General features: G+C 50.0%; 52 protein-coding genes and 1 riboswitch (2 of these 53 running past the window's edge). Of the genes, 42 read left to right on the plus strand and 10 right to left on the minus strand.

The annotated features are described in order from the left end of the window. The 23 genes from J2Z65_RS15155 to J2Z65_RS15265 all read left to right on the plus strand — a co-directional run. Positions 1-388: the 3' portion of an extracellular solute-binding protein gene (locus J2Z65_RS15155; RefSeq protein ID WP_167054799.1), read on the plus strand. Its footprint begins 1,196 nt before the window's first position; 388 of the gene's 1,584 nt are visible here — the last part of the coding sequence; its start codon lies off the left edge, out of view; its stop codon occupies positions 386-388. Between the two features lie 89 nt (positions 389-477). After that, entirely contained in the window at positions 478-1,518 is a 1,041-nt protein-coding gene (locus tag J2Z65_RS15160) for a response regulator transcription factor (protein WP_167054797.1), read from the plus strand. Further along, complete coding sequence (locus J2Z65_RS15165) at positions 1,515-3,362, plus strand: cache domain-containing sensor histidine kinase (protein ID WP_167054795.1); 1,848 nt, start codon at positions 1,515-1,517, stop codon at positions 3,360-3,362. Before J2Z65_RS15160 ends, J2Z65_RS15165 begins: the two co-directional genes overlap by 4 nt. 130 nt (positions 3,363-3,492) lie before the next feature. Further along, positions 3,493-4,260, plus strand: coding sequence for an SDR family NAD(P)-dependent oxidoreductase (locus J2Z65_RS15170; protein WP_167054793.1), 768 nt, complete (start codon positions 3,493-3,495; stop codon positions 4,258-4,260). Then, the gene (locus tag J2Z65_RS15175; protein WP_167054791.1) at positions 4,257-6,272 is read left to right on the plus strand and encodes a heparinase II/III domain-containing protein; all 2,016 of its coding nucleotides are present in this window, start codon (positions 4,257-4,259) and stop codon (positions 6,270-6,272) included. The genes J2Z65_RS15170 and J2Z65_RS15175 overlap by 4 nt, the downstream gene beginning before the upstream one ends. A 16-nt stretch (positions 6,273-6,288) precedes the next feature. Next, positions 6,289-8,592 carry a DUF4962 domain-containing protein gene (locus J2Z65_RS15180; RefSeq protein WP_193580825.1) on the plus strand — a complete coding sequence of 768 codons (2,304 nt, stop codon included), beginning with the start codon at positions 6,289-6,291 and terminating at the stop codon, positions 8,590-8,592. 622 nt (positions 8,593-9,214) lie between these two features. Next, a complete protein-coding gene (locus J2Z65_RS15185; protein WP_167054789.1) occupies positions 9,215-10,570 on the plus strand; it encodes an extracellular solute-binding protein in 1,356 nt (451 codons plus the stop codon). Between the two features lie 94 nt (positions 10,571-10,664). Continuing rightward, complete coding sequence (locus J2Z65_RS15190; protein WP_167054787.1) at positions 10,665-11,555, plus strand: ABC transporter permease subunit; 891 nt, start codon at positions 10,665-10,667, stop codon at positions 11,553-11,555. Between the two features lie 17 nt (positions 11,556-11,572). After that, positions 11,573-12,454, plus strand: coding sequence for a carbohydrate ABC transporter permease (locus J2Z65_RS15195; RefSeq protein WP_167054785.1), 882 nt, complete (start codon positions 11,573-11,575; stop codon positions 12,452-12,454). Between the two features lie 84 nt (positions 12,455-12,538). Then, complete coding sequence (locus J2Z65_RS15200; RefSeq protein ID WP_167054784.1) at positions 12,539-14,380, plus strand: histidine kinase; 1,842 nt, start codon at positions 12,539-12,541, stop codon at positions 14,378-14,380. Between the two features lie 4 nt (positions 14,381-14,384). Next, the gene (locus J2Z65_RS15205) at positions 14,385-15,560 is read left to right on the plus strand and encodes a response regulator (protein WP_167054783.1); all 1,176 of its coding nucleotides are present in this window, start codon (positions 14,385-14,387) and stop codon (positions 15,558-15,560) included. 180 nt (positions 15,561-15,740) lie between these two features. Beyond that, on the plus strand, positions 15,741-16,274 hold the full coding sequence (locus J2Z65_RS15210; protein WP_167054782.1) for a C40 family peptidase: 534 nt from the start codon (positions 15,741-15,743) through the stop codon (positions 16,272-16,274). 65 nt (positions 16,275-16,339) lie between these two features. Further along, positions 16,340-16,735: a pyrophosphohydrolase domain-containing protein gene (locus tag J2Z65_RS15215; protein ID WP_167054781.1), complete on the plus strand. Its 396-nt coding sequence runs from the start codon at positions 16,340-16,342 to the stop codon at positions 16,733-16,735. Between the two features lie 25 nt (positions 16,736-16,760). Then, positions 16,761-16,979 carry a helix-turn-helix domain-containing protein gene (locus J2Z65_RS15220; protein WP_167054779.1) on the plus strand — a complete coding sequence of 73 codons (219 nt, stop codon included), beginning with the start codon at positions 16,761-16,763 and terminating at the stop codon, positions 16,977-16,979. 170 nt (positions 16,980-17,149) lie between these two features. After that, positions 17,150-17,350 carry a cold-shock protein gene (locus tag J2Z65_RS15225; protein WP_145665196.1) on the plus strand — a complete coding sequence of 67 codons (201 nt, stop codon included), beginning with the start codon at positions 17,150-17,152 and terminating at the stop codon, positions 17,348-17,350. A gap of 1,237 nt (positions 17,351-18,587) precedes the next feature. Then, positions 18,588-19,553 carry a lysylphosphatidylglycerol synthase transmembrane domain-containing protein gene (locus tag J2Z65_RS15230; RefSeq protein ID WP_167054777.1) on the plus strand — a complete coding sequence of 322 codons (966 nt, stop codon included), beginning with the start codon at positions 18,588-18,590 and terminating at the stop codon, positions 19,551-19,553. Between the two features lies 1 nt (position 19,554). Beyond that, positions 19,555-21,015 (plus strand): alkaline phosphatase family protein, encoded by a 1,461-nt coding sequence (locus J2Z65_RS15235; protein WP_167054775.1) that lies wholly within the window; start codon positions 19,555-19,557, stop codon positions 21,013-21,015. Beyond that, complete coding sequence (locus J2Z65_RS15240; protein ID WP_167054773.1) at positions 21,008-21,757, plus strand: glycosyltransferase family 2 protein; 750 nt, start codon at positions 21,008-21,010, stop codon at positions 21,755-21,757. Before J2Z65_RS15235 ends, J2Z65_RS15240 begins: the two co-directional genes overlap by 8 nt. Then, positions 21,754-23,274, plus strand: coding sequence for a hypothetical protein (locus tag J2Z65_RS15245; RefSeq protein WP_167054771.1), 1,521 nt, complete (start codon positions 21,754-21,756; stop codon positions 23,272-23,274). Before J2Z65_RS15240 ends, J2Z65_RS15245 begins: the two co-directional genes overlap by 4 nt. A 126-nt stretch (positions 23,275-23,400) precedes the next feature. After that, positions 23,401-24,447 carry a hypothetical protein gene (locus tag J2Z65_RS15250; RefSeq protein WP_167054769.1) on the plus strand — a complete coding sequence of 349 codons (1,047 nt, stop codon included), beginning with the start codon at positions 23,401-23,403 and terminating at the stop codon, positions 24,445-24,447. 44 nt (positions 24,448-24,491) lie between these two features. Further along, positions 24,492-25,973: a copper amine oxidase N-terminal domain-containing protein gene (locus J2Z65_RS15255; protein ID WP_167054767.1), complete on the plus strand. Its 1,482-nt coding sequence runs from the start codon at positions 24,492-24,494 to the stop codon at positions 25,971-25,973. Between the two features lie 87 nt (positions 25,974-26,060). After that, positions 26,061-26,984 carry an FTR1 family iron permease gene (locus tag J2Z65_RS15260; protein ID WP_167054765.1) on the plus strand — a complete coding sequence of 308 codons (924 nt, stop codon included), beginning with the start codon at positions 26,061-26,063 and terminating at the stop codon, positions 26,982-26,984. Positions 26,985-27,032: 48 nt separating this feature from the next. Next, positions 27,033-27,803 carry a hypothetical protein gene (locus tag J2Z65_RS15265; protein WP_167054763.1) on the plus strand — a complete coding sequence of 257 codons (771 nt, stop codon included), beginning with the start codon at positions 27,033-27,035 and terminating at the stop codon, positions 27,801-27,803. 53 nt (positions 27,804-27,856) lie between these two features. Here the strand turns inward: J2Z65_RS15265 and J2Z65_RS15270 are convergent, their stop codons facing one another. Then, the gene (locus tag J2Z65_RS15270) at positions 27,857-28,969 is read right to left on the minus strand and encodes a YncE family protein (RefSeq protein ID WP_167054761.1); all 1,113 of its coding nucleotides are present in this window, start codon (positions 28,967-28,969) and stop codon (positions 27,857-27,859) included. Positions 28,970-29,147: 178 nt separating this feature from the next. On the opposite strand from J2Z65_RS15270, the gene J2Z65_RS15275 reads away from it, so the two are divergent. Further along, the gene (locus J2Z65_RS15275; protein WP_240159576.1) at positions 29,148-30,260 is read left to right on the plus strand and encodes an amidohydrolase family protein; all 1,113 of its coding nucleotides are present in this window, start codon (positions 29,148-29,150) and stop codon (positions 30,258-30,260) included. A gap of 103 nt (positions 30,261-30,363) precedes the next feature. On the opposite strand, the gene J2Z65_RS15280 is transcribed toward J2Z65_RS15275, so the two are convergent. Both J2Z65_RS15280 and J2Z65_RS15285 read right to left on the minus strand, forming a co-directional pair. Further along, on the minus strand, positions 30,364-31,704 hold the full coding sequence (locus J2Z65_RS15280; RefSeq protein WP_167054759.1) for a 5'-deoxyadenosine deaminase: 1,341 nt from the start codon (positions 31,702-31,704) through the stop codon (positions 30,364-30,366). A gap of 70 nt (positions 31,705-31,774) precedes the next feature. Next, positions 31,775-31,874, minus strand: a riboswitch (purine riboswitch). 93 nt (positions 31,875-31,967) lie between these two features. Then, positions 31,968-34,079: a multicopper oxidase family protein gene (locus J2Z65_RS15285; protein ID WP_240159575.1), complete on the minus strand. Its 2,112-nt coding sequence runs from the start codon at positions 34,077-34,079 to the stop codon at positions 31,968-31,970. A gap of 184 nt (positions 34,080-34,263) precedes the next feature. Here J2Z65_RS15285 and J2Z65_RS15290 point away from each other — a divergent pair, with 184 nt between their 5' ends. From J2Z65_RS15290 to J2Z65_RS15305, 4 genes are all read left to right on the plus strand, one after another. Then, positions 34,264-34,428 carry an HU family DNA-binding protein gene (locus J2Z65_RS15290; RefSeq protein WP_167054757.1) on the plus strand — a complete coding sequence of 55 codons (165 nt, stop codon included), beginning with the start codon at positions 34,264-34,266 and terminating at the stop codon, positions 34,426-34,428. 236 nt (positions 34,429-34,664) lie between these two features. Then, entirely contained in the window at positions 34,665-34,865 is a 201-nt protein-coding gene (locus J2Z65_RS15295; RefSeq protein ID WP_127453854.1) for a cold-shock protein, read from the plus strand. 95 nt (positions 34,866-34,960) lie between these two features. Further along, positions 34,961-35,188 carry a cold-shock protein gene (locus J2Z65_RS15300; RefSeq protein ID WP_145665171.1) on the plus strand — a complete coding sequence of 76 codons (228 nt, stop codon included), beginning with the start codon at positions 34,961-34,963 and terminating at the stop codon, positions 35,186-35,188. Between the two features lie 102 nt (positions 35,189-35,290). Further along, positions 35,291-36,709 carry a M23 family metallopeptidase gene (locus J2Z65_RS15305; protein WP_338111609.1) on the plus strand — a complete coding sequence of 473 codons (1,419 nt, stop codon included), beginning with the start codon at positions 35,291-35,293 and terminating at the stop codon, positions 36,707-36,709. A 57-nt stretch (positions 36,710-36,766) separates the two neighbouring features. Here the strand turns inward: J2Z65_RS15305 and J2Z65_RS15310 are convergent, their stop codons facing one another. Further along, positions 36,767-37,801 carry a potassium channel family protein gene (locus J2Z65_RS15310; protein WP_167054755.1) on the minus strand — a complete coding sequence of 345 codons (1,035 nt, stop codon included), beginning with the start codon at positions 37,799-37,801 and terminating at the stop codon, positions 36,767-36,769. Between the two features lie 85 nt (positions 37,802-37,886). On the opposite strand from J2Z65_RS15310, the gene J2Z65_RS15315 reads away from it, so the two are divergent. Together J2Z65_RS15315 and J2Z65_RS15320 are read left to right on the plus strand one after the other, a co-directional pair. Beyond that, positions 37,887-40,217, plus strand: a complete 2,331-nt coding sequence (locus J2Z65_RS15315) for an ATP-dependent DNA helicase (protein WP_167054753.1) — start codon at positions 37,887-37,889, stop codon at positions 40,215-40,217. Then, positions 40,184-40,690: a hypothetical protein gene (locus tag J2Z65_RS15320; RefSeq protein ID WP_167054751.1), complete on the plus strand. Its 507-nt coding sequence runs from the start codon at positions 40,184-40,186 to the stop codon at positions 40,688-40,690. Before J2Z65_RS15315 ends, J2Z65_RS15320 begins: the two co-directional genes overlap by 34 nt. Positions 40,691-40,785: 95 nt before the next feature. Here J2Z65_RS15320 and J2Z65_RS15325 read toward each other — a convergent pair whose 3' ends face one another. Together J2Z65_RS15325 and J2Z65_RS15330 are read right to left on the minus strand one after the other, a co-directional pair. Further along, entirely contained in the window at positions 40,786-41,178 is a 393-nt protein-coding gene (locus tag J2Z65_RS15325) for a VOC family protein (protein WP_209855888.1), read from the minus strand. Between the two features lie 82 nt (positions 41,179-41,260). Continuing rightward, the gene (locus J2Z65_RS15330; RefSeq protein ID WP_167054749.1) at positions 41,261-42,424 is read right to left on the minus strand and encodes an iron-containing alcohol dehydrogenase; all 1,164 of its coding nucleotides are present in this window, start codon (positions 42,422-42,424) and stop codon (positions 41,261-41,263) included. A gap of 275 nt (positions 42,425-42,699) precedes the next feature. Between J2Z65_RS15330 and J2Z65_RS15335 the strand changes: the two genes are divergently transcribed. The 4 genes from J2Z65_RS15335 (at position 42,700) to J2Z65_RS15350 (ending at position 46,982) form a co-directional block, all read left to right on the plus strand. After that, positions 42,700-43,095: a VOC family protein gene (locus J2Z65_RS15335; protein WP_167054747.1), complete on the plus strand. Its 396-nt coding sequence runs from the start codon at positions 42,700-42,702 to the stop codon at positions 43,093-43,095. Between the two features lie 29 nt (positions 43,096-43,124). Further along, the gene (locus J2Z65_RS15340) at positions 43,125-43,976 is read left to right on the plus strand and encodes a MerR family transcriptional regulator (protein ID WP_167054745.1); all 852 of its coding nucleotides are present in this window, start codon (positions 43,125-43,127) and stop codon (positions 43,974-43,976) included. Between the two features lie 68 nt (positions 43,977-44,044). Next, on the plus strand, positions 44,045-44,983 hold the full coding sequence (locus J2Z65_RS15345; RefSeq protein ID WP_167054733.1) for an NAD-dependent epimerase/dehydratase family protein: 939 nt from the start codon (positions 44,045-44,047) through the stop codon (positions 44,981-44,983). A 154-nt stretch (positions 44,984-45,137) separates the two neighbouring features. Beyond that, a complete protein-coding gene (locus J2Z65_RS15350; RefSeq protein ID WP_167054731.1) occupies positions 45,138-46,982 on the plus strand; it encodes an ABC transporter ATP-binding protein in 1,845 nt (614 codons plus the stop codon). 122 nt (positions 46,983-47,104) lie between these two features. Here J2Z65_RS15350 and J2Z65_RS15355 read toward each other — a convergent pair whose 3' ends face one another. Further along, entirely contained in the window at positions 47,105-47,710 is a 606-nt protein-coding gene (locus tag J2Z65_RS15355) for an FMN-binding negative transcriptional regulator (RefSeq protein WP_167054729.1), read from the minus strand. A gap of 204 nt (positions 47,711-47,914) precedes the next feature. Between J2Z65_RS15355 and J2Z65_RS15360 the strand changes: the two genes are divergently transcribed. The 4 genes from J2Z65_RS15360 (at position 47,915) to J2Z65_RS15375 (ending at position 51,961) form a co-directional block, all read left to right on the plus strand. Then, positions 47,915-48,895: a Gfo/Idh/MocA family protein gene (locus J2Z65_RS15360; protein WP_167055010.1), complete on the plus strand. Its 981-nt coding sequence runs from the start codon at positions 47,915-47,917 to the stop codon at positions 48,893-48,895. Positions 48,896-49,095: 200 nt separating this feature from the next. Continuing rightward, positions 49,096-50,145, plus strand: coding sequence for an ABC transporter substrate-binding protein (locus J2Z65_RS15365; protein ID WP_167054727.1), 1,050 nt, complete (start codon positions 49,096-49,098; stop codon positions 50,143-50,145). A 107-nt stretch (positions 50,146-50,252) separates the two neighbouring features. Beyond that, the gene (locus J2Z65_RS15370) at positions 50,253-51,167 is read left to right on the plus strand and encodes an ABC transporter permease (protein WP_167054725.1); all 915 of its coding nucleotides are present in this window, start codon (positions 50,253-50,255) and stop codon (positions 51,165-51,167) included. Beyond that, the gene (locus J2Z65_RS15375) at positions 51,167-51,961 is read left to right on the plus strand and encodes an ABC transporter ATP-binding protein (protein ID WP_167054723.1); all 795 of its coding nucleotides are present in this window, start codon (positions 51,167-51,169) and stop codon (positions 51,959-51,961) included. Before J2Z65_RS15370 ends, J2Z65_RS15375 begins: the two co-directional genes overlap by 1 nt. 523 nt (positions 51,962-52,484) lie before the next feature. Here J2Z65_RS15375 and J2Z65_RS15380 read toward each other — a convergent pair. Further along, the gene (locus J2Z65_RS15380) at positions 52,485-53,921 is read right to left on the minus strand and encodes a DHA2 family efflux MFS transporter permease subunit (protein WP_240159588.1); all 1,437 of its coding nucleotides are present in this window, start codon (positions 53,919-53,921) and stop codon (positions 52,485-52,487) included. Positions 53,922-54,077: 156 nt separating this feature from the next. On the opposite strand from J2Z65_RS15380, the gene J2Z65_RS15385 reads away from it, so the two are divergent. Beyond that, the gene (locus J2Z65_RS15385; RefSeq protein WP_167054721.1) at positions 54,078-54,617 is read left to right on the plus strand and encodes a PadR family transcriptional regulator; all 540 of its coding nucleotides are present in this window, start codon (positions 54,078-54,080) and stop codon (positions 54,615-54,617) included. Positions 54,618-54,718: 101 nt separating this feature from the next. After that, positions 54,719-55,360: a DUF2306 domain-containing protein gene (locus J2Z65_RS15390; RefSeq protein WP_167054719.1), complete on the plus strand. Its 642-nt coding sequence runs from the start codon at positions 54,719-54,721 to the stop codon at positions 55,358-55,360. 61 nt (positions 55,361-55,421) lie between these two features. On the opposite strand, the gene J2Z65_RS15395 is transcribed toward J2Z65_RS15390, so the two are convergent. Next, positions 55,422-55,946, minus strand: a complete 525-nt coding sequence (locus J2Z65_RS15395) for an AAA family ATPase (RefSeq protein WP_167054717.1) — start codon at positions 55,944-55,946, stop codon at positions 55,422-55,424. Positions 55,947-56,000: 54 nt separating this feature from the next. Next, positions 56,001-56,504, minus strand: coding sequence for a hypothetical protein (locus J2Z65_RS15400; RefSeq protein ID WP_167054715.1), 504 nt, complete (start codon positions 56,502-56,504; stop codon positions 56,001-56,003). A gap of 248 nt (positions 56,505-56,752) precedes the next feature. Here J2Z65_RS15400 and J2Z65_RS15405 point away from each other — a divergent pair, with 248 nt between their 5' ends. Together J2Z65_RS15405 and J2Z65_RS15410 are read left to right on the plus strand one after the other, a co-directional pair. Continuing rightward, the gene (locus J2Z65_RS15405; RefSeq protein ID WP_167054713.1) at positions 56,753-57,430 is read left to right on the plus strand and encodes a response regulator transcription factor; all 678 of its coding nucleotides are present in this window, start codon (positions 56,753-56,755) and stop codon (positions 57,428-57,430) included. Further along, positions 57,427-57,671: the start of a sensor histidine kinase gene (locus J2Z65_RS15410; protein WP_167054711.1), read on the plus strand. 844 nt of this gene lie beyond the right edge of the window; the window shows 245 of its 1,089 coding nt (coding positions 1-245); its start codon is at positions 57,427-57,429; its stop codon lies beyond the right edge, outside the window. The genes J2Z65_RS15405 and J2Z65_RS15410 overlap by 4 nt, the downstream gene beginning before the upstream one ends.

Consider the following 57,671-nt stretch of genomic DNA (forward strand, 5'->3'; position numbering starts at 1 on the left):
AGATGAGGAGCGTTACCGTCAATCCTTCTTGTGGTTAGTTCAAGATACAACTTATAATAAAGGCACACTTAGTATGACAGAAGACGGCAAGAAATTGATGAATGTGTACGACACAACATTGAAAAATGAAGGACGCGATGGCATTAACTTTGAGCCGCGTCTGGAATCCTTAATGAAAAACCCTGACATTTCACCGCTGTCCGATCAAGCACCTCCTGTTATTCTTTCACACATGGTTAAAATGGTGTACGGCAAAGAGCCGATCTCCGATTGGCCGAAAGTTCTGGAAGAGTGGAAATCCAAAGGCGGCAACGAAGTGATCAAGGAAGCTACAGAGAAATTCAATAGTAAAGATTCCGGTACGACTGTGTCGATGCCGCGTAAATAAGCTCAGAGATGAGCATGACCGACTCCTCACGAGCACACCCGCGCGTGGGGAGCGGGCATTTCAGAAGGGTAAGAAGGGAGCGTCGCCTCATGTACCGCATACTCATTGTCGATGACGAACCGATGATACGCAAAGGATTGCAAAAACTAGTCGAACAATCGGGGTTGCCGATCGAAAGCCTGAGAACGGCTGAGAATGGTGTTGTCGCGCTGCAGCGGATTCAAGAGGATCGGCCCGACTTCCTGTTTACCGATATCCGTATGCCCAAAATGGACGGCTTGGAGCTATGCGCCCGCGTTGCCGAATTGGATGCGGACATCCAAGTTGTCGTTATTTCCGGCTTTAGCGATTTTGAATATGCACAGAAGTGCGTTTCCTATGGTGTCAAAGAGTACTTACTGAAGCCGGTCAACATCAAAGGGTTTCAGAACGTGTTAGAGAAGCTGATCCGCACGAAGTCCAAAGTAAGCTCCGAGACGTTCGTTGCCGTAACGAAGCTGGAGCAGTGGGCAAGTCGCATGGAACATGCGGTTTGGATGCTGCAGCAGACGGAATTAGACAGCTTATTGGAAGAGGTTCATATTGAGCTCATAGATTATAAGCTGAAGCTGAACCGGCTTAACGATATTTTGCAGGAGATTCATACGCTGCTGCACCAACGTTTAAATGTGCGGGATGTTTACCTGATGCAGGGTGAGCTTGCCTTAACCGGCGCTGCCACGGAAGAGGAGGCATGGCTCCGCTTCAAGACAGCGGTGTATGGCCATTTGGATGAGCTGAAAAATAAGCGGAAAGGGAAGCTGAAAGACCCTGTGGAGGTAGCGAAGCAATATATTGAGACGCACCTTGCAGAGGAGGTTTCCTTAGAGGAAGTGGCTGAATTCATCGGACTCAACCCTTCGTATTTTAGCCAATTGTTTAAGCAAAATACGTCGGAGACGTTCGTGCAGTACCGCACGCGCAGACGCATGGAAAAGGCGAAGAAGCTGCTTGAGCAGCCGCAGTGGCGCATCACGGATATTTCCGGCGAAGTCGGTTACGCCGACCATCCGCATTTTACGAAAACGTTCAAGAAATATGAAGGCTGTCTTCCTTCGGAGTACCGTCAGCAGATGGGAATTCGTTCATGAGAGGCAAGACGCTGTCACGCCAAATTTTTTCCAACTTTCTGATCGTGATTGTACTCTCGTTAGTATCTGTCGGAGCTTTCTCTTATGTACAGTCTTCTAAGGCGCTGGATGGCCAGGTGAAGCAGTATATGGAGCAAATGATCGACAGTGCCAACTATCAGACGGATAGCTATTTGCAGGCGTATGAGCTCTTGAGTAATGCGTTTTCCTCCAATTCGGATGTGCGGGCGTTTATGGAGATCAAACCGGATGATTCGTACGAGTATTATGAATACAGCGAAAAAATCAAGGAATTTGCACGTATATCGGTGATTTCCGTTGTTACGTTATATAAACAATTGAACATGATTTATGCGGTCGGTCAGCATGGGCGATCAGTCATCTATGAGAATCAGAATTTGCTCAACTTCGATCCGGTGCTGGTGAAAGAAAAGTACGATTATTTGATAAAAATGACGCCGGCTGACGGCAAAATCGCTTTGTTGAATATGAGCATTCGCGAAGTCGATCAGGGCTCTGTCGTGACGATGGCACGCAAAGTAAGAGGGCCTTCTTACGGCGATGCGAATCGCGGGGTCGTCGCTATCGAGATCAAGCTGGATGAGCTGGCAAAGACGTGGGATCGAGTGAGTTTGGGGAAAAAAGGCTTCTTCTTCATTGTAGATGATGCCGGCAACTACATCTATCCTCGTTCCATGAGCGAGCGCAAGCCGCAGGATGAGTTGTCCTCGCACGTGCTGGCGAGCGGAAACCAGACATTCATCTACAAGTATAACGATGAGGAGCGCATGTTTGTATCGCGTAAATCCGGATACTCCGATTGGAATCTGGTTGCTTCTATGCCAGTTGACGAGCTGCGGCGTCCGGCCAATACGATTCGAACAACAACGATCAGCGTGGGTCTGATTACTCTGGTGATTGCGTTGTGGCTGGCTTCGCGTTTCGGGCGTTCGATTATTGCGCCGATCCGCTGGCTGAAAGACAGCATGAGGGAAACGGAAAAAGGAAACTGGCAGTACATCGACGAATCCGGCCGTACCGACGAAATAGGCGGGCTTATTCACAGCTATAACCTGATGGTGACGCGCCTCTCCGATATGATTGAGCGGGTCTACGAGGCGGAACTGGATCAGCAGAAGAACGCTTTAGAACTAGGGGAAACAAAGCTGGAGCGGCAGCGGGCCGAATACCAGTCACTGCAGCTGCAGATCAATCCCCACTTTCTATATAACACGCTGGAGACGATCAATTGCTATGCCATTGTGCAGGACTCCGCGGAAATTACCGAGATGGTAGAAGCGATGGCTTTCATGCTTCGTTACTCCGTTCAGACTAATTTAGAAGAAATTACAGTAGCCAATGAGCTGAACCATGTTCGTAACTATATGATTGTTTTGCAGCATCGAACAGGCAAAGAGTTTGAAATTGATGTGGCCATCCCGCCGAATTTACTGCTCGAGCAAATGGTGAGGTTGACACTGCAGCCGTTGATTGAAAATATTTTCCAGCATGCGTTTCCGGATGGCGTGGAACCGCATCATTTCATTCGTATAAATGCCAAGAAGGAAAATGGCTTATTCCAGGTGTTCGTAGAGGACAACGGCGTCGGCATCAAGCCGGAGCGGCTAGCCGAGCTGCGGAAGAAGCTGGAGGAGAACCGTTTGGCGGAGCCGGAAGAGAACGGTACGAAACAGCGTGGCGGCATTGGGCTCATGAACGTTCATCGGCGAATTCAGATGGTGTTCGGAGAGGCTTACGGGCTGTCTGTCGACAGCGAGTGGGGAAGCGGAACTTGCCTGACGATGACGATGCCGGAAAAGGCACGGCCGAAGATACGGGGTTGAGCGGGCGCTTTGAACCCGGAACCCCCGAAAATACGCTGAAATTGCAATGCCGGTGAGAATAGCAGACTCTAACGTCTCTTATTTTCCCGTCAACATATATCTTAAACACATACACATGGGAGGAATTCATATGAACATCGACTTAACGGGGAAAATTGCACTGGTAACAGGATCTAACGCGGGAATTGGACGCGCAATTGCACTGGCTTTGGCTAGCAATGGGGCGAAAGTTGGCGTGAACTGCCTGAACAACGTGGCACAAGGGCAAGAGGTTGTCGCAGCGATTCAAGCGGCAGGCGGCGAAGCCGTGCTGGTGCAAGCGGATGTGACTGATCTGGAGCAGATCGACAGACTCGTTAGTGAAGTGGAGCAGGCGCTGGGTGGCACGATTGATATTTTAGTCAACAATGCTGGCCATCTGGTACAACGCGTACCGAATTCCGAAATGTTTGAGGAAATGTACGACCGCATTATGAACGTTAATTTGAAAAGTACGGTATTTATGTGCAAAAGAGTGCTTGCCGGCATGAAAGCCAAAGGCTACGGCCGTATCGTCAACATGACATCCGTTGCTGCACACAATGGCGGCGGTCCAGGATCAAGCGTTTATGCAGCAAGTAAAGCAGCCGTGCTTACGTACTCCAAGGGCTTGGCGAAAGAAGTTGCGGCAAGCGGCATTACCGTGAATAACGTGTCCCCTGGCTTTATCGGCAACACGATGTTCCACGCGACGTTTACGACAGACGCAGCTCGAACAGCGACGATTAACGGGATTCCGCTTGGGCGTGAAGGAACTCCGGACGATGTTGCCGGCGCCGTGCTTTACCTTGCTTCCGATTTGTCTTCTTATGTAACGGGTGAAACGATTGAAATCAACGGCGGGATGATGATGCGATGAGTACCGCGCTGAGATCGGACCGTACAGCACGTATATTAAAAGAGGAGATCGACAGGCTGCAGCAAGCAGGCAGCCTGTTCATTCCTAAAGAACCTGGTGGTTGGTGGCACCAGTATGTTTGTCCACACCATCATACCGAACTGGTGTTCGATGACAAGCGAGTAGACGCCTCCGAGTTTGCGTGTCCGCACGGCTGCAGCATTGAAGGCGAAGCCTACCGCGGCGCTTGGCTCGTGTTTAAACATCAATCGCTGGCGCGCGTTGCGCTGCAGGCAGCGGCTGTCTATGCAGCGCTGGGCGAGGCTTCCTACGCGCAGCTTAGCAAAAGACTGCTCGTCGAATACGCCGAGCAGTTTCCGCTCTACCCCGTGCATCCGGAAGCGCAAAGCTGGATGCTGAAAGGGCGCGCTTTTCATCAAGCGCTCACGGAGGCGATCTGGTCCACAACCCTGATTCGCGCTTATCTATTATTGCGCGATAAAGGCGTTGTGTTCGAGGCGAAGGAGCAGGCGGCTATCGACGTCTTTTTGGGTTTGCTTGCCGGGAGTATGGAAGAATACCGGCACATTCTCATTCATGAGCGGAACAATGCGGAGAACAATTACACCGCTTGGCTAAACGCGTCATTGTCTTGCGTCTATGCCGCGCGCGGCGAGCAAACGGCGCTGGAAGCGCTGATTGAAGGCCAAGGCGGCTTCAAGCATCATCTCTCGATCGGCGTAAAAGCTGATCAGTTTGAATTTGAAGGAAGCACGTATTACCACGTATTCGTGCTTCGGGCGTACTTGATCTCTGCGGAGATGGCGCAGCGTTTCGGCATTGACCTCTACGCCGTCACAGGCGCAGACGGCCAATCCATGCGCGGCATGCTAGAGGCGCTCGCCGATTTGGCCGACGACCAGGGCGTGCTGCCCGCCTTGCATGACGGGCCGCTCGCGCGTGCTCCCTATGCCCGCGAGATCGCTGAAATCGCGGAGCAGGGGCTCGCGATCTACGGCATTGCCGGCCTCGCGCCAATACTGCGCGAAGCGTACCGGCAGCTGGGCGCTGCCGATGGCGAGCAGCTCGAGGCGCTGCTCTATGGCACTGATGACCGCACGCTGGTTTCAGGGGCGACGCGGGCGTCAAGGCTCTGGCCGGATGCCGGCTTCGTCATCGGCCGAGTGGCAGGGAACCCGCTGTCGTTCCTCGCCGATTTCGGCGAGCACGGTGGTTCCCACGGCCATTACGACAAGCTGCATCTGACTTTGATGCACCCTGCCCAGACCCTAACCCCCGATTTCGGGATGGTGCCTTACGGCTCGCCTATGCGGAAATCGTGGTTTGCCGAAACCGCCGGCCACAACACGGTGTCGCTGGACGGCTTCTCCCAAGCGCCTCACGAAGGGCGCTGCGTCCGCTATGAGGCGGCTAGTGACGGTAAGTCCGTCTATGCCTGGCTGCAAACGACGGGAGCCTACGAGGGCTGCACGATGAATCGTCATTTGCTGCTCACAGGCGAGTGGCTGCTGGATTGGTTTCAGGTTGAGCTGACCGGTGAAGAGACGCGAAGTATCGAGTGGTGGATGCATCCGGCCGCTCAACCTCAAACAGGAACGCTTGAAGAACGGGATGAGATCTACACACTTCGGATTCAAGAGAAGGATGTCTCCGCGATATCTGAGCAGAAGCTGCCAATTATCGGCGGGTTTACGGCGGATGCAGGACTGCTGCGATTGTCTTACCAGCTCGGGGCTGATGCCGAAGTGTTCCACACAGCGTTGGCAGAGTCGGGCGATGAGCTGCTGGCGGTACATACGCCAGGGGACTCTGTGGACCCGAGTCAAGCTCTTACGGCGATTCTGCATCGTCGCAACGGGCGCAGCGCTGATTTCATCCACGTGTACCGTGCAGGCAGCAGCGCCGAGATCACCCGCGTTTCCTCTCAGGAAATTGTGGTTCAGGTGCCGGGCCAACCGGAAAGCGCATCACGTATTCAACTTACGGAAGATAAAGGTTTGATTTTCATATAGAGAAGGGAGAATCGTTATGACAACCCTGTCGCCATTATACGAACCGCAGAGCGGCGTATTAACTGTACAATACGAACCGAATGAACAAACTGTACTGTTGGAAAACCCGCCGCGGTTCACGTGGATTCCGGCCCAACTGGAGAATGACCGTTATGTGCTGCAAATTTCGCAGTCGGACCTTTTTTCCGAGGCGGACACGCAGACTATTAAGCCGATTCCCTACAACTTATATACACCTGATGATGCATTTAAAGCAGGAACTTACTTCTGGCGCTACGCACTGCTCGGGGAGAATGACGAACAAACCGCTTGGAGTAAGGTGAGACGCTTTGAAGTCCCGGCTGATTTGCCGGAAACACCGCTGCCTAGCCGAGAGCGCCGATACGCCGAGGCATCACCGCAGCACCCTCGTTTGTGGCTTCAGTCGTCTGAAGTCGAAGCCTTTCGTAGCAGCCTTGCGGCTGATCCGACTTATTGCGGCTTCGATGTTTTTTATGAGAAGTCCGTTAAGCCGTGGATCGACCGGGAGTTGATGGCAGAGCCGCTGCCGTATCCGGGCAACAAGCGCGTCGCCAAGCTATGGCGTCAAATGTACATGGACACGCAAGAAGTCCTGTATGCGATCCGTCATTTGGCGGTGGCCGGAACGATTTTGGCTGACGAAGTGCTGCTGGGCCGCGCCAAAACCTGGTTGCTGCATGTCTGTAACTGGAACGTTGACGGGACAACAAGCCGCGATTACAACGACGAGGCCTCTTTCCGGATGACCGGAGCTATCGCATGGGGCTATGATTGGCTGTATGGACAGTTAACGGAGCTCGAGCGGAAGCTGGTGCGTGAAGTTCTGCTTGCCCGAGCGCGTCAAATCGCGACACACGTTATTGATCATTCCAAAATTCATCACGTACCCTTTGACAGCCATGCCGTTCGTTCCCTATCGAGTGTGCTTGTACCGAGCTGCATCGCCATGCTGGAGGAAGAGCCGGAGGCACGCGAGTGGCTGGATTATACCCTTGAATACTACGCATGCATCTATTCGCCTTGGGGCGGACCGGATGGAGGCTGGGCGGAAGGTCCGATGTATTGGACGACCGGGATGGCTTTTGTTACGGAAGCGATGAACTTGCTGAAAAAATATACAGGTATCAACTTTTATAAACGTCCATTTTTTACAAAAACAGGTGATTTCCCGCTGTACGCATTCAGCCCGGACACGCTTCGCGCGAGCTTTGGCGACCAATCTACGCTGGGTGATCCCGTTAGTTTGAAAACCGGCTTCAACATCCGCCAGTTTGCCGGTGTGACCGGAAACGGTTTGTACCAGTGGTATTTTGAGCGGGTACGTGAGACCGACACCGATTCCGAAATGAAATTTTACAATTATGGCTGGTGGGATTTCCGTTTTGACGAAATGGTTTTCCGTCACGACTATCCGCAAGTGGAAGCTGTCGTTCCAACGGATGCGAATATCGAGCAGGTCAAGTGGTTCCGCGACATCGGTTGGGTCGCCTTCCACTCGAATATGGCCGATCCCGAGCGCCACATCATGCTGCTCACGAAGAGCAGCAAGTACGGCTCTGTCAGCCATAGCCATGGCGACCAAAACGGGTTCCTGCTGCACGCGTATGGTGAACCACTGGCTATCGAGAGCGGCTACTACGTGGCGTTTAGCTCCACGATGCACATGAACTGGCGCAGGCAGACGCGTTCGACGAACAATATTTTGATCGATGGCCTTGGTCAATATGCCGAGAAAAACAAAGTGCTGAACATGGCCGCTAACGGCTTCGTCGAAGTGGCTGAGCAGCGCAAGGGCTACGGCTATTCCCGAAGTAATGCCACCGCAGCTTATAAGGAGTACGTGCCTTATCTGGATCGCTACGTTCGCGAGCTTTATTTCTTCGGCACGTACGTCGTCGTCGTGGATCATATCGACTTGGCGCAGACGGGCACCGTGGATTGGCTGTTCCAGACGCTTTACGAAATGAAGCTGAACGGGCAGACCTTCAAAGTTCAAGGTCGCAAAGCCGATATGGATGGCCGTTTCGTCTATTGTTCCTCTGGCGAGTTGGAGTTGACACAGCATGAGGGCTTCCAGGACGTAGACTTGTCCGAGATCGAAGGCTTGCCGCTGCACTGGCATCTCAAGGCAACGACCAAACCGGCGCGCAGTCACCGGATCGCTACGCTCCTTGTGCCGATCAAGCATGGCGAGCCGAAATATGTATCTTATTTTATGGATGATCAAGGGTTCGACACGCATATATACTTCACAGAAGATGGCATCACTCATCGTGTTGAAGTGCCTAAGGCTTACTAAGTATAGAGCGAGCAAGTTGCACTCATTCATAGACTGACTCTCTTTCGCCGGTTCGGCGGGTGGGTCGGTCTTTTTATGTTTCACTATGAACATGGAACCTGTGGGATTGTAGGTTTCTTAAGTTTGTGGGAACGATGATCCCTTATTTTACCGTTATCGACAGTTTGGATGGTTAAAGGGAACTGCGGTCCGCTATTTCAACGGAATCAGCGTAAAATAAGCATTTTTGACCAAATAAGAGCCTGTAGTTCCGTCTGGCCGCTCAAATCAACCCTTTTAGCTGAAATAGCGCCCTGTAGTTCCCTTTCGCATAATGTTTTAAGGGGAATATTCCCGCCCCAGCCGTCCGAGCACCACGCCCCCAGCCACATCCCCCCCCACCGTTGCAGTCCCCGCCCCACACATTTCCTGCCACCAAGAATTACTTGAACCCCAAAATCAGGGGGAACCTACTGGATACAATGCCTCCCGAAGCTCCGCTACATAGTCAAACCAACAGGTCATTTTCTTATAAACCTATAAAAAGTTAACATGAATTCTAAAGTTCACACATTGTAAGGGTTGCCAATTTGGAGCGATAATAAGGACATCAAGTTCACCAAACATACGAGGGGGATTTACATTGGTAAAAAAATATAAAGCACTTCAAGTAGCGGCAGCAAGTTTACTGGCTATCTCCTTAACAGCATGTGGCTCAGCTGGCAGCAGCACGAGCACGCCGTCAGCGGGCGCGAGCGCAACGACAACACCTAGCGGTGGAAGCACGACGGAAAAGAAAGAAAACATCACAATCACGTTCCAAAACATATATCCGGATCCGACAGATCCGAAAAACGGCATGTTGAAAAAGATCGTAAACGACTACCAAACGAAAAATCCGAACATCAAAATCGAACTTGATTCCCTGAACACGGATCAACAAAAGCTGAAGCTCAAAACGCAAGCAGCTTCCAAAGAAGTTCCGGATATCACGATCGTGAATCCATCCGCTCAAATGAAGCCTTTCGTTGATGCAGGACTATTCGCGCCGCTGAACGACATGGTTGAACAAAACGGTTTGAAAGGGACGTTCCAAGAAGGCATTTTGAACTGGTACACGTTCAACAACAACATTTACGCCCTGCCTGATGGTAACAACATTGGTCTCGTTTACTACAACAAAGACTTGTTCAAGCAAGCTGGCGTTGAAGTGCCGAAAACATTCGAAGAAATGGTCGCAGCTGTAAAAACACTTAAAGGTAAAGGCATTCAGCCAATGGCCATCGGTGAAAAAGATTCCTGGACAGGGTCCTTCTTGTTCATGAACGTACTGCTTCGCACAAACGGCGGCCCTGGCTTCTTGCAAGCTGTTGTTGATGGCAAGAAAACGTTCGCTGACCCAGCATTTACGGACGCGGTAAGCAGCTTCCAAGACTTGGTTCAAGCGGGCGCATTCCAAGAAGGCGCAACTTCTTTTGACTACAATGCAGGTGAAAACTTGTTCAAAACAGGTAAAGCCGCTATGTACTACATGGGCTCATGGGCAACAGGCGGTATCGAGACTTCTTCCGTTAACGGTAAAGTCGGCGTATTCAAGTTCCCAACGGTTAAAGGCAAAGGTAACCCAGACGAGTTCATGCTTGCTCCGGGAAGCGCGTTCGCCGTATCTGCTAACAGCAAACATTTGAAAGAAACCAAAGATTTCTTGAACTACTTCATGCTGAACTTCCCGAAAGAAGCATTCGCGGTTAAAGGCGCAGTTGGTATCGCACAAAAAGTTGACGGTGACTTCAAAGCTGCCGGATACTCCGAAATGGCTATGGAAGTACTAGGTATGTTCAAACAAGTTAAAGGCGGCGACCTTGCGTTCGATAACACAATGAACCCGGGAACAGCACAAGGCCACTTAACAAGCATCCAAAACCTCTTCGTGCAGAAGAAAGATTCTGCTGAAGTCGCGAAAGAACACCAAACCGCGTACGACACAAACAAAAAATAAGATGAATTAAGCAGCCAAATCGGAATTTATCCTAAGCGCCGCAAGTGCAAAGGGTAAGTTCCGATTGGTATATCCCATGAAGGAGGCGAGCCAAGTGAATGTGTTAAGAGTCTCCAAGTGGACGATTGCCATATTTGTACTGCCGTGTTTGCTGATCTATGTCGGTCTCGTTTTCGTTCCGATTCTCGTGTCTTTATATAGCGGACTGCTCGATTGGAACGGTATCGGCGATTCCACTTTTGTTGGTTTGAAAAATTTCCATACGCTGCTATTTGCAGATCCTGTTTTCTGGCCGTCGGTTAAACGGACGCTGATGTTTGCTGTATTTTCAATGGCTGAAATTCCAATTGCTTTGGCTGTGGCCATTCTGTTGAACCGTTTTATCAAAAAACCGAATTTTCTTGTTTCAGCTTACTTTCTGCCTGTCATTTTGTCGGTCGTTATTATCGGCCAATTGTGGAAAACTATCTATAACCCTGCGGCAATGGGGGGCATGCTTAATCAGGTGCTCGATATGCTGAATCTGCATAGTTGGACGAGATCATGGTTAACAGATCCGAAGATTGCGATGTTTTCCCTTTACTTTGTGGCCCTGTGGCAGTACTTGGGGTACCACACCTTGATCCAGTTTACCGGCATTCAGAACATTCCCGCGGATATTTATGAGGCCGCCAGGATTGACGGAGCCGAGGGCCTTAAAGCCGACTGGCATATCACATTCCCTATGAATATTCCGATTTTCAAAATATCGATTGTCCTTGCCTTCATCGGCTCGCTGCAAGCATTCGACATGGTCATGGTCATGACTGCAGGCGGACCCGCGCACGCGACAGACGTCATCTCGACCCATATGTACAATATGTCTTTCCTCTCCATGAAATATGGATACGGAAGCGCGATTGCCGCTTTCTTGGTCGGTCTATGCTTAGTTGCAACGGTCATAATCAACTTTATCTTTAACCGCTTAGAGAGAAGATTTTCATGAAGGAGGGGAGTGTCACCATGAATCATGCTGGGGAAATAGCTTCGGCTAAACCTGCAACAATACGGAGACGCAAAAGCCTCTCTATCGTAAAAATCATCGTAATCGCGTTCCTGTCTCTTCTCGTGGTTACGCAAGTATATCCGCTGCTATGGTTGTTTATTTACTCGCTCAAAAGCAATGAGGAGATCTTGTCGGGTAAATTTTTCGCGCTGCCTCAAACGCTTCAGTGGAAGAACTTCACGGATGCGATTGATGCAGGCCACTATTTTCAATACTTGAAAAACAGCTTGTTCGTAACGTCTGTGACGATGGTATGCGTCCTGCTGCTAGCCTCACTAGCTTCGTTCGCAATCGCCAGATTCCGCTGGAAATACGGCCAGCTAGTTATGGTGATCTTCTTGATCGGGATGATGGTGCCGCTGCAAGCGACGCTGCTGCCGCTCATGATCATTTTCAAAAACCTGCATGCGCTGAATACGCATCTTTCGATCATACTGCCTTACATCGCTTTCCAGACGCCGATTGCGGTCTTCATTCTGAGCGGGTTCATGAAGTCGATTCCGCCTGAAATCGAAGAGTCTGCGGTCATGGATGGCGCGGGGGTTCTTCGGATTTTCCGCAGTATTATCCTGCCGATTTCAGTTCCTCCGATGATGACGGTGTGCATTCTGACGTTCATTAATATTTGGAACGAGTACATTCTCGCAGCGACATTCATCTCGTCCGAGCGGCTCAAAACGCTGCCTTTCGGTGTGAACAGCTTCGTCAGCCAGTATTCAGTCAACTACGGGGCTATTGGAGCCTTTCTCGTGCTGGGCGCGCTGCCGGTTATCATCATTTACTTCTTATTAGCCGATAAAATTACAAAAGGTATGGTAGCGGGAGCGGTGAAGGGTTAACTTCACCCCTCGCTTTTTGCTGTTTAGAAGGCGGCCTGTGATATGATAGCTTGAAATGACGAAGGAAAGGGGCCAAGTTTTCACGTGACAAGGGGTTTTCATTCCATTCATAACCGGCTATTTCTGCTTTTTATCTCCAGCATGTTGATTCTTTTGACTTTGGTGAGCGTGCTCTATTACAAAAAAACGACGGATATCATCCATAGCAAAATCAGTGATTTGGCGGAGAAAAATATATCCCAAACCGTCGGCCTCTTTGACTTGCTGCTTCAGGGCTATGACAGCATTACGAAGTCGCTGAACAGCAACTATGAGATGCTGCGATTAATTCATGACCGTGACACCAGCAAGGATGAAGCGATCAACATTATTAATGAACGAACCATTACGAATATTTTGGGCGCCGCGTATTATTCCCGGGACGATATTGTAGGGATTCATGTCATCACGAACGCAGGCAAAAACTATAACTATGAACGCGGCTTCGACAGTGTCATTGAAACGAATTATGCCAACACAGCGTGGTACCACAAACTGCAGGATTCATCGGGAGAAATGGTTTGGCTCGGCCTGTCCAAGGGCTCTATTATCAACCGGTTTCAGCATGATACTTTGTTTGTGTTTGGACGTAAGCTGTACGATTTAACCGACCATCGCCTGATCGGCGTCCTGGTCATAGAAACGAACCCGCAGCCGATTCTGGCCGCTCTTTCCAACGTAACGATCTCCCCGAACAGCCAAGTGTACATTGTTGACCGCGAAGATCGCATGATTGCTTCTACGGCAGGGGAAAAAGGCAGTCCGCCTTCCTTCGGGGGGCTTCCGCGCCCTCAAAACAATGGGATCATCGTCGATGACCGGACTGATCAACTGATTGTTTCCGCCAAGGCGAAGATGGCCGACTGGACCGTGTTCGGCTTGACCCCCAAAGGGGATATTAATGCGGAGGTTGTGAAAACAAGGGAGTATCTGTACTTCGTGATCTTGGCGCTCGTCTTCTTATCCTTGGTGCTAGCGAGCATTATTTCCCGAAATATTGCCTCGCCCCTCAAGCTGTTGATCCGCGAGATGAAACAGGTGGAGATGGGGAATTTCAAAGGCTCCGTCACGGTAAAATCATTTGAAGAAATCAATTCGTTGGTGTCTTCTTTTAACCGAATGGTCAACCGGATGGATGAACTTATCGAACGTATCACCCTCGCCACCGTAAGTGAGAAGAACGCAGAACTGCAGGCGCTGCAGTCGCAGGTTAACCCGCATTTTTTGTATAATACGCTCGATATGATTTATTGGATGCTGGATGAGCGGGAGAACGACCGGCTTGGCAAAGTGATTTTGGCCTTGTCCCACATGTTCCGCTACAGCAGCGATTGGCAGGAAGCCTCCAAGACAACTCTGCGCCAAGAGCTGGATCAAATGCGTCACTATATGACGATCATTGAGAACCGTTTGGAGGGCAGGGTTAGCAACGTCCTGAACATTGATCCTGAGTATCTGGACGTTGTCTTGCCCAAGATGACGCTTCAGCCGATCATTGAGAATGCTGTCAAATACGGTCTGGAACCGCTTGACCGGCCCGGCGTGCTTCGGGTCTATACCGAGATGGGTGATCAGGAGCTGCGGATTGTGGTCGAGGATAACGGCGTCGGCATCGAGGAGAGTACGCTTCAGAGCATGCAGGAGCAGCTTGTTAAGGATGCTACGGACATCGACGGTGCGATGGCTTCTTTGCGAACTGACCAGACACAGAGCGCTTCACAGGCTTTGGATCCATCCGGTCGAACAAGGCGCGGTATTGGACTTACCAATGTACATCGCCGCATTGTGCTCATGTTCGGAGAGATATATGGACTTCGCATTAATAGTAAACAGGGGGAAGGAACGACTGTCATCATCGCGATGCCGCTTCCTAGGAAAGGAGAGTAATACCATGGACATCCTCATTGTGGATGATGAAACTGTCATTCGTGAAGGCATTCAGCGCGCACTGCAGACTCGGTTCCCCGAGCATCAGGTTCATCTCGCGGCGAATGCCGAGCAGGCCGTCAGCTTGCTTCGAAGTCATCGCATCCAAATCGTGCTAACCGACATTCTTATGCCGGGCATGACGGGGTTGGAGCTTATGAATATGTCCCGATCCCGTCACCCGCATGTGAAATGGGTGGTGATTTCGGCTTATTCCGAATTCTCATATGCACAGGAGGCTGTGCGGCTAGGAGCGAAGGATTATTTGCTGAAGCCGATCGGCAAAGAGGTGCTGAGCGATATGATCCGAAAGCTCGGCGAGGAAATCGCGCGAGAAACTGAGTTGATCGAGGAGGCTGAGCTGCTGAAGGCGAATCGCAAATACTTGCAGGAAGCCGTCTTTCAGCGTTTTGCGCAGGGACTGGATACAGGGCGAATTGACATGGGCCCTTTCATGGAGCAGCACCCGTATTTCCATCTCATCATGGTGAAAATGGAGAGCGACAAAGCTGTTTATCTCGAAAACTTCATTATTGAGAACGTCTTGCTCGAACTGATCGAGCGCTATGGCAAGGGCTTCGTGACGGTGCACGACAGCAAAAGCCTGCTCGGCCTTGTCACCCTGCCGGAAGCAGCCCTCTTACCGGTGCTCGTCGATGAGCTGCGTAGCCATCTGGTCAAATATTTGAAGGTGCCCTTTCAGATTATGAGCTCCGAGAAAATCGACCGCATCGAGGCCGTGCCAGCGGAAGTGCAGCGCATGCGTCAAGTCTCTACGACGCAGGTCTATGAGCATCATGCGAGCGGCAGCGACCGCTCTGTCGATGTGGCGCTGCAATATATCCGCACGCATTATCATGACGACCTGTCGCTGGAGAAGGTCGCGGCGATCGTTTACTTGAACCCGGTCTACTTCAGTCAATTGTTTAAACAGAAGACGGGGCAGGGGTTCAAGGAATACGTTACCCACCTCCGCCTGGAACAGGCGAAACAGCTCCTTAGGAATCCTAAGCTGAAGCTGGCGGATGTCGCCGAGCGGATCGGTTATCAAGACATGCGTCATTTCTCCCAGGTGTTCCGCAAGAAGTACGGTGTGACACCGTCCGAGTACCGTCAGGAGCAAACGGCGAACCCTGTTTAATTATTTGTCAAGGAAGGTATACAAAGGAAATTCTCATCGAATCTTAATAATTGCGGCTGAAGCTAGATGCCTCTTGGTTATCCTCGTTTACTGGTAAATACCGGACGATTCATGTGTGATATGGTAGATTCAGGGCCAAACAAGCCCATCACCACGATCCATGAAGGAGGACACCCAATCATGCAACTAGTGAGAAAGAACCGCCTTAGCAAATCGTTAGTGGGGATCAGCCTGGCCTTTTCCTTATTAACTTCCGGAACGCTGCTCCTTGGACCGCAATCTGCTCATGCAGCTTCGGATTCCGCGGCAGCCACAGCCTATAGTGCTACGAGCACCAGTAAATCAGATAAAATCGTTAGCACAGCGCGATCCTATATAGGTAAAGTTCGTTACAAGTATGGCGTAAGAGATACGAAACGCCTAATACTGGACTGTTCATCTTACACGCAGCTAGTATTTAAGAAAAATGGCATCAATCTCCCATGGGGATCGAAAGCCCAAGCCAAGGTTGGAACGGCAGTTAAGACAAAATCGAACCTGCGCAAAGGCGATCTCGTCCTTTTCAGCACGTCAAAGCCAGGCCGGGTTAATCATGTCGGTATCTATATCGGCAATGGCAAGTTCGTCAGCAACACGGCAAGCTCAGGCGTCGTCATACGTGATATGAATACAGGCTATTGGAAAAATCGGTTCATCTCAGGCCGTCGTTTGTAATTGACCGAAGGCTCCCTTTAGTGGTATATAAAAGAAAACCTAAGTAAGGGAGCAGGGCAAACGAAATGACCTTGAAACAAGCATTCGATGAAGTGAAGAAGTTTCACCAGACTTTTGAACACCCGGTAGGTACGACCCCGCAGCGTTTGTCCGAGAGCCGTAAAGCAGCCCGTTTGGCTTGGATGCAAGAGGAGCTGGATGAGTTTAAAGAAGCGGCGACGCTGGAAGACGAAGTGGATGCGATGATCGATGAGCTATATTTCGTTCTGGGCACCTTGGTCGAGCTAGGGGTCGAGCCGGGACCGATTTTTGACATTGTGCATCATGCGAATATGTCCAAGGTATGGCCGGATGGTCTAGTCCATAAGAACGAATTTGGCAAAACGGTTAAGCCTCCTGACTGGCAGGACCCATTCGACAAAATTAGAGCGGAAATTCGCCGGCAGCAGGGCAAGGAATAATCGATCAGATAGAGGAGGAACAGACGTGTCATTTCATACGAGGCTGAAAGAGCTGAGACAACAGCAAAATCTAACGCTTCGCAAGCTTGGCGAGAAAGCCGGCGTCAGTTATTCCATCCTGAATTCTATCGAAAATGGTCGAATTCAACCGTCGAAAGATGTCGTAATTGCACTGGCAATTGCCTTGAAAATAGAGGATAAAGAGGAACTCTTATCCTTAGCAAGAAATGCCTCCGAAGGGTAATTGCATTACCCAAATATGTGTGGTACAGTATTAATAGTCTTTGGGGTAAAACCTGAATTGCTTATTGCAAAGGGTTATCATTTTAGTTTGTGAAACCTTTTCCAATGTGTAATTTTTTTGTTCGAAACAAGAAAAAAGACATGTTAATTAAAACTTTGGAGGTATTACCCATGGCAGTAGGAACAGTTAAATGGTTTAACGCAGAAAAAGGATTTGGCTTTATCGAAGTTGAAGGCGGCAACGATGTATTCGTACACTTCTCCGCAATTCAAGGCGACGGCTTCAAAACTTTGGACGAAGGTCAACAAGTTGAGTTCAACGTTGTTCAAGGCAACCGCGGACCACAAGCTGAGAACGTTGTAAAGCTGTAAGCTTTCGCTTGCATAGATAGCAGTTCGGAGAACGACTCTTAACATTATGTTAAGGGTCGTTCTTTTTTTTGCGTTGTTGCTGCGGGGAGGGTTGCCGCTGTAGTCGCGCAGCTCGCACGGTTAGCGCCAGCTGTGTCAACCCCCACAACCCGCTCGGCCTGCCACAGCTACCGCAGCATGCGCAGCGACGATAGCTCGCACGGTCCCACTGCTCGCCCAGCTAGCACAGCGACGACAGCGCTCACGGTCTCAGCAGCGCGCCCAGCCAGCACGGGCGACGACAGCGCTCACGGTCTCAGCAGCGCGCCCAGCCAGCACAGCACGATAGCTCACACGGTCCCCGCAGCGGCCCAGCCAGCACAGCGACGACAGCGCTCACGGTCTCAGCAGCGCGCCCAGCCAGCACAGCGACGATAGCGCTCACGATCCCGCCGCGCGCCTAGCCAGCACAGGCGACGACAACTCCCAAGGTCCCCACTACCCGCTCAGCCCCCCACAACTCGCCACATCACTCACAGTTCCGGCAACCCTCGAGTCTGCCCAATCCCAAGCCACCACAGGTCCAACGGCTTGTCCCCCAGATCATGCCCGAGTGGGAACTACAGGGCGCTATTCGTGTAAAATTCGCTAACTTTAGCATATAGAGGGAACTACAGGGTCTTATGCTTCCCCAAAGGCTGGCATATTAACAGATTTAAGAATATAGCGGACCGTTGTTCCCCAAATGATGCCAAATCTGTATTTCGGCGCAAAATAGCGGATCATCGTTCCCACTCCTGGCCGATGCTAGATAAATGGTTAACGCTTAGGCTTATAAGTTTGGCGTATCAAGAGTGCAGTAGGCTTAGTGTCGATAGCAATGGTATTTTCTCAGTTTCAATCAAGAAGAGTAGATGATGCGTGGCTATTAAAGATATAGAGATGTTCCAGGGTCTCTCCTATGTTGAGTTGCGCCAATGGTGCAGGATAATAGCGCCCCTGTAGTTCCCTACCGCGCTAGGCTCCGTCAGAGATGGCTGCCATCTCTAACTTCAAAATAAGGCTGCTCACGAGTAGATTCATCTGCTTGGGGGCAGCCCTTTCGTGTTGCCTGTTGCATTATAGTTATTTTTCACAATCGAACACTGGGAAAATGACCAATTTAATCATTGACGCATCAGGATGTACCTTCTATAATCAGTAATGATAATCATTATCAAATATGATGGTGTGATATACATACAAAGAAGGTTACAGAATGCTGAAGAAACAGCTTATTCGTTTTATTGCGATTCTGATGGTGATGTGTTCGCTATATTTGACATGGCGATGGTTCAGTTCAGAGGAGTGGCTGCAGGATGTCGGGCTGCTTTTCCGGCAACCGAAGTGGTTCGTCTTCATGTCAGGTGTGTACGCGCTTTCTTTTCTGCTAAAAGCGGCCGCTTGGCGTCTATACGCAGGAACCGGCGTGCGGATCAGCGTTTATTTTCATGCCATTAGCTATAGTTTGTTCATTAATCATGTACTGCCCATTAAAGCAGGCGATGGTGTACGTGCAGGCTTGTTCATGAAGCACGGGAAGGCGTCCTGGGATGAGGCGCTCCATTCCGTAGCGGTCATGCGGCTGATCGATATGCTTGTTCTGGCGGCGATAGGCGGAGTCGGCATTATTCGGCTTGGGTTGCCCTCCTCCTGGATGTGGGTAACGGTGTTGGCCGGAGGGGCCGTCCTCCTCGCAACAGCACATTTCCTACCCCTTATACGCAAAATTCCATTCGTAGCGAAGCACGCTGCGTATTTCCATCTTCAAATCCTCTCTCTTAAAGGCACCGCAATCATGGCGCTCATTACGTTAAGCTGGATCTTGGAAGCGGGTGTCATCTACGCCGTTGCCCGCATGATGGGCTTGCAGCCTGGTGCCATATCCCTCGTATGGGCCAATAGCATGACGATTGCCGGTCAAATCTTTCATATTACCCCAGGCGGTATCGGTACTTATGAGAGCACCATGAGCGGTTCGCTGGCGCTGTTGGGCGTGGACGGGAAAGATGCTTACCGGGCGGCGCTTGTGTCACATACGTTCAAATTTCTATTTGCGTTTACCCTTGGCGCTTACTCCCTTGTACGGATGCCTTTGCAATGGCAAGAAATGAAAAATTGGATCAAACGTCTTACCCTCAATATCCCAACATCAAGACATAGCTTATTACGGAAGGATGACTAATATGAAAAAGGCTTCATCATTTGAAATTGTAGCGGCGAGGTGCTGGAACCTGCTGAATGAGGGCAAACCCTTCACCCCGATCTTCGTAGTTGGGGTTTTCCTGCTGTATCACATCGCTCAGTGGTCAGATCCCGGCTTTTGGTCGGCTTGCGGCGTTGGTTTCTTTGTGACCCTCCCTCTTTTTGTCCTGTATTATTGCTTTGATTTCCCGCTTTTTTTGCGAAATTACTTATGGCTGCCACTCATTGCCGCCCTCCTCATCTGGGAATCATCTGAATTTTTACTCTATTTATTAGCGATCGGATTGTTTTTATTTTTCACGATCTATTTCTGGGGAACTTTTTATTATCGTCTGAGAATTGGGACAACTTGGTGGAACTTTACCCGCTTTTGGAAGCTTGTTTTGAAGAACAGCGATTCGACAAGCGGCAATGCGCAGGAGCAGATGCCTAAGTTTTTGCTGCTGCTGTTTGTGTGGAACCATTATTACCGTCAATTTGAAAATGGGGCTTCCGCCGATGTTGGTACAGGACTGCTTTTTGCAGGCGGATTGCTGGTGTACAGCTTTATTCTTCACCGCTATTTATTCGACTGGAAGCCTGTGGAGATCCCCACTTACACACGCGATTCCAGCAAAGTTCAAGCTGGGGGCGAGGCGCTTAACAAGAAGGTTATCGTCATCGTTGTAGACGGCATGCGCAAAGAGCGGTTTGAAGAAGCAGACGCGCCGTTCATGAAGAAGCTGCGTTCGGAAGGAACGGAGTATGCTCAGATGGAGACGGTGTATCCGGCGCGAACCGTGGTCTGCTTCTCCTCCATGTTTACAGGGACGTACCCGCGCGAGCATGGGATTCGCTCCAATATGGTGTGGAGGCTGGGAATTCGGGTCGAGAGCATTTTTGATTCGCTGCGAAAAGTCGGCAAAAAAGGGCGTCTCCTCGGCATCGCGCATCTGATTGACTCTATGGGCGATGATGTGGAGAGTGTAACGGCCGTGATGCACAATGACGTCGCAGACCGCAATATTATTGAACGGGCTAAGAAAATCATGGCGGAGCAAAACCCTGATCTGCTTGTTGCTCAATTAATCGGTGTCGACCAAACAGGCCACAGCCGAGGCGTACTATATGACGACTACACACAAAAAATTGCAGAAGCCGACAAGTTAATCGAAGAATTCGTAGGCTGGTTAGAGGAGCGGGGAATGATGGAGAACACGACGCTCATTCTTTGTGCGGATCACGGCCAGGCGGACGGTATTGGCGGTCACGGCCATCTGGATGAAGGGGAGCGCTATGTGCCATTCTTCCTGCATGGGCCGGCGATTAAGCAAGGCCATCGCATCGACGAGAAGCATTCCCTCGTATCCATGGCCCCGACGCTTGCTTATCTGCTTGGAGCACCATTTCCGAGCCATAGTCGGGGACCTATACTAACGGAGGCTATCAACCAACATGACTAAAAAGAAAATTGTCGTTTTTATGCCTGCGCATAACGAAGAAGAGAATATTAGCGGGGTGATTGCCCGCGTGCCGAGAAACTTCCACCCGCACTATGACGTGGAAGTGCTGGTCATCGACGACGGTTCCAGGGACCGGACGGTCACCGTCGCCAAGGAAGCGGGGGCCGACCACATCGTGTCGTTCCCGCAGAATAAAGGGCTCGGCGCTGCCGTCCGCGAGGGGCTGAAGCAATGCTGCCTGCTTGACGCCGACATCGGCATCATGATCGATGCGGACAACGAGTACCCGCCGGAGCAAATTCCCGACGTCCTGGAGCCTATCATAGCCGGGCGAGCGGAGTATACCTTTGGCTCGCGCTTCAAAGGGAACATCAAAGGCATGAAGCTGCATCGGAGGCTTGGCAACTATACATTCACTCTGCTGCAGGCAATCCTTCTGCGCAGATGGATTTATGACGGCCAGTCCGGGATGCGTGGGTTTGCGCGCGATGCGATGGAGAATGCCGTCATTATTCACGACTACAACTACGCTCAGGTGCTGACGATTAATCTGGTTCGTCAAGGTTACCGGCTGGAGGAGATACCAATCTCCTATCAAGTGCGGACGAAAGGCCAGTCCTTCATTAAGTTCAGACAGTACGTTTCTTCCGTTCTTCCAGCCATCTATAAAGAGATGAGGCGCCCTGTTTCCAAAAGGCGCCAAGCGAGCCTTCGGTTGAAGCGGGACGAAGCGGGTGTATGAAACATAACGCATTGAACACGCTGCTGATTCTAATGGCCATTGCCGTCATCGGGACAGTGACGTCTCTCAGTATTTTCTACGCCAGTCCCTATGTGCGAACTTGGGACGAGGTAGATTTCACGCTCGCCATAGAGCGTTTCGATCTTCTCGCGATGCAGCCTCATTTTCCAGGATATCCGTATTTTATTTTAGGCGGCTGGATCATGAACCTTTGGATGAATAATGGGTTAAAAGCGCTTTCGGCCTTCAATGCATTAGTCGCATTAAGTGCCGTGCTGCCGATGTTTTGGTTGGCCCGAAGATTAAGCGGCAGCGGGGCAAAGAGCCTTTTGTTTCCTGCGCTCGTAGCAAGCAGCCCCTATCTATGGCTGATGTCCTCGCGGCCGATGTCGGAATGTGCGGGAATGGCTCTGCTCTGGTGGTTTCTATGGAGTGTGCGATATGCCTTGGACCGTCCTGCTTCCCTGCTTCGACACGGCTTGGCATTGATGATGCTTGGCTTTTTGCTGGGCACACGATTATCGTTCTTTCCATTCAGCCTCGCGCTAGTACCTCTTTGGCTTAACTTGTGGCAGGGACCTGGCAGATGGCGCAAATTGGGGTATGCCGCTCTGGCCGCTCTGCTGTTTCAGTTAGTATGGATCGCCGGTTTAGTCATGTCCGAAGGCACGCTAGCAGGCTTCTGGAAGCTGTCCATTGCCTTTGTAGAAGGGCATTTCTCCGAATGGGGCGGCGGCATTGTCTCTACGCCTATGCCAATCGGGGAGCGTATTACGCAATTAGTATTCCGAAATTTAGCGGGATCCGCATTAACCGCTGGCTCGGCGCTTATTGCTGTAGCTCTTGTCCTGCTTGTCGTCATTGCAGGGGGAAGCCGAATATTCCTTAGAATCAGAAGCGGAGCACAGAGCAGGGAGAATAGGCAGTTTATCTATGGGCTAGTTGGTTGTGCCGTAGTATATGGGTTGTGGGCGTTATTAGGTCAAAATATTGAGAAACCCCGCCACATCGTGCCGCTGCTTGCGCCTATGTTCCTGCTTCTGTTTGTGCTAATCATCCGAACAACCGAGCAGCTGGAAGCGGCCAAGCAGCCTCTTCCTAGCGTCATGCGAGCGATAATGTATGGCCTGCTTGTTGGTCTGATAATCACTCAAACTATCTATGGCGCCGAGCTTCAGAAGCGGCAAGCCGTGGAGGAGCCGGCTGTTTATCAGCTTCATGATTATGTCCGTCAGATTCAGGATCCCTTTGTGCTCTTTACATGGGAAGAAACAAGGGTGCTGCATTATTTGGGAGCAGACTACGACCATGATCGGATTTATACGTACAGCTATTTTCAAGCCTTGGCTGAAGCGAATGCGAAACGTCGTGTCCTGCTGACCGACCATGTCGTTCAGGGGTTTATTCAGCAGGGAAAGCCTGTGCAGGGGCATTTGAAGCAGATCGCCGAATTCACGTCGGAGGCGCTGTTCGACCCGGCGTATCATCGCATTATTTTATATGAATGGGTTAGGTGAAATCAGTTTTATTCGTGATAGAAAATAATGGTTGACACTTTAATTGATATTAATTATCATTATCAACGTACAATATTCTCGAAAGAATAAATATTCAAAATTTTATAATAATTTGGGGGTGAAAATTTGAAACGATCCTTTTTAGCCAGTCTGATGGTTATGCTGGCGGCGCTGATTATCCTCCCGGCTTCGGCAATGGCTTATTCCTATGGGGATGCCAATACGGAGGATGTGGCTGAAACATTCAAGCTGATACAGTCTAGCGTTGGTAACGGGGGGAGCGATTGGGGGGCTGCTGAGGGTGCCTATAAAGAGAGAAGGGCAGAACTAGTAGCGCACTTTGGTGAAGGAGTCGGCACCACATTAGATGCTAATTTCAAAGCCAAAGACAGTAAATTAGTCATTTCTAATTTCAAAGCAGTTCTTGTTATGAACTTGGACCGGCGGTTCGCTTATGCCCTCCAAGGACTTGATGATTATGCTGGTGCTAAGCTTTTATTGGCTAAGGCTAAAGCGACCTATGATACCTTAGAACCTTATATGGAGTCGGGCAATGCAGAGATTAATAAAGCGTTTGATGCTGCGCTCGAAGCACTTGGTAATCCCGGATTGTTTGGAGTAGGGAAGAAGCCTGTGCAGCCGGATGTATTTAAGGAAAAGGTTGACCTTATCTATGGGAAGGTAAAGCCGCTTTTCCCCTATAAAACTTTCACTGCTCCAGCAGCTACGAGTGAACCGACGCCAGCCGTTCAACCGGTAGAGACGCCAAAGTCGGAGCCTGTGGTGAAGTCGGAGCCTACTCCTAAGCAAGAACAACCTGCTGTGGAGAAAGAGGCTAAACCGACTGAAACGAAAGCGCCGGAGGCGGCAGCAGCTGTGGAGACGAAGTCACCCGAGCCATCTGCATCGGCTAGTCCAAGTCCAAGCCCAAGTCCAACACCGACGGCAGAGGCCGCTTCGACTACGCCTGCAGCAACAGCAGCGCCTGCTAAAGCAGCTGACACAGCAAGCACAACAGTGAAACAAGCTGAGCCTGTGAAAGAGGCATCCGCACATGCACCTATGCAGCGCACGGACAAAACAAATCCAATTGTAAGCATAGCTGTCATTGGTGGGGTTATTGTTTTGCTTGGCGGAGGCGTATGGTTTGCCCGCAAGAGAAAGTGGATTTAACCGTTAGGCCAACCAATAAACCGATATGATTAGGGGAGAATTTTATGCGTAAATTTCTAGCTGTAGTATTAAGTGCATCAATCGCTTTATCCAGTGTCGTTACCGTTTCATCGGTTGCTTTTGCAGAAAGCAAATTCCAAATCAAGGAAGATCAAACGATTGCTGCTAAACTTCAATCTTTCACGGACATTAAAGCGCTTTTTACAGACAAAACGGTTCTTGCTGACGTAAAGAAATTATACGTAGATAAATTCCAAACAGATGTAAAACGTCTTGATGTGAACATCAAAGCCGACGATCCCAAAATGGATGCAAACATTCTGCTTGTGTTGGACGCAGCTATTAAAGGCGATCTGCAAGTTGGTCAAGCCAAAGAAGCTATCGACAAAGGCTTGCAATGGTACTTCTTCTTCTACCTTCGCGATTTGATGAGCAACCAAGTTCGTCCTGCTTTGACCAAAGGCGACGTTGCCGGAGCGACGGCTGCTTTCGATAAAGTTGTTCAAATCTATGAAGGTGCACTGCAGCCAAACGTTGTGAAACGTGATACAAAGTTCAGTTTGGACATGGTCCCTCTTTTGAAAACAACGATTGAATTGATCCAAAAAGATATTAAAGATAACAACTTGAATGACTTCAATTTCCACCGTCAAATTCTTGACAAAACGTTAATTAAGAACTATGCATTAGCCGCCTATACATATGCTGAAAACGTTGGATTAGCAGCACCGGCTGACCAACCGAAAGCTATTACAGAAGGTTATTTCCTCTTCATGCCAGTGTACACGTACCTCAAAGGCGGAAGCCCAGCTGACGCTGATTTCGTGAAAAATGCCTTCGCATCAGGCGATGCTAGCAAAATCAAAAAAGACGAAATCGGTGACGCTCTTCAACGCACAATGATTGGTAAAGTATCCGAGTACATCAACCAAGTTTTTGTGAAACAAGAAGCTGACGATCTGCAAGGTGCTCGTGGTTATGTAGCGGAAGGTACGATGTTCCTCGCTAGCCAAGAAGTTTTCTTGGGTAAAGAGAAATATGCGGCAGCAAGTGTTGCGGCTACGAAATTAACAGAAGCGGTTGATAAATCCGATGTTGCTGCTACGAAAGAGGCTGGTTTCGAAATCTTGAAGTATCTCGTTGACAAAGATGGTTCAAGCTTAAAAGTTGGGGACAAGGCATATAAAGTAAATGGCGCTGCTTTTACAGCTGAGAATGCACCGTTTGTCAATCAAGAAAGCGGTCGTACCTTAGTGCCGGTTCGTCTTATTGCTCAAGCGATTCAAGCTGAAGTTGAATGGGTTGAAGCTACGAAAACAATTGTTATTACCAAAGATGGTAAGAAAACAGAAATTACAGCTGGTTCCGATCAAGTCGTTGAGAATGGTAAAGTGAATGAGAAAATCAAATTAGATCAACCTGTTGTTCTTGAAAACGGCAGCTCTTTCATTCCATTGCGCGCAGTAGCTGAATTATTCGGGTATGGCGTATTCTACCAAAATGGTGACATCATTATCCTTCGTTAATCTTTTCGTTCATAGCAAGACACTTGTGCCGCTTAAGCGCAAGTGTCTTTCCGTATGAGAGGGAAGATAGAGGACAGGGGGCGGATTATGGATTTACAGGCATTTCTCATTACGTTTCGCGAAGCACTTGAAGCCATTCTTATTGTCGGTGTCATCCTTACCTACTTAACTCGTATTGACGCGATTAAGTGGCATAAATGGGTGTGGGTCGGCGTGCTGCTGGCATTTATCGTTAGTTATGGTTTAGCCCTGGCTTTCCAGGTGTTACTAACCGGATTTGCCAGCATGGGTAGTCAGAATTACATGAAAATCGGGATCATGCTAATCTCGTCCGGTCTTTTAACACATATGATTATGTTCATGGGCAAGCAAAGCAGTGAGCTGCAAGGGAAAGTTCAAAGCAAGGTTGCCCATATTCTGACCATTGGCGGCGCTATCAATATGGTTGTTCATTCCTTCCTGGTCGTTGTGCGTGAAGGGGTGGAAACGGTTTTCTTCTTCGCAGCGATTACAGGCGGCGACATTCAGAAAGCGCTTGAAAGCTGGGGGGCACTTTTCGGACTTATTCTAGCCATCGTGGTTGGGCTCCTTTTTTTCAAAGGAACTAAAAAGATTCGATTAGGCACTTTCTTCCGTATAACCGCTGTCTTTCTCATGATGATTTCTGCGGGACTGTTTGTTCAGGCTATTGGAATCATGCAGGATTTAGGGATCATGGGCAGTTTATATCAAACGGCAGGTCACCAAATCGGTGAAATCTATAATATTACGGCCTTTATGCCGGAGCATCCCATCGACGGTGTGCAATATCTCCGCGATTATGGGAAAGAGCCGTTGTTGAGCGGTCAAGTGGGCATCTTCTTTAAAGCATTCCTCGGCTATACGCAGAATCCATCACTGGAGGAGTTCGTTGGTTATTGGGGATACTACTTCTTGGTCTTCATCCTCCTAGCTGTACAGAAGAAGCGCCAGGAGCAGGTGCAAGAAAAGGATGATCGGGTTGCTGCCTAACATTATCCGTGCAAATTGGAAACAACGAACAACAAGGAGCGAGGACAAATGATGAGAATCGGTATAGTTGGCTACGGGCATGTGGGAAAAGCAATCCACGCTTTATTTCCAAACGCTGCGGTGTATGATCTGCCTATGCAAATAGGGAGCGAAGCGGAATTAAATGATTGCGAGGTTGTTTTTATTTGTGTTCCAACTCCCTCGCTTCCTGATGGTCAATGTGATACTTCTATCGTAGAAGAGGTAATCTCATGGCTGACTGCCAAAGTGATCGTCATCCGGTCGACCGTTCCTGTAGGATTTACGGATGCAATGATGGAAAGAACAGGGAAAAGAATCGTGTTCCAGCCGGAATATTACGGGGAAACTGTCGATCACCCATTCTCGGACTTGCGGCATAGGACATGGTTGACCCTCGGAGGACAATCCGCCGACATCCGTTTAGTAATCCGTGCTTATCAGCAGGTGTATAATGCAGACGTCCGAATTCGGCAGACCGATGCCCGTACTGCGGAGCTGGCAAAGTATATGGAAAACTGCTTTCTGGCACTTAAAGTATCGTTCTGCAACGAGTTCTATGACATTGCCGGAGCACACGGTATTGATTACAATGAGCTGCGTGAGGTATGGCTGGAGGATCCAAGAATCGGACGGAGTCATACCTTTGTATATGAGGATAATCGCGGGTACGGCGGTAAATGCCTTCCTAAGGATGTCGGTGAGCTGATTCATATGGCAGACAGGCATAATGTTAACGCCGATCTCATGAAAGCTGTGCAGCGCAAAAATAGTTCCCTTCGCTCAAGCGGCGAGAGTTAATAAGAAAAAGCCTCCAAGAGTCCACGCGATGTGGGTTTTTTGGGGCTTATTTGTTAGCGTGAATCTTGAATGACTGTAATCGATCTTTCATTTCCAACATAGATCCGGTTGCTGCGCGTATTCAAGGTCATGTTCCCTGCGGAGAGCCCAGTGCGCAGCTTAACAAGCAGTGAATTTGTTAGCCCGTTATAGACGAACAAGTCACGGGTCTCCGAATCCCCGATATAAAAGCGGTTCGACAACGGATTGACGAGGAGCGAAGAGAAGGTGGGAATCGACAAGGAACGAATAATCGTATTCGTTTGTCCATTTATAACGTACAGCTTGCCCTTTCCTACCTGCTGCGCGCTTGTTATATATATGCGATTCGTTAAGGGGTTTACGGCGATCTCGCTTTGGCGTCTTCCCAGTTGAATGGGGGTGCTTTTCCCTAAGGTAGAGCCGGATATAACGGAAGCAAAGCGGCTAAGGTTGTTAGCCACAAAAATCCGATTTGTTTGTGGGAGGATGCCCGGCGTAATTATCGGATTGCGGCCAACTTTAATTGTCTTGATCAAGCGCATCGTCAAGCCATTAATAACATGAACGGAATCTTTGCCTACATTTGTGACATAGATGCGGTTCGTTCGTTCATTAACGGCGACTAGTGCTGGCGATCCGCCGACCTTTAAAGTTTGAAGGATACGGTTGGTGCCGCCGTCGATAATAACGATGGTTCCGCTTGTATTAGCAACATAAATGCGATTTCTTCCGCGATGAATGGCGATGCCAAAAGGGTGCTCGCCAACAGACACGTTGGTGATCAATTTATTCGTAATACCACTGATCACAGAGACGGTGCCAGCGCGGAAGTTTGTTGCATAGACCCGGTTGGTGCGGGTGTTCACGGCCAGGAACGCGGTGCCATCGCCTGTCCCCACATTGCCGATTACTTGGTTGGTGTTGCCGTCCAGCACACCTATTTGATTGTCGCTATGATCAAAATAGACGCGGCCTGTTACCGAATTGACGCGGATATCACCCACTTGATCAGCTACAGGTACAATCTTGAGTACTCGCGGGTTATGGGTCTGGAGGATTCGGGCGGAATGTTCGGGCTGATGTGCTCCCACTGCCAGCCTCACCTGCGCTTTGGTTTGTAAAAGAGGTTTTGAGACGTGAGTCATTGGAGTCCACTTCCCTGTTCATGAATGTTTGCAATAGTATATGGCTGAAAGTAAATTTGGAAACTTGTTCACTGGAACCGAACATCCCAAACGCATGTGTTGTTTATATTTTACAACGTGGAGAGTATGGTATAATTTAGGAGGTTGAATTTGAAGGGGATTGAACAAAGGAGTGTCTATGATACCTAGGATGACGGTGAAAACACTTGTAATTGTAAGCGCAGCATGCGTTGGTATTGGAGTTGGGATATGGCGTTTGGGATCGTTGGATGTCACGGATAGGACAAGCAAGCCGGCTGAAGCTCTATCTTCCCCGATAGCAACGGCAACAGTCGAAGCACTGCCATCGGCACCCGTGAGAAAGAGCTTTGACGATCTGCTCACGCAGTATGGCCCAGTACCGCTGGCTGATGCGCATAACCATGATGCGAGTGATTTCAAGTATGATGGCATGCAAAGTATGTGGAAACGAGACGCAATGGATCGCGTTGTTCTCTTTGGAGATGTTTCGGAGTCAAGCGCTATTCGAACCGATGCCTATGCTTGGGAGGCTTATAAAGATAGGCCTGACTTCTTCGTGCCTTACTTCTCGGGCTTTGATCTGCACGATCCATCCAGTCTTGAGGTCGTGAGAAAAAATCTCGAACAAGGCTACTTTGGCCTTGGGGAAATTGCCGCAGCCTCCTATTATTCGCCGGTTGTATCGAAAGTGGAATGGAAAGCAAAAGATCCCATGGACGGCTTCCTCCCGCAAATTTATGAACTTTGTGCCGAGTATCAAGCGCCGATTCTGCTCCATATGGATCCTCCGAATGGCTTCGTTATTGATAAATTGGAAGAAGCTTTGGCTGCCCATCCGAAAACGACCTTTATTTTCGGCCATGCCAACGCCTATAATTCACCTGAGAATATCAAGCTGCTATTAGAGAAGCATGATAATATTTATATGGACTTTTTTGCGGGCTTTACCGTGCTCAATCCGGAAAGCACGAATCGGATCGAAGATTTCCTTCCCGTTATCAAACAATTCCCGGACAAGTTTATGCTGAGCACCGATTCCGGATTTGGACTTGCAAGCGAAGACGCGGCCATTGAAGCGATGTATCGTGTTTTGGATGCCATTAGTGATCCTGCACTGGTCAAGAAAGTGGCTTATGATAATTTAGATGCGATCCTCAGGAATGAGCCGGCAACCAAAACGCAGAAGGAAGCCATTCAGAAGCTGAACGCAGCGGTAGATGTTACGAAGCTTACTAAGCTGGAGGCTGGGAAGTTGTTGTGGGTGAAATAATGGGGTGCTTGTGAGGCAAAAATAGAGATTTGCTGATCTTACGCACTGATCGCTAAACCCAAAAGGACCGTCAGGGGAAAATTTTCCCTGACGGTTTCTTTTGTTACCGCAGATTGGCGCGCTTCAGCAGCCGCTGTATCGAGCGATTTGCTTCAGGTAGGACAATGTCCTTGTCGATGGTCCGCATGATGCGATTTTCCATGACGATCCGACCGTTAATGATCGTCGTTTCTACATCGGCCCGTGTCGCGGAGTAGACGATGCGCGAGATCGGGTCCACGTCGAAGGACGGATACGTGTGGAAATTGACCAGATCGAGAATCGCTAAGTCGGCTTTCTTGCCGACTTCCAGGCTGCCGATCTCCTTCTCCATGCCGACCGCGCGGGCACCGCCGATAGTGGCCATGCGGAAGACCGTCTGCGCGTTCATCGACGTCGGTCCGTGTACGGGCTTCTGAATGAGCGCCGCCAAACGCATCTCGTTAAACATGTCGAGATTGTTATTGCACGGCGCGCCATCGGCGCCAAGCGAGACGGAGATGTCGAGCTTCAGCATGTCGGGCGTCTCGGCAATACCTGAAGCCAGCTTCAGGTTGGAGCCGGGACAGTGGCTGACATGGACGCCGCGCTCATGGATGATGCGCTTCTCCTCGTCATCCAGCCAAATGCAGTGCGCCAGAATGAGGCGCTCATTCGCAAGGCCCAAGTGGTCGAGATAGACGACATTGCGCATGCCGGTCTCGGCCTGCACAATCTCGATCTCGCCGAGATTCTCTGAAGCGTGCGTGTGCACCTTCACTTGGTACTGCTCCGACAGGCTGCGAACCTCACGCAGCAGCTCCTCCGTGCACGAGATGACGAATCGCGGTGAAAATGCGTATTGGATGCGGCCGCCGTCATGACCGTTCCATTTTTCCAGCAAATCGACGCTTTGCTGAAGCGATTCGGACGTTTTCTCCTGCAGGGGAAATGGGACTTCATCGCCCTTGTCCATCATCACTTTGCCTGACAATGCGCGGATTCCGCTGGATGCGATGGCTTGGAAAGCAAAGTCGGTATGATGCACCGTCTCCATATCCACGATGGTTGTCGTGCCGCTTTGAATCAACTCGCCGATCCCGAGCAAGGCGGAATAATAGATGGACTCCTCGTCGTGGGAGGCTTCCAACGGCCAGATCCGCTGTTTTAGCCAATCCATCAGCTCCAGATCGTCCCCTTTGCCGCGGAATAGCGTTTGGCATAAATGAATATGCGTCTGCACGAAGCCGGGGATGACTGTACGGTTTTTAGCATCAATCACCTTATCAACTTGTGCCGGATCCACATCCAAGTTAGGCCCTATTGCCTTGATCCTGTCGTCTTCAATGAGCATATCTCCGATGAAAATATCCCCGTCGCGGTTCATTGTTACTATTTCTGCATTTTTAATAAGGATAGTCGCCATGGGCATAAACCTCCTGCTTCTGTTTATTGTATGACGTTAGGAACACAAAAAAACTAGCCACGAAAAATATGCAAATGCGCACATTCTTCGTAGCTAGAAATTTACGGTTTCTAAGTAGAGACCCTTAATCCGATTATTAAGGTTATACGAAAGTGAGTATTCAGTTCTTGTTGTTCCTGCTTACCTCTATCGTAGTCGGATGCTGCTTGTTTGTCAACGAGATGTCATGTATATTGACACACATCCTACATCCCCTCCCTCTTTTACTCCGGATGATTCTGCGTCCCGCTGCCCAGCGAATAAGGCGTTGTAATACCTTCATACATGAGGTGCATCGTCATGCCAGCCGCGGCATGCACAAGGTTATGGCAGTGATCCATCCATAAACCTGGATTATTGGCGACAAAGGCGACTTCATACGTCTCTCCCGGCTGAACGTTTAGCGTATCGGACCACCAAGGACTGCCGGTGGAAGGCTTGCCGTTGCGCGACAGGACAAGCACATGATGCCCATGTAAATGCATCGGGTGTTCGACATTCCCGCGGTTAATGAAGGTCGTTTTGACGAGATCTCCTTCCTTGACCATAAACATCGGCGTATTCGGGAATACTTCCCCATTCAATGTATAGAGGAAATCAAAGTTACGGTTAAAAATACCGAGTTTATTGTCCAGAATTAAAGTAAACTCTCTGTCAAAGCGGCTACCCGCGTCAAAAGCCGTTGCAGCCGGGCTTCCGTATGCTAGGGGATCGAAGGGGACAGTCTGTGGAACCTCCGGGATGTCCCCTCTGCCATCGGAAGACATTAGAATGCCTCCATTGCGGTTTGCTCCAACATTCAGATATACGGGGCGCTCCGGCATCACGAATGTGATATCGTAACGGCCGCCGGTAGGCACAATCACGCGGGTATTGGTCAATACATCCGGCTTATTCAGATCTGTTCCATCAATGGACGCCACCTCAAAATGCGTACCGACGAGCGTATAGGTTTGATTCACCCAATCGTCTGTGTTAATGAGCCGCATACGGACAGGCGTTCCTGGAGCGATCGCCAAGCGTTCGAGTTGATCGGATGCGCCGATTGCAATCGAAGCGCCCTTCCAGCGATGCGTCATGACGGTAATGTCCCTCACCGGCTGTAAAGGTTCCGTCTTTGGCTCCACGATCAGCGCTCCGAAGAGTCCCATGCTTACGGCTTCGCGGGAGTCTTGGTGTGAATGGTACCAGAAGGTGCCCACCTGCTCGGCGCGGAAGCGGTACGTGTACGATTTACCCGGCATGACTGCATTTTGCGTGGCGCCGGCAACGCCATCCTCTGCATTCGGCACATCCAGACCATGCCAATGCGCCGTTACGCCCTGCTCGATATCTAGGTTAAGGAGCGTAACCTCGATCAACTCTCCCTCTTTCATCCGGAGCTCCGGTCCCGGAATTTGCCCGTTGTATGTCCAGGCATCGACCGTTTTGCCGGAGCTTAGCGTGACGGTTTTCTTCTGCGCGGACAGTGTAAAATGGCGATCCGGCGTCCCCTCGCGCGGACCTGTCAGGTCGGCGACCGAGATCATTTGGCCCGGGGAGGTGGTCATTGCAGCCATTCCACTATGGTTATGCTGACTCATGTCTGCGGGCGCCGCACCGCCATACTCATGCGTCCCGCTTGCCATGTCGATTTCGGCGGGCAGCTCGCTTTTGTCCATGGCATACGTAAAGAGGTAGTAGCCTGATGTTGCCAGCACAGCGAATACGCTGAGCATAGCTAAGCTGCGTTTCCAAAATGCAGGAGCTGTATAAGTTTCCATCCTGCTTACTTGCTGAAAGCGAATCCGGTGTCTCCACCAAAGTCCTGCCGTTGCCAGTACAAGGACGGCCAGCGGAACGGAAATATCGAGCCATTTGAAAGGCACTGGCGGAACTAAGGCGAAATAAAAGGAAGTTAACGCGGCGAGCGCCATCATTTGAAAAGGAAGGACGAGGCTGGGGCTAGCGGCTTTCAGGTGTGCTGTCAAATCGGCGTGGACCGCCTGTTCCGTCTCGCCTGAGGCTTTCGTGATCGAGCGAAGCTTGAGCAGTTTAGGCACAGATACAAACCAGATGGTTAAAAGTGGAAGAATAACCAGCGGAGCTTGGATAAGCACATGATCGATCCAGAAAGTAGCGGACATCGTTTGCTGCATCCAGGTGATAGCACCTAGAACAGCGGCGGCAGGGATGACCGGGAACCATGACCAGAACAGCAGCTTGCGTGTTTTGCGGTGCATGTGATCAATGCTGCGGCTATATAGCAGTCGGGAAGCTTTAACGCTTCCGATCCAGCTGAAAATGACGAGTAGTAAAGAGGCTGACAGTATGGTTTCAATGCTTAAGCTGTACAAAATGAAAACCCTCCTAAGTGTTTTGCGATACCTTCAGTATAGAGACCTTGCCTTAAGCGGCAAACGGTCCAGGGACCAAGTGATACCTAGACTAAAGTTGGGGTAGTTTTACCTGAATAACCCGCCTGCTGTTTGCAGATAATGAATCCTGTTGTAATTTCTAATTGAAGAGGAGTGGGATCATATGAAGCATATCGTTCGAGATCATGTTGCCAAAGAAGCGGGTATATCTGAATTCCAAGCCGAAAAAGCAGTCGATGCTGTCGTTGATTATTTCAAGACGAGGCTTAACGTCGAAGTTAACAATGAAATACAAGGCGTCTTATTTGGCGAGGATCGTCATGATTAACTCCCGTAAGGGAGTTTTTTATTAACTTGCAGGTAAGCGATTTCAACAGCATGTAAGAATTGGAAATAGTTTGCGTTTTCAAAAGGGATATGTTATGATGAATCCAATCGACAAAAAGAACCTGAATTCACATATTGTAAAGGGTTTTCATTTTTGTTAGTGAACCTTATACAATGTGTGAATTTTTTCTCTTTGAAGAATAAAAAACATGTTAATAATTTTTGGAGGTATTTCTCATGGCTACTGGTACAGTAAAATGGTTTAACGCAGAAAAAGGTTTCGGTTTCATCGAAGTTGAAGGCGGCAACGATGTATTCGTTCACTTCTCCGCTATTCAAGGCGAAGGCTTCAAAACTTTGGATGAAGGCCAACAAGTTGAGTTCAGCGTTGTTCAAGGCAACCGCGGACCACAAGCAGAAAACGTTGTAAAACTGTAATATAATTTAAAAGACTGCCTTTACTTGTGTAATGGCAGTCTTTTTCAATTTAGCTATTGAAGTTTAACTTAAGTAAAACGCTGAGGAGGTTCATCATGTATTCCAGAAAAAAGTCCTTTGAAGAGATGCCTCTAGAAAATGTGACGATATGGTCTTGTGAACAAGAAGGCTGTAAAGGCTGGATGCGAGATAATTTTACATTCGATCACGTTCCGACTTGCCATTTGTGTCAGTCCACCATGGTTCGAAGCGTCAAGTTACTTCCTTTAGTTAATAACACGAGCAGTGATCAGAAAGCGCTCAAAAAAGGCGTGCAAATTTAATATAACAAAGGCCCGGAGACACTGCTGTCTTCGGGTTTTTTATGTTATTATGGACTCGTATTGGAAGACTAGCCCATCGCAAGCGAGGGAGGAATAGATGCTGTGAAGTCCAAAAAACGCCGGCAATGGCCGCTCCTGGCGGGCGCTTGTCTGCTTGCGGCTTGTGCCGTCATTGTAATAGGCAAATCGCCATTCGGTTCTTTCTCTTCATGGAATGCTGTGAAGGATACTCCTGCCGCGGCAACACCGGCTCCGACACCTCCGCCCAGAGAGGCTTTGGAGTTCCGCATGGTAGATCTGGACCGTGGCTGGGTGAAATATGCCGATGGGATCGAAGCGACAGAGGATGGCGGCGGTCAGTGGCAGCCTGCCGCGGGTGACGTGGCAGCCGATGAGAAAGCTGTTGATGGCTCGCTAACGGAGCTTTTAAGCTTAGAGGCGGGTTCGGTCAGCGCGGTTGGCTCCAGCCCAAATCCTAATCCTAATCCGCAGACGGTTACTTTAGGCGCTGCTGCGTTACCGGTGAAACAAACGCAGTTCTTGACGCCTCGTATCGGCTGGGCGCTGCCCGCAAATAGCAAGGATGCGAAGAATCCGCTGCTCGTAACCGCAGACGGGGGGCAGACTTGGGTGGATGGCATGACCGCAGAGGTCAAGGATGCCATCCTCAAAGAGAAGAAACATTTGCAGCAGCTGGCGAAGGAGCGGGAGCTTTACGCTACGAAAGAAGCAGCAAAGGGGATCATGAGCGCCAAATGGAAGCTCGTGCCGGAAAGCGCGGCACCCGGAGATGCGGTGCTTGTGCGTCACGATGAGCCAGGGACCATTACCTGGCTGAACAAAACGTACACGCTTCAGCCATACGGAGCGGGGTATTTCACTTACTTGCCGATTTCGATGAGTGCGAAGCCGGGCAAATATCCGATCGGTGACCAGACGTTGACCATCGTACCGAAGAAGTTCGAAACTCAGTATCTGAAGGTTACCTCTGAGATGGAGAGCATGAAGCAAGATACGGCGCGCATTGCAGCCGATCAGAAGAAGATCGATCTGGCGCGAAGCAAGTCCGAGCCGGAGTTTCTGTTCAGCGGGCCATTCGTGAAGCCCATCGAGGGGATTTTGACGACGCCGTATGGGTATACCCGTTATGTCAACGGGAAGTACGACAGCGCGCATATGGCGGTAGATCTGGCCGCGAAGGAAGGCACGCCGATCAAAGCGACCAATGATGGGGTCGTGGCGCTGGCTGAGAGCCTGTATTTGACCGGCAATTCCATTTATCTCGATCATGGGATGGGGCTCTTTTCGCAGTACGCGCATCTCTCCGAGCTGCGGGTGAAAACAGGAGACCGAGTGAAACAGGGGGACATCATCGGGCTCGTCGGCACGACCGGGTTTTCGACCGGGCCGCATCTGCATTTTACTTTTTGGGCGCATAATGTGCAGGTCAATCCGGATTTATTTTGGAACACGACGCCGTTCCGTTGGGTTCAGCAGGCTCAGGCTAAGCCTAAGGGGTAAACGCAAGCATAAAGGACACCATTCTCGTTATATGGAGAGTTTGGTGTCCTTTTTAGGTTAGGTTAGCTTAGAAATGCGCTCGAAGGTCTCGACGTCACAGATAATGAAGAGCTGCGCTTCTTCCGGAATGAGTTGATCCAGCTTGCGGTTAATATTCAGCTGATCGCGGTCGGAGATTAGTGTCGCGCCCTCAAAGAGCAGCTGTTCGAACGCGTCGCGGTACGTCCGCCACGATTTCCTTTTACCAAGCACATGAAGGTTGCTGCTGGACTGCCTGGTCAAGAGCTGCGACACAATCCGGGACGATCCCGGTGAGAAAGCTGAACGAACGGCAAGCTGCGAAATGGTTTCGGAGCCGAGAATGAATTCGTTCACGTTGACATGCTGGAAATTTTGCATATTTTCGCTGTTTTTGATCTCGACGATGGAGTGGACGTTGCGGTAGTTTCGCTCGATAGTTGTAGCGACAAGCAGCGTTTTGCCATCAACAAAAGAGGGATCGCGCAGCATCGCCTGGTCTTCGGTTATTTCGTTGGCGAAGATAAAGACAGAGCGGGCTTTTGCCATATTAGCCATTTCCAATGTTTCCATTTGTGTGGGGTTTCCACGAATATAATGGACCCTGTTATGTACGATCGGTGTTTTCTCGAGGGTATCGATCAGCACGATCTCTGTAGATGTGTCGGTGCTCAAAATTTCCTGGATCGCCAGCTCGGCGTTTTTGCTCCAATCAATGATGACAAAATGCTGTTCGCCCTGATATCTCAATTTGCCCGCTTCCTTTCGCTGCCTGTATACGAATAATGAGTCAACGACTTTACTGATCGTGACGGAAATTAGACCGATTCCGAAAATGTATAGAAAAATACCTAGGCATTTGCCTGCCACCGTTTTTGGCGCGTAGTCTCCGTATCCCGTTGTGGTCACGGTTGTCATCACCCACCAAAGTCCGTTGAAGATGCTGCCGAACGTTTCTTTTTCCAGGTAATAAGCGCTGGTGGCAGATAGCAGGATAAAGAGAAAGGCTAGACTATAGATGAACTTATTGTTCATTCGCAGCAGTTTGAGGAAGATCTTACTGAAATAGAACATGGGGGCTCCTTTTCTGGGAAAGTAGATATTTGGTCTGTCTGCATGATACAATAAAGAACAAATGTTCTAGAACGGAGAAGGACGAATGGCCGCAACAATTAACATTTCCGTACGATCTCTGGTGGAATATGTGTTTCGCAGCGGAAGTATCGAGTCCGGCTTTCGGACGAGCACTGCCTTGATTGAAGGCACCAAGGCGCATCAAAAATTGCAGAAGCAATACGGCGAGTCAGATCAGCATGAAGTGTATGTTTCCGCTGAGATTGCCTATCAGGAGCTCCTTTTCGTCATTGACGGGCGGTGTGACGGTCTTCTTCAGCATGCGGACGGCGGCCCGATGACGGTGGATGAAATTAAATCAACCTCATCGGATATCGGCGAGATTGAGGAGAATTCCTACCCCGTTCATTGGGCGCAAGCAATGTGCTATGCCTATATGGTAGCCAAAGATCGCGAGCTTCATCAGATGCGCGTTCAACTTACTTATATGCATGTTGAGACGGAAGATACGCGCCGATTTGTGCGGGAAGCCTCGTTTAGCGAGCTGGAACGGTTCGTGCATGAGGTAGTTGAGCAGTATTACCCCTATGCACAGGCGAGGTATGAGCATGAACAGCGGAGGAACGCAAGCATCAAGGAGCTTCCTTTCCCATTTCCGGCGTATCGCGAAGGGCAGCGGAAGCTTGCAGGGGCGGTGTACAAAACGATTGGCGAAGGGCGCAAGCTGTTCGCTAAGGCGCCGACCGGCATCGGGAAGACGATGTCGACCCTTTTTCCATCGGTCAAGGCGATCGGGGAGGGGCTGCTGCAGCGGATTTTTTATTTGACGGCCAAGACGATTACCCGTACGGCAGCGGAGGAGGCTTATGGGCTCCTTCAGGAAAAGGGACTTCACATGCATGTCGTGACCATAACAGCGAAGGACAAAGTATGTTTGAAAGAGGAAGTCCGCTGCTCCAAGGAGCATTGTGAATTCGCTGATGGCTATTTTGACCGCATCAATGAGGCAGTGCTTGATCTCCTTAGGTCGGAGACGATCATGACGCGTACAGTAATTGAGACGTATGCGCGGAAGCATCGGGTTTGCCCTTTTGAATTTTCACTGGATGTCGCTTATGCCGCAGATGCGGTGATTTGCGATTACAACTACATTTTTGACCCCCGCGTCAATTTAAAACGACTTTTCGAGGAACAGAAGAGGTACACGAATTTGCTCGTGGATGAAGCGCACAATCTGATTGACCGGGCGCGGGAGATGTACAGCAGCACATTGGCCAAATCCGGGTTCCTCGCGCTGCAGCGGGAGTTTAAAGGCCTCCGCGCTGATTTGCACGATGCGGCAAAGGCTGTTAACCAATATTTCATTACGCTGCGCAAAAGAATTGGGGACCGCCAGATGCTGGTGGAGTCCGAGCTGCCGGAGGCTCTATTGGCGCTGCTGGATGGCTTTCTTGCAGCTGCGGAGAAAGAGCTCGCTGCGAGCGCCGGGAGCCAGGCGAGTCCGCTGCTGCTGGAGACTTACTTCCAAGCGCACAATTTCGTGCGCATCGCCAAGCTGTACGATGAACGGTATATGACGCTGTTCACGTCTGACCGGAACGAAGTCAGCGTGAAGCTGTTCTGCCTAGATCCCTCTCATCTGCTTCGGCAGATGGGGAAAGGCTACCGCTCGCATGTTTTCTTCTCAGCGACGCTTACCCCGCTGTCCTATTTCATGGACACACTAGGTGCCGGCGAGGAGGACTACTCCGTGAGCGTGCCTTCGCCCTTTGCCAAGGAACAGCTGGAGGTTTTCGTCCAGCCGCTGTCGACGCGCTATCAGGACCGAGAGCGAAGCCGGGAGGCGATTGCCCGCTCGATTTATGACATGGTGACACGGCATGATTCGGGCAATCATTTGGTGTTTTTTCCTTCGTATGCGTACATGAGCAGCGTGTATGAGGCTTTTACGGATCTTGCCGGTGAGCAGGATGATCATGGTCTTGGTCGTCTGCACGTGCTGGTGCAAACGGCGCAGATGTCAGAAGAGGAGCGGGAGAGCTACTTGGCCGAGTTTCAGTCCGGCCGGGAAGGGACGCTCGTTGGTTTTGCCGTGATGGGCGGTATCTTCTCGGAGGGCATCGATCTGGTCGGTGAGCGGCTAACCGGCGTAGCTGTCGTTGGCGTAGGCTTGCCGCAGCTGGGACCGGAGCGCAACTTGATCAAGGCCTACCTCGAAGACACAGGCAAAAACGGCTACGAGTACGCCTACGTCTTCCCAGGCATGAACAAAGTGCAGCAGGCAGGGGGCCGGCTGATCCGCTCTGAAACGGATCGCGGCGTGCTGCTGCTGATCGATGACCGGTACCTGCAGCCGCTTTATCAGCGATTGCTGCCGGAGGAGTGGCGCGATTATACGGTGCTGCGGTTGCCATGACAGGTGTCCTCGCGAGGAACGCTGGTCCGAATGAAGGGGGTGTCCGCCTTGGAAGAGCAACCCAACGATACAATGAGCCTGTGGGTAACCCAGAGAAACGGCGTCAGCTGGAAGAACGCCTTAAGGCTTCTGAGCGGGAGAATCAGGATCTGCAGGATGAACTGGCGATTTTAATTGCACATCTTCAGCAAAAAAAGGAACTAAGGTTCCAATTCATCGAAGCACATCGCTCTGAATTTCGAGTGGAGAAGATGTGCAAGGTTATGCAGGTGTCGAGGAGCGGCCTGTGGAAAGATGGACTATCCATCTCAGAGCGTACCGTCAGCATTTACATGAAAGAACTAGGGCTGCGTTCTCAAAAAACAGCGATGTCGCAGATTGAGGGAACTACGTTCCTCTATTTGCTGCATAAACAGCCATTTGGCAGATTAGGCGTTTCAGATTTCGCGTCACGGTGGCACGCTTCTCAGTGAGGTATGGCGGTGAAACCCATCATTCCAAAAGCAAAGGGGCTATCCTCAAGTAGATGAATCTACTTAAGATCAGCCCCTTTTATATGCCCGTTCGCCTACTTACACACCATGAGCAGGTTGCCGTCCGGATCTTTAAAAACAAACCATTGCTCACCCTGAATTTCCGTCACAAGCTCCACGTTGTTCGCCTTCATGAACTGATAAGCAGCTTGGATATCATCCGTCTGAAACATAAAGGCCGGCGTTTGATACGCAGGCGGCCCGTCCGGTTTGTCGCCGCCCCACATGGGCATTTGATCGAGCACTAGGGATACGCCTTCCATCGGAAGGGCGTAGAGATGACCGAACAAAATCTCCCCGTCTGCAGCTAGGCCAAGCATCTTGCAATACCAATCTCGCGCGCGCTCGATGTTCCGAACGGGAAGAAAGACGGTGCTGATCCGGTTCTTAATCGGACTTTGCACATGAAGCTCCTGAAGTTCACTCACGTGTATCAGCCTCCATGAAATGGGATAAATTCCCTTTGATTATTTCACAGAAGCACTAAGTCTGTAAATGACATTTACCGGTCTACAGAGACATCCGGTAAATGTTAACGACATCCTCGCGAGTCAGCTTCTTAAAGTGCCCGAAATCGCCGTAAACCATGGCTTTATCGGCCATTAGCTCGATGGTGGAGTCATCGATGTCGTAATCCGCCAAGCGGCTTGGCGCACCGATGGAGTTAAAGAATCCGCGAAGCTCGGCGATCCCTTCCTCGGCGACTTGACGGTCCGATTTACCAGTGGTCGTAACGCCGAAAACGCGCTGCGCGAACTGCTTGAACCGCGCTTCATTCGCATCCAGCGTGTAGGTCATCCAGTTCGGGAACAGAATCGCTAGGCCGCCGCCGTGCGGGATATCATGAACGGCTGACACCGCATGTTCCAGATTATGCGTCGCCCAATCGCCGCGAACCCCCATGCTGAGGATTCCGTTAAGCGCCATGGTGCCGCTGTAAAGAATCGTGGCGCGATTCTCAAGATCGTTCAGATCCTGCAATAAACGAGGAGCGGTATCGATCACAGTACGCAAAATCGTTTCGCAGAAACCATCTTGAATAGGCGTATTAGCGCCGTGATGGAAGTATTGCTCGAATACGTGAGACATGATGTCGACCATTCCGTAAACGGTTTGATTCTCAGGCAGGGAGGTTGTATGTGCGGGATCTAATATCGAAAATTTCGGATAGGAGAACACACTGCCCCAACCGAGCTTCTCTTTGGTTTCCCAGTTCGTAATAACGGAGCCGGAGTTCATTTCCGAGCCGGTAGCGGCAATCGTGAGCACGGTGCCCAGCGGCAGTGCGCCGGTAGCGGTCGCTTTGCGTGTTACGATATCCCAGAAGTCGCCTTCGTACTTGGCGCCAACGGCAATCGCCTTGGCACAATCGATTACGCTGCCTCCGCCAACGGCGAGGATCAAGTCGATGTTTTGGGTGCGGCACAAGTCAACACCGCGATGCACAGTCGTGAGTCTTGGGTTAGGCTCAACGCCGCCGAGCTCGAAGATCGAAGCATCGATACTCTTCAGCAGGTGAACAACCTGGGTGTAGAGGCCGTTCTGCTTAATGCTTCCGCCGCCATAAACAAGCAGCACGTTTTTTCCGTATTTGGGCACCTCCGCCGTTAATTTCTCGAGTTGCCCCTGACCGAAATGCAGCGTGGTTGGATTATAAAAAGTAAAAGTGTTCATCTAAATACCTCCTCGAAATCATCTATAGAAATGTCTTACCCTCATATTGTATAGAAAGAAACAGTAAAAACAAAATCAGCTGCAAGAAGGCACAGAGCCTGCACGCATCACTCTACTGGAACTTCCCAAGCACTATGGCGGCGCTGTGTAGGGTTGATTATTAGATAGATCGGCGTGTTTTTGCGTGGATGGCGGTTTCAGGGGGATAGCTTATTTTTGCGGGAGAACATGGTATGATCAACTAGAAGCGACCAAACCCTATAGGAGGAATAAGCATGGCAACGCTAACACCATATTTGTACAGCAGCAATGCAAGGAAGCAGGCGGACTTTTACGTAGAAGCTTTTGGCGGTGAAATTGTCAGCCTTAGAACGTTCGCAGAAATGCCTGGTGCTGATGAATCGATGAAGGATCGCGTGATGCATTTGGAGCTTCATGCGCTTGGTCTGCGTTTTTTCATGGCGGATGCAGGTGCGGAAACGGTGGATCGAGGACACGGCATGGATTTGACGCTGGAATTTAGAACGGAAGATGAAGCACGGCGCATATTCGAAGCGCTATCCCGCGGCGGCTCGGTGAAGATGCCATTTGAGCGCATGTTCTGGGGGACGATGTTCGGCCGCCTGGAGGATCCTTTCGGTGTGATTTGGCAGATTTCAACGGAGGCATAATTGCTGTTACGAAGGGAGTCGCGCCTAGCATGGAAGGATATACTGTCGGACAAACAGCCAAGATCTGTCAGACCTCCATCCAGACACTTCATTTTTACGACAAAATCGGGCTTGTTAAACCTCACCGGGTAGACGGTCAGAATGGGTATCGGTATTATTCGAGCCAAGATATTTTACAAATTAAAATCGTTCAGGATTTACAAAGCATGCAGTTCACGCTGGAGCAGATCGGCCAGGTGCTGAGAAGCAAAAGCGGGAGGATCATCCCCGAACTGCTCCATGTTAAGCGGGCGGAAGCGCAGCAAGCGATTCTCGATCTAGGGACAATAGTCGGCAATATTGACCAACGGCTGCGGCTTTTGGAAGATCATGAGCAGCTTCTTCAGGCCTTTGAGCACACACAAGTCGTTGTCGAGCTGAAGACCTACCCTGATCGGTTCGTTGCATTTGAACGCAAGCGTGACGTATGCGGCATGGAAACATCCATCATTCGGTTCATGGCGCTGATCGACCGCGTTAAAGAACACGGGTTTACGACGGATGGGCACATCCTGACGATTTATCATGATGATCTGCTGACGTTCGACCGCAATGATTCAGATATCGAAGTCTGTGTGCCGCTCAAGCCAGCCGCAGAGGAGCCTGCTTTTACCCGGTGGCTGCCGGGTGGTGATTACATCTCCGCCGTTTATGCGGGATTTCCAAATGAAGTATCGTGCAAAGGGCTGTATCAACGTTTGAGGGATTGGATGAATCTGAACGGTTATGCGGAAAACGGTCCTGTGTTGGAGCGGTATTTGATTGATTTTACCCATATGAGGAATACGGATGACTTTATTGTCGATCTGCAAATTCCGGTAAAAAGCGTATTGACCCTATAGCTGCTATAGGGTTTATTTTTGTTTTATAAGCCAGTCATTGCAGTGATGAAGGAGTAGGAGGATGGAGCATGGAGGTCATTTTAGGAGCAGGGCCGCTCAGCAAGGCAGTTATGAGAGAGCTTTTGAACAAAGGGAAACGGGTCCGGGTCGTGAATTCGTCCGGTAAGGCGAATGTCCCTGCTGAAGTAGAGGTCGTTCAGGCCGATCTTATGTCGGCTTCTGGAGCGCGGGCTGCCCTGCAGGGGGCGAATAACGTGTTTCAATGCGCGCAGCCCCCGTATCACAGGTGGGAGGGACTGTTTCAGCAGTTGATGGGCCACATTACGGAAGCAGCCTCGTATCATCAGGCAAATTTAGTTATGGGCGACAACCTTTACATGTATGGCGATGTGAGCGGGCCAATCCACGAAGGGCTTCCGTATGAGGCAGACACTCGGAAAGGAAAGGTAAGGGCCGAGATAGCACAAGGGCTGCTCGATTTACATCGCAAAGGGACGGTGAAAGTAGCGATCGGCAGGGGGGCTGATTTCTACGGGCCCTATGTGAACAACTCCTACGTGGGCGCTCGTTTCTTCGCTTCAGTTGCGGCAGGCAAAGCCTGCTCTCTGCTGGGTGATCTGGACGCGCCGCATACCTTTACGTATATCGATGATTTTGGCCGGGCTTTGGTGACGCTCAGCGAGCATGAGGATGCCTTCGGTCAAGCGTGGCATGTCCCGCATGCAGAGACAGTCAGCACCCGGCAATTCGCGGAATTAGCCTACGAGGCAGCAGGGCATTCTCCGCGTATTGGTACGATGGGCCGGGGAATGCTCCGCTTAGGGGGGCTGTTTATACCCGCGGCTAGGGAAGTGATCGAAATGCTGTATCAATTCGAGAAGCCATTCGATGTGGACTGCAGCAAGTTTATTCGGCGTTTTGGAGAGAAAGCGGGACCAACGCCGCTGCGTACGGCGCTTAAGGAGACGATAGCTTGGCATCGGGAGCAGGCCACGGTGAAGGTGTAGTCCCATGCTAACAGCCCCTCTACATCTGCGGACCGATTCGTTCCCGTTTATATTCCGTTTAAAATACAGGTGTATGATTCTTTTTGCAAAGAGATACTGAAAAGATCATTCACAAGACGGATGAACGTCCGATCGGGTAAAGGAGTAGAGATACATGGCAGTTACAAGGAAAGAAGCGCCTAAGGGCGCGAGCAATTGGCGGGGCTTCGTCCGCTTGCTCATGCAGGCGAAACCGCCTAAGCTTCTGTTAAGCATAGCATTAGGATTAAGCATTATTTCAACATTGGTAAGTCTGGTGATTCCGCTATTTACGAAAAATGTCGTTGACAGCTTCTCCATCGATGCGTTGAATTGGATGCAGATTAGCGGCATGGCCATCGCATTCGTGGGGTCGGCTATAGCCTCCGGCGTATCGGTGTACTTATTGAATTATGCGGGACAGAGTGTGGTGGCAGGCATTCGGGACCGTTTGTGGAAAAAGCTGCTGGTGCTGCCAGTCGGATATTACGATAACCACCAGACGGGGGATACGATCTCCCGGATGACGAACGATACTGCCGTGATTAAAGGGCTAATTGCAGAGCATACGTCGGGATTCGTAACTGGCGTCATTTCGATTGTCGGTTCGGTTGTAGTACTTCTATATATGGATTGGAAAATGACGCTCATCATGTTCAGCGTGTTCCCGCTGGCTTTCCTCATCCTATTTCCGCTAGGCCGGCAAATGTTCAAAATCTCTAAAGGCATGCAGGCCGAGACGGCAAGCTTTACTTCGGTGCTTAATCGCGTGCTCTCTGAGATCCGCTTGGTAAAGGCGGCGAATGCAGAGCCTATTGAGTATCAGGAAGGAAGTTCAGGGATTCAAAAGCTGTTTAAATTCGGACTCCGCGAAGGCAAGATTCAGGCATTAATGGCGCCGCTTGTTACGTTTGTCATGCTCATGCTGTTTGTCGTGCTGTTCGGTTATGGCGGCATGCGGGTGGCTTCGGGGGCGATTTCTGCGGGGCAGTTAGTTGCTTTCATGCTGTATTTATTTCAAATTGTGATGCCGATTACGCAAATTACGCAGTTTTTCAATCAAGCGCAAAAAGCAATGGGAGCGACGGATACGATCCTCAAGGTGCTGGACTATGAAGAAGAGAACCCGCATGCAGGTGTGTCTGTAGCGAACGCGTCCCAGTCGATTCACTTCAAGCAAGTGACCTATGGCTACAAAGAAGGGGAGTCCGTCCTTAAAAATGTAAGCTTTACGATGGAAGCGGGCAAAGTGACGGCGATTGTGGGTCCGAGCGGAAGCGGGAAGACGACTACGTTCTCGCTGTTGGAGAGGTTCTACTCGCCACAGAGGGGTTCCATCACATTAGGTGCGGATGGGATTGATCAGTTCTCACTCATTTCCTGGCGGAGTCAGATCGGATATGTTTCACAGGAGAGTCCGCTCATTGCAGGGACGATTCGGGATAATATCTGTTATGGGCTGCAGCGTGAGGTGACGCTGGAGGAGTTGAAGCTGGCTTCGCAGATGGCGTATGCGGACACGTTTATTGAAGAGCTGCCGCAAAAGTATGCCACGGAAGTCGGTGAGCGCGGCATCAAGTTGTCCGGCGGGCAGCGGCAGCGGATTGCGATTGCGCGTGCTTTGCTGCGCGATCCGAAAATTTTGATGCTGGACGAAGCGACATCAAGTTTGGACAGCAAGTCCGAGGTTGTTGTGCAGCAAGCGCTGCAAAACCTTATGCAGGGGCGGACGACGCTGGTCATCGCACATCGTTTGTCGACGGTGGTTGATGCGGACCAGATCATCTTCCTGGATAAAGGCGTCGTGACAGGCAGCGGTACGCACCAGGAATTGCTAGAGTCGCATGACATGTACCGCGAGTTTGCTACGCAGCAGCTTCAACTGCAGGAGCAGTTGTCTGCGGATTCGGGGTTGGTGCAGGCGGAGGCTCTATCCTCCGGTGAGATTCCCGCTCATTCAGCGTCAATCGCCAACGGATAACCTTCAACCGTCTGGAGTAATCTGATTCATGAAATAATAATATAAGGGTGGTTGGGCAGAAGAAATCTGCACAACCACTTTTTTTGTTCAGCCGGTAAATTTCCGGGGCGGTTAGGAGCAGATTAGAGGTTTTCTTTCATCAGGGCGGCAATTTTGCGCTCATTCTCTCTATTTAGAGCTTCTAATCGCTGGATCACAAGCTTTTGGCGTTCCACTGGATGGTTTTGGCTTAATTTGGCCTTACCCTCCATCCTTGTTATTTTGATTTTGAAGGCCTGAATGCCTTTGCTTAGTCCAGCCAAATAGGCGGGATCTACAGAACCTAAATCATAAGGACTGTTAGGTTCTTCATATTTTGCAATCAAACCCTGCATGGAGGCCATCACTTCTTGCTCATCGTCAATAAGCTCGGCTTGGCCGTATGCGTGAACAGCCACATAATTCCACGTGGGAACGGACTGGCTTGTTTCATACCAGGAGGGAGAGATATAACTGTGCGGCCCCTGGAAAATGACCAAAACCTCCTGCTGTCCGAGATCCCTCCAATGCGGATTGGGACGCGCAACATGTCCGTATAAGCACTCATTTGTGCGATCCAAAATAAGTGGCAAATGGGTAGCGAAAGAGTGGTTTTGATGCTGAGAAATCAGTGTGGCAAAGCCATTTTGTTCGATAATTTCGTACATGAGGTTGTGATCTTTTATTTCGAAATGGGATGGGATGTACATGATTGCTGCTCACCTACTTCGTTAGGGTTTAGTTTTAAGACATTATAGCAATCGTGAGGGTATTCACACAGTGCCAATTTCGGCGAAATGTAGTGTGCCACTTGGAATGAAGTTCCCTGGTATGCGCCTCTTCAACTCAAAGGAAGCAAAGCGCAAATGTCGAATAAGTAAGCTAGAAATCAGACGAAGATCTGGAGGGATGCGATTTTGGAAAAAGTAAGATGGGGAATTATTGGCTGCGGTGATGTGACTGAAGTAAAAAGCGGACCGGCTTTACAGAAGGTGGCAGGCTCAGAGCTCGTTGCCGTCATGCGGCGCAATGGCCATTTGGCTGAAGATTACGCGAGAAGACATGGCGTTGCCAAATGGTACGATGATGCGAATGCCCTGATCCATGATCCGGATGTGAACGCGATTTATGTGGCAACACCGCCCGGTTTTCATCATGAGTATGTGTTGATGGCGGCAAAGGCAGGAAAGCCTGTTTATGTGGAAAAGCCAATGGCTAGAAATCATGGGGAGTGTCTCGAGATGATCGCCGCCTGCGAAGAGGCCGGTGTTCCGCTTTTTGTGGCCTATTACCGCAGAGGCTTGCCCAAATTTGTACAGATTAAAGAACTGCTAGAAAGCGGTGTACTGGGGGAAATCAGATTCGTAAACACCACTTATTTGCAAATGCTGCGGGAGGACCAGGGGCAAGATCTGCCATGGCGTTTACAGCCTGAACTTTCGGGAGGCGGGCTCTTCGTCGATTTGGCCAGCCACACGTTGGACATTCTGGACTATTTGCTGGGACCGATCGGCGAAGTGAAGGGTTTTGCCAGAAATCAGAGCGGGCAGCTTCAAGTCGAGGATATCGTGACAACAGCCTATGCGTTTGAATCCGGTGTCATGGGGATGGGGGTTTGGAGCTTTAACAGCTTCAAGCGCAGCGATGTGAATGAAATTGTGGGCAGTCTCGGCAAAGTGACGTTTTCGACATTTGGCGGGGATCTTCGTGTAGAGACGGCGGATGGTCACGTGGAGGAATTTACGATTCCCAATCCGGCTCATGTACAGCAGCCTTTGATCGGAATGGTCGTTGATGAGCTTAGAGGAGTGGGCAAAAGCCCAAGCACGGGGCGGACGGGAGCACGTACGAATCGAGTCATGGATGAGATGCTTCGCGACTTCTATCGTCAGTAATCCCAGGGATACTCGTCCATATATTAACAGAATCGATAAAACGATTGACGGAAACACGCGAGCCAATTAAACTATGGTAAATTAGTATCACTTGAATACCTGACAGCGTCTTCATACTTTGCCGAGCAAAAGCGTTAAAGTGGTGAGCGAGCAATGGGTTCAAGTTGGTCAAAAGGGAACAAAAGAGAGGGGTAATTAGGTTGAAAAAGAAAGCACTCGCATCACTTGTATTATCAGCAGCTCTTATGGTCGTAGCCGGTTGTGGTCAAAAAACAGAAACAGCGCCTGCGGCAGGTGGCGCGTCTACAGCTCCAGCAGCAACGGCAGCTGCGCAAAAAACGTACAAAATCGCGATTTCGCAAATCGTGGAACATCCTTCTTTGGATGCAACTCGTCAAGGCTTTCTGGCAGCGCTTAAAGATGCCGGTATCGTCGAAGGCACGAACCTGAAAGTTGACTTCAACAATGCGCAAGGCGATCAAACAAACAATTTATCCATCGCACAAAAAATTGCTTCCGCTGACAACGACCTGGTGCTAGGTATTGCAACACCATCCGCTCAAGCGGTTGTACAGCAAGTGAAAAAAGCGCCGGTTCTGTTTGCGGCCGTTACGGATCCGGTTGCAGCCAAAATCGTGACGAATGTTGACAAGCCGGGCGGTTCCGTTTCCGGAGCATCGGATACAAACCCAATGGCAGTCGCTCAATTAATGGATTTCGTTGCGGCTAACATGCCGAAAGTGAAAACGGTCGGCCTTGTTATTAACGAAGGAGAGCCGAACGCTGTTATCATGGCTAAAAATGCCGAGCAAGCATTGACGAAGCATAACATTAAGCTTGTTAAAGCACCGGTAACGAATACATCTGAAGTGAAGCAAGCCGCTCAATCGCTTGTCGGACGCGCGGATGCATTCTTGATTACGCTGGACAACACGGTTGTTAGCGGCGTAGACGGCATCATTCAAATTGCTAACGAAAAGAAAATTCCGTTCTTCTCCAGTGACCGCGATACCGTGGAAAAAGGAGCATTTGCAACGGTTGGCTTCAAATATTATGATCATGGCTATCAAGTAGGTCAAATGGCTGTTGAAATTTTGAAAAACGGTAAAAAACCAGCGGACATGAAAGTAACAGTTCCTGATAAACTGGATCTGATTTTGAACATGAAAGCTGCTAAGGCACAAGGCATTGAAGTCACTGACGCGATGAAAAATGCTGTGAAAGACAAAGAGAAAAACATCATTCAGTAATGGATTGGATACAAGAGGGGTGGACGACACTTTCGTTCGCCTCTTTTTTTCTCCCACCCGGCTGAATGGCGGACGTTGTTTATTTTTAGATAGGAGGTTGTTAAAACATGATGGATTCCATGAGTGGTGCCGTCGAGCTGGGTCTTCTTTATGCGTTGATGGCACTTGGTGTCTATATCACTTTTCGCATTCTCGATTTCCCGGATTTAACGGTGGATGGGAGTTTTACGACTGGCGGCGCTATCGCGGCTATTATGATTTCGCACGGATATTCACCGTTGCTTGCGTGTGTGGCTGCTTTTGCCGGAGGGCTCGCTGCAGGGGCTTGTACGGGATTGCTTCATACAAAGGGCAAAATCAACGGCCTTTTGTCCGGTATTTTGATGATGATCGCTCTGTACTCGATTAATATGCGGATTATGGGGAAACCGAACATTTCGCTGCTTGGCGCGGATACAATGTTCACATCCATTTCTCCGATTGCGGTGGGGTTCATTGTTGTGATTTTGTTTAAACTGCTGATGGATGGGTTTCTGCATACCGATTTGGGGTTGTCGCTCCGTGCGACGGGCGATAATGCTCGCATGATTCGCAGCTTTGGAGCGAATACAGATAACACGACCATTCTAGGCGTTAGCTTATCTAATGGATTAGTAGCGCTTTCCGGTGCGATGATTGCACAGCAATCAGGATTTGCCGACATCTCTATGGGAATCGGGATGATCGTCATTGGTTTGGCTTCGGTCATTATCGGGGAAGCGATCTTCGGCTCTCAAAGCGTGTTCCGCGCGACGTTGGCGGCTGTTCTTGGCTCCATTGTGTACCGTATCGTGGTAGCTTTGGCACTGCGCGTGGAGTGGCTCAATGCTTCCGATTTAAAATTGATTACCGCGATTATCGTTATTATTGCACTCGTACTGCCATCTGTGCAGCGATCTATCAGGCAAAAGGCAACCGCCAAACGGCGTTCCGCTGAGCTAATTGCCCGCGCCGTGCAAATGAATAAGGGAGGTGGCCGCTGATGCTGAAGCTCTCGAATGTTTCCAAGCTGTTTAACCCGGGTTCTGCCGATGAGAAAATCGCGCTGATCGGCATTAACTTAACCCTGAAGCCCGGCGACTTCGTCACGGTCATCGGCAGTAACGGCGCCGGTAAATCGACGCTGATGAACATCATCTCCGGCGTGATGACGCCGGATGCCGGCGAGGTGGCGATCAGTGGCGAGACGATCCACCACCTGCCGGAATACGAGCGCAGCCGCTGGATCGGCCGCGTGTTTCAAGATCCCATGGCGGGGACCGCTCCTCGAATGATGATCGAGGAGAATCTCGCCATGGCGTATACCCGCGGCAAGAAGCGCGGGCTCAGCTTTGGTACTAACGCGCGCAGACGTGCGTTATTTCTGGAACAGCTGCAGCGCCTGGGTATCGGCTTGGAGAGCCGCCTGCGCGCGAAGGTGGGTCTGCTCTCCGGCGGAGAGCGTCAAGCCCTCAGCTTGCTGATGGCGACGTTCACTCAGCCGCAGATACTGCTGCTGGATGAGCACACCGCCGCGCTCGATCCTGCGCGTGCTGAGCTGATTACGCGATTGACCGAGGAAATCGTGCGCGAAATGAAGCTGACCACACTTATGGTCACGCATAACATGGAGCAGGCGATACGTCTGGGCAACCGCCTGATCATGATGGATAAGGGCCGCATCATCCTCGATGTGAGCGAGGAGCGGAAGAAGGAACTCACCGTGGAGCAGCTGCTCGGTGAGTTCGAGCAAATCAGCGGCAGCAAGCTGTCGGATGACCGCGTAGTGTTGGGATAAATAAATAAGCCTTCGGCTCAAGGGAGAATTCCTTGGCTGAAGGCTTTTTTTTTTCTTGGGTAGAGCGGCGGATGTGAGAGAAGCTGTTTTAAGTGGCGACGGTGGGATTGGCTACTCCAAGCGACAAAGGTACGGCAAGGATGCCTGTTAGCGAGAGTGGTGTGAGATGAAGAGTTGAACAAGTTAAATTGAATCGGTGTCATGCCACCTCTTGGTTGTACTTTGTACAATCATATGTGCCTAATTGTGCTGCGGCAGCATGCTATGTTGCATTTAATACAACCATTTGCTTCTTAAAGATGGTTGTACGGCTCATTTTGGTGGAATTGTTGTATTTTATACAATGAAGGGGCTGCAGCTCATAAAAGTCATCAAATCGTTGTATAAAGTACAACGTAGCCACATCCAAGAGCTGAGAAAGCCCAAAAGGCCGTCTCAGGACTAGAAGCGAGCCAGATCACAGCTAAAAAGAAAAGTCCCTACCGACTGTCTGATACACAGCATGGGTAAGGACTTTTTTTAACTATTTAGCCGCTCCAGGCTTGATAACCGCAGCTATTGCAGCAGGGGACTCTTTTTCGATCGGCCGTTTGCCCACGAAAAGGCTAAGCGGCAGCGCAACTACCACGATGAACGTAGCCAGTAAATACACGTCATTCACACTCATCGTAAAGGACTGCATGCCGATAACGGCTTGATCTTTGATTCCGCTGGCAGCGAGATCCTTGGAGTGAGTCGCGGTTTGTGACGCCAGAACGGACGTGAAAAGAGCAATAGCGAAAGAACCAAAAACGTTACGCACCCAGTTGCTCATGGACGTTGCATGACCGGACAGCGTCCGCGGTATTTGTTCCATACCAGCATTGCTCGCTGGCATCGTCGCAAAAGCGATCCCGACGTTCCGAACGATCATCCAGAACAAGATGTAGCCGCGTGAGACGTCGACACTAAGCCAGCTCAGCGTTAATGTTCCAATTGCGATCAAGGAGATACCGACAAAAATAAGAATGCGCGGACCAAGAATGCCGTACAATTTACCTACAATCGGCATACAGAGCGCCATAGCAAGGGATGCTGGCAGCAGGATCAAGCCAGTGTCGAGCGGCGTTACGTGCTGAATATTTTGCAGGAAAATAGGGGTCAGGAACGTTCCCGAGTATAAGCTGATGGTGACAATACTAGAAATGATTAGCGTTAAAGAATAACGCGCATTAGACAAGACACGAACATTCAGCAATGGAGAATCTGCTTTAAGCTCTCTCCAAATGAAGAGCCCGAGCAAGATAATACCTGTAGCGAACAGGCCGATTACACGGCCGGATATCCATCCCCACGCATGGCCTTGTGAGAAAGCAACGAGCAGAGATAGACTACCGACGACAACGGTGACTAAACCGATGGCATCGAATCTTTTTGGAACAGAAAGACGATAGAAAGGGATTAGTTTAAATACGAGATAAGTTGCAATAAGTCCAACAGGTACATTAAGAAGGAATAACCAATGCCAACTCCAGTTTTGCAGAAGCCAGCCGCTCAAAGTAGGCCCGATAGCAGGCGCCATCATAGCGGACAAGGACCAAAGGGAAATCGCAACCGGTTGTTTTTCGCGTGGAATCACTTGATATACGATCGTCATGGTTGCCGGCATAATGAGACCGCTGAAAGCCCCTTGGATAATACGGAAAGCAATAAGGGAAGAAGCGTCCCATGCAATCGCACATAGTAGTGAAAAAACAGTAAAACCTACGAGAGCCAAAGCATACAAACGCTTATAGCTGAATCGCTCACCTAAGTAACCCGTGATTGGGGCGATCGTACCGCTTGCGAGCATAAATCCTGTGATCGTCCATTGGATTTTACTCAAATCGGAATGAAAATGTTCACTCAAAATCGGTATGGCGATATTAATGGTGCTCATACTCAGGATCGAAACGAAAGATCCAAAGAAGATAGCGATCATGATCGGCCAAAAACGGACTTGCTGTAACTCATCTTTACTCACTTGGTACCTCCACTCTCCATTGATCTTACTCTCCGGATTCTCTATAATTTGAATGAAAAACATCATACTATCAATATAGAGATATGTCAATTATGACATAACGAGGAGTTCCCTATGAATACCCTTTCTTATGGCTTGCTCAGCCTGCTATCGAAAGATTCCCGAACGGGCTATGAGCTTATGCACCACATTCAGCCTTTCTGGCCGGCGAAGCACAGTCAAATATACCCACTCTTGGCTCAGCTAGAGCAAAAGGGGTATGTTGAATTTGTACATGTCCCGCAGTCAGATAAACCAGATAAAAAAGTATATTCGTTAACAGCTAACGGATTAAAAGCACTTCAGGAGTGGATCGGGCAGCCTACGGACGCGCCGGTGACCCGTGATGAGTTTGCATTGAAAGTATACTGCATCGGTCTTGTAGACAAAGATGAGGCTAAGAAAATGCTGCTTGAGCGTGAGAATTACTATTTAGAGAAGAAAGTAAGTTATCTGGAGAGCTTTGAGAGAGTCAAATGTCTGTCTGAGAAGCCCCTTGAAGAACTGGGTATGCAAGACCCTATGTTCGGCAATTATGTTCTCATAAGAAAAGCTGTCCTCAAAGTAGAAGCAGATCTAACCTGGTGTAAGTGGATGAAGTCGAAGCTGAAATAAGGCATTTTAGAAATATTTAAGGAAATGTTTAGAGAGCATTTAGATCAAGGAGTTACACTAACGGAGGAGTGATCATCAGACCGTATACGGGGGCTAAAACCATGAGCAAGAAGCTGGCGATTTTCGTTATATGTATTATTTTGGGCGTGGCGATTGCCGCGGTGTTTCCTTATGTTACATTAAATCCTGCCAATAGCCGTGTTGAGCTAAATGAGAACTTTCCATTCTTCTATACCGTGCTCGTGCTGCATATTGGAACTGCACTTCTTGCACTCGTTAGCGGCTTGTTTCAATTCAGCGATCGTTTTCGTACTCGTTTTCCGGCCAGACACCGGGTTTTAGGACGCATATATGTCGTCAGCGTGATGGTGAGTGGATGCTTAGGACTCGTCATTACCGTGTACATCGATAACTTCACAAAAGCCATGGCGTTTCTAACATTGAGTCTCTTATGGCTGTTTACAAGCTGGAAAGGGTTCCGGTACGCGGTTTCCAAGCAATTCTCAGAGCATCGGATTTGGATGATTCGCAGCTACGCCATTACACTTGTTGCTACATCCGCCAGACTGATTGTTCCGCTCTGTATACTGCTATATGCAGCTATGCGGGGGTTCCATCTCCCTGAAGGCGGTACCCGTCAAATGATCGCTGACATTCTGGAAGTGAACATCTGGATCGGCTTGCTGATCAACTTCTGCCTCGTGGAATGGGTGCTGCTCAAACCTCGAAAAGCCCAAAAATAGGCTTCTATTCTTCCTCTCGTAAGTGAGATACATTCCTCACGCACCTTCAAAGTGAACCCTGTTAAGCTATTTTTTCTAAAATAATGCGAATAATATCGTCCGTACCCAAGGAGTCCGTTTGGATGTGCTCCCCGAATAGGGGATCGCGAAGAGCCGAAACACACTTTGCCACTTGCTGGAATTGCCATCCGCCAGGCTCATCTCCGCGATGGGTTAGACGTTCGTACAGGGTTTCCGCTGAAGCAAATAAACAGAAATGAAAAATATCCTTATCAATGGCTTGGAAGCCTCGATAAATATAGTCGAAGTTATCCCGTTTATAAATCGTCATAGGCACAATCAGGTGCTTGTTATACTGCGCCTTTAAAGCGTCAGCCGCTTTCACGGTAAGGACTTTCCACAAATCCAAGTCTTGAAAATCATCCGTCCGCTCATGAGCCAATCGCTGATCCTCAGGAACCAGCTTGCGAAGCATGTAGCCGATTTCTTCCGGGTCGAAGATCAGACTGTTTGGTATCTGAGAAAGCAGCTTATTGGCAGTTGTTGTCTTTCCAGCTCCAAAAGCACCGTTGATCATAATGATCATGGATGGGGGCTCCTCTCTTGTTTTTAAACATCGCAAGTTCTCCTGCAGTGTGCTCTAGCTCCCAAGTTCCTGGATGACCGTTTGGATTTTCTGCAGGCGGATATATTCGGACTTTTCCAGTTGAGGACGGAAATACGCATACAGGTATGCGGCATCGTGGAAATCTAGGCCGGGATAGCAAACAACTTCCTGAACCACCTGCGGATTATCCATGATAACCTGCCATTCGCCTGTGCGCTCAGCCGGTGGAATGCTTGATAGGACATGCCTTTTCGCAGCCAGGGTAGCCCCAAGCTCTGCCCAGATGCATGCCCAAGAGGGACTGAATTGAACCGGCTCCGGGAACAGTCGGCCAGCCTTGTTTAGGGCCCGCTCAAGGTTCGGGATGTCCGCATCTGCGGCGGCTTTAATCGCCTCGGTCAAGCCGTCGAGCAGGCGCCGGAATCCGGCGTATCCTTCGGCGCACACTTCTTGCTGATAGGCCGCTTCGGCCTCCGCACTCATAAGCATGAAAAAATCGGAATACGTGTTATTGAGCATACGGTGAGATCCCCCCATAACGGATACTTTCTCCAAAATGTATCACATATTTTTTGCCAAAAAAAGCCCTTACATCGTCAAGAGCCCTCATTGGTTTAAATTCAGTTTATAAAAGTCGCTTATGCTACTTTCATGCAATGAATTTCCCAAAGAAGCGTTCAGGCGGGATCGCCATAAGTCATGCGAATTCGTTTAAAACCGCTTTTTTGCTGTATGCTAGAAAGAGATAGGCAGTAGACCTAATATGAAGTGAGGCTTGATATAAAATGGCGCCAATTCTGATCGTAGATGATGATCCCTATATCCGTGAGCTGGTCCGTGTCTTCATGCTGAATGAAGGCTTCGATGTCGTCGAAGCTTCTGATGGCGTCGAAGCGCTCAAACTGCTCGAAACGGTCCAAGTTGAATTGGTAATTATGGATATCATGATGCCAAATATGGACGGGTGGGAGCTGTGCAAGGAGCTGAGGGAGCACTATGATATCCCGCTGCTTATGCTTACCGCCAAAGGCGAAACCTCGCAGAAGGTCAAAGGCTTCGAGTTGGGCACAGACGATTACCTCGTTAAGCCCTTCGAGCCTGTGGAGCTGGCGATGCGGGTCAAAGCGCTGCTCAAGCGCTATAAAATTGCTTCGTCCCAAACGGTTCAGGTCGGAGATCTCAGCATGAACAAGAGAACTTATGAAGTCACTGTCGGTTCGGAGAACTTGACGCTGCCGCTCAAAGAATTTGAGCTGCTCTACAAGCTGGCGAGCTACCCGGGCAAAACGTTTTCGCGCGACCAGCTGATTGAGCAGATCTGGGGCTTCGATTATGAGGGGAATGAGCGGACGGTCGATGTTCATATCAACCGGCTCCGCGAACGATTTCCGGAGGAGCAGCATGCTTTTCGCATTGCTACGATTCGCGGTCTTGGCTACAGGATGGAGGTCATGCAGTCATGAGCAGGAGAGTGGAGCGGAAGGCTTTCAAAAGCAACCTGACGCGTGGCCAGCGGGTGCGGGGAACTTTGTTTGCTCTAGGCATTTTTCTGCTCATCATCCTGTATTGGCTAGCTGCCTTCTACGGGACCGAATGGCTGTACGGCTACATGAATAAACGCCCTCCGGAAGTGGCAGCTCAACTGATCAACTGTATCGGCGGGTTGTTTCTTTGGGGCATCACCATGACATGCTTGGGGAGGTT

Source organism: Paenibacillus aceris (assembly GCF_017874035.1).
Classification (GTDB): Bacteria; Bacillota; Bacilli; order Paenibacillales; family NBRC-103111; genus Paenibacillus_E; species Paenibacillus_E aceris.

Bases quoted from the DNA above. Each gene is read 5' to 3' on its own strand.
- J2Z65_RS15160 (WP_167054797.1), top strand. From the start codon at position 478: ATGTACCGCATACTCATTGTCGATGACGAACCGATGATACGCAAAGGA.
- J2Z65_RS15165 (WP_167054795.1), top strand. From the start codon at position 1,515: ATGAGAGGCAAGACGCTGTCACGCCAAATTTTTTCCAACTTTCTGATC.
- J2Z65_RS15170 (WP_167054793.1), top strand. From the start codon at position 3,493: ATGAACATCGACTTAACGGGGAAAATTGCACTGGTAACAGGATCTAAC.
- J2Z65_RS15175 (WP_167054791.1), top strand. From the start codon at position 4,257: ATGAGTACCGCGCTGAGATCGGACCGTACAGCACGTATATTAAAAGAG.
- J2Z65_RS15180 (WP_193580825.1), top strand. From the start codon at position 6,289: ATGACAACCCTGTCGCCATTATACGAACCGCAGAGCGGCGTATTAACT.
- J2Z65_RS15195 (WP_167054785.1), top strand. From the start codon at position 11,573: ATGAATCATGCTGGGGAAATAGCTTCGGCTAAACCTGCAACAATACGG.
- J2Z65_RS15205 (WP_167054783.1), top strand. From the start codon at position 14,385: ATGGACATCCTCATTGTGGATGATGAAACTGTCATTCGTGAAGGCATT.
- J2Z65_RS15210 (WP_167054782.1), top strand. From the start codon at position 15,741: ATGCAACTAGTGAGAAAGAACCGCCTTAGCAAATCGTTAGTGGGGATC.
- J2Z65_RS15215 (WP_167054781.1), top strand. From the start codon at position 16,340: ATGACCTTGAAACAAGCATTCGATGAAGTGAAGAAGTTTCACCAGACT.
- J2Z65_RS15225 (WP_145665196.1), top strand. From the start codon at position 17,150: ATGGCAGTAGGAACAGTTAAATGGTTTAACGCAGAAAAAGGATTTGGC.
- J2Z65_RS15230 (WP_167054777.1), top strand. From the start codon at position 18,588: ATGCTGAAGAAACAGCTTATTCGTTTTATTGCGATTCTGATGGTGATG.
- J2Z65_RS15235 (WP_167054775.1), top strand. From the start codon at position 19,555: ATGAAAAAGGCTTCATCATTTGAAATTGTAGCGGCGAGGTGCTGGAAC.
- J2Z65_RS15240 (WP_167054773.1), top strand. From the start codon at position 21,008: ATGACTAAAAAGAAAATTGTCGTTTTTATGCCTGCGCATAACGAAGAA.
- J2Z65_RS15245 (WP_167054771.1), top strand. From the start codon at position 21,754: ATGAAACATAACGCATTGAACACGCTGCTGATTCTAATGGCCATTGCC.
- J2Z65_RS15255 (WP_167054767.1), top strand. From the start codon at position 24,492: ATGCGTAAATTTCTAGCTGTAGTATTAAGTGCATCAATCGCTTTATCC.
- J2Z65_RS15260 (WP_167054765.1), top strand. From the start codon at position 26,061: ATGGATTTACAGGCATTTCTCATTACGTTTCGCGAAGCACTTGAAGCC.
- J2Z65_RS15265 (WP_167054763.1), top strand. From the start codon at position 27,033: ATGATGAGAATCGGTATAGTTGGCTACGGGCATGTGGGAAAAGCAATC.
- J2Z65_RS15270 (WP_167054761.1), bottom strand. From the start codon at position 28,969: ATGACTCACGTCTCAAAACCTCTTTTACAAACCAAAGCGCAGGTGAGG.
- J2Z65_RS15275 (WP_240159576.1), top strand. From the start codon at position 29,148: ATGATACCTAGGATGACGGTGAAAACACTTGTAATTGTAAGCGCAGCA.
- J2Z65_RS15280 (WP_167054759.1), bottom strand. From the start codon at position 31,704: ATGGCGACTATCCTTATTAAAAATGCAGAAATAGTAACAATGAACCGC.
- J2Z65_RS15290 (WP_167054757.1), top strand. From the start codon at position 34,264: ATGAAGCATATCGTTCGAGATCATGTTGCCAAAGAAGCGGGTATATCT.
- J2Z65_RS15295 (WP_127453854.1), top strand. From the start codon at position 34,665: ATGGCTACTGGTACAGTAAAATGGTTTAACGCAGAAAAAGGTTTCGGT.
- J2Z65_RS15300 (WP_145665171.1), top strand. From the start codon at position 34,961: ATGTATTCCAGAAAAAAGTCCTTTGAAGAGATGCCTCTAGAAAATGTG.
- J2Z65_RS15310 (WP_167054755.1), bottom strand. From the start codon at position 37,801: ATGTTCTATTTCAGTAAGATCTTCCTCAAACTGCTGCGAATGAACAAT.
- J2Z65_RS15315 (WP_167054753.1), top strand. From the start codon at position 37,887: ATGGCCGCAACAATTAACATTTCCGTACGATCTCTGGTGGAATATGTG.
- J2Z65_RS15330 (WP_167054749.1), bottom strand. From the start codon at position 42,424: ATGAACACTTTTACTTTTTATAATCCAACCACGCTGCATTTCGGTCAG.
- J2Z65_RS15335 (WP_167054747.1), top strand. From the start codon at position 42,700: ATGGCAACGCTAACACCATATTTGTACAGCAGCAATGCAAGGAAGCAG.
- J2Z65_RS15340 (WP_167054745.1), top strand. From the start codon at position 43,125: ATGGAAGGATATACTGTCGGACAAACAGCCAAGATCTGTCAGACCTCC.
- J2Z65_RS15345 (WP_167054733.1), top strand. From the start codon at position 44,045: ATGGAGGTCATTTTAGGAGCAGGGCCGCTCAGCAAGGCAGTTATGAGA.
- J2Z65_RS15350 (WP_167054731.1), top strand. From the start codon at position 45,138: ATGGCAGTTACAAGGAAAGAAGCGCCTAAGGGCGCGAGCAATTGGCGG.
- J2Z65_RS15355 (WP_167054729.1), bottom strand. From the start codon at position 47,710: ATGTACATCCCATCCCATTTCGAAATAAAAGATCACAACCTCATGTAC.
- J2Z65_RS15370 (WP_167054725.1), top strand. From the start codon at position 50,253: ATGATGGATTCCATGAGTGGTGCCGTCGAGCTGGGTCTTCTTTATGCG.
- J2Z65_RS15375 (WP_167054723.1), top strand. From the start codon at position 51,167: ATGCTGAAGCTCTCGAATGTTTCCAAGCTGTTTAACCCGGGTTCTGCC.
- J2Z65_RS15380 (WP_240159588.1), bottom strand. From the start codon at position 53,921: ATGATCGCTATCTTCTTTGGATCTTTCGTTTCGATCCTGAGTATGAGC.
- J2Z65_RS15385 (WP_167054721.1), top strand. From the start codon at position 54,078: ATGAATACCCTTTCTTATGGCTTGCTCAGCCTGCTATCGAAAGATTCC.
- J2Z65_RS15390 (WP_167054719.1), top strand. From the start codon at position 54,719: ATGAGCAAGAAGCTGGCGATTTTCGTTATATGTATTATTTTGGGCGTG.
- J2Z65_RS15395 (WP_167054717.1), bottom strand. From the start codon at position 55,946: ATGATCATTATGATCAACGGTGCTTTTGGAGCTGGAAAGACAACAACT.
- J2Z65_RS15400 (WP_167054715.1), bottom strand. From the start codon at position 56,504: ATGGGGGGATCTCACCGTATGCTCAATAACACGTATTCCGATTTTTTC.
- J2Z65_RS15405 (WP_167054713.1), top strand. From the start codon at position 56,753: ATGGCGCCAATTCTGATCGTAGATGATGATCCCTATATCCGTGAGCTG.